Raw genomic sequence first — 55411 nt, forward strand, 5'->3', positions numbered from 1 at the left:
GTACCTCAGGGCAAAGCGCTCCCCGCCGCTGGCGCGAGGAGGGAACCGCCCCGGAAGGGGGAACGCTTGGGGAGAGCGGCACCGCTGCCATGAAGGGGCAACCTGACATGGTAAGTGCGCTTGTGGAACCAAGAACGAGAATCCCCGGCCTACGGCCCGCTGTCGCGAATGCCCTTCAGGGCGGGGAGTATGTCAATCCAGGCTAGCCAGCCGTTTGCGCTTGGAGGGTAAGGAACTCAGGCAGTTTGCACCTGGCGCACCAGCCCCGTTGCCGCCAGGGCAGCCAAGGCGCGATCCCGGTAACGACCATAGCGCTCTTGTTTGCTGCGAACCTTTTGCCCCTCCAGCTCCGGCAAGAGGCCAAAATTGGCTGGCATGGGCTGGAAGTACTTGGGATCGGCGCTGCTGATGAACTGAAACAGGGATCCCATCATCGTCTCCGGCGGCAACGTGATCAAAGGCAGCCCCAGAGCCAGGCGAGCGGCGTTCTGTCCGGCCAGCCACCCCCCCGCCACGGCGCAGGCGTAGCCTTCAGTGCCCACCAACTGGCCGGCAGCCAACAGGGTCGGACGGCGGCGAAATTGCAACGTAGGCAGCAAAAGCTGCGGCGAGTTCAAAAAGGTGTTGCGGTGCATCACGCCAAAGCGGACAAACTCCGCTGCTTCCAGGCCGGGGATGAGGCGAAAGACCCGCTGCTGTTCTCCCCACTTCAGATTGGTCTGAAAGCCCACCAGGTTCCACAGCTTGCCTGCTCGGTCCTCCTGGCGTAGCTGCACCACCGCATAGGGCCGGGATCCCGTGCGGGGATCCACCAGCCCCACCGGCTTCAAGGGCCCAAAGCGGAGGGTGTCTTTGCCGCGGCGGGCCATTTCTTCAATGGGCAGGCAGCCCTCGAAAAACTTGCGCTCCTCTTTTTCAAAATCCTTAAGGGGCACCTGTTCTGCCTCCACCAGCGCCTGCCAGAAGCGCTCGTACTCCGCCTCTGTCATAGGGCAGTTGAGGTAGGCCGCCTCTCCTCTGTCGTAGCGAGAAGCCTGAAACACTACTGCGCGGTTGAGGGAATCCCCGGTAACAATGGGGCTGGAAGCGTCAAAAAAGCTCAGGTATTCCAGGCCGGTGAAGGCTTGCAGCGCCTTGGCTAGGGGCTCGCTGGTCAGGGGGCCGGTGCAGAGGACAGCTATCCCTTCTGGGATCTCGGTCACCTCCTCCCGGCGCAGGGTAATGAGAGGATGGTTGGCAATGGCTTCTGTCAGGGCCTGGCTAAAGCGAGCCCGATCCACAGCTAGGGCCCCCCCTGCCGGCACAGCGTGGCGATCCGCGGTGGCGATCACCAGAGATCCCAGTTGGCGCAGCTCTTCCTTAAGCAGCCCTGCCGCTCGATCGCTGGCTATGGCCCCGAAGGAATTGCTGCACACCAGCTCTCCCAGTAGATCCGTATGGTGGGCCGGGCTTTGCCGCACAGGGCGCATCTCCGAGAGGATAACAGGCACCCCCAGTTGGGCGATTTGCCAGGCGGCTTCTGTCCCTGCCAGCCCCCCGCCCACCACATGGATGGGGGCCACGGTTGGCGATGGATGCGCGGGATGGTGCATCACAGCCTCCAGAGATAGGTATTCCCCGCTAGCAGCTCCCTCAGGCGGCAAAGTGAATGCGCAGGTAGTCCTCTTCCATTTTGGCTCGTGCCGGCTTCATGGCCGCTAGAGCCTGGGGCAACACCAGGTTGCGGCGGTGGTTGCCAATGCGGATGTTGAGCTCGTCGCCAGTTTTGCTCAGCTCCACCTGCTCTTTGGGGATCCCGGGCAAGTAGAGGTCTAGGCGGTACTGGCCGTTGTCGGTAACCACCTGCATTGTCTGCTCAGCGTAGAACACCTCCGCCGGGTTGCGGTCTCCCCAGAGATCCTTTTTCAGGCGGGCCAGGGCGTCCCACCCCACCAGCTCCTCGGGGTAAAGCGGGATCTCCACCACCGGTAGAGGAGCAAAGTCCTCGTGGATCTGCTGGCGATACTTCTGCTGGGCAGCCTTCCAGGCGGCAAAGTAGGGATCCACCACCCCTTCTGGCAAAATGCGGTTGGCGATCACCAAATCGGTGGCGACGCCGTAGAGGCTGAGGTAGGCATGCGCCCGCAGGGACTCCTTGATCACCATCTTTTCGGGGTTGGTGACCAGGCGCACTGAGGTGATGCGGTTGTCGGTAAGGATGCGCTCTAGCCGCTCGATCTTCTGGTAGAACTCGTAGGGGGCATCTAGCACCTGGTCATCTGGCAGGGGGATCCCGGTTAGCCCTTTAACAATCGGCTCGGCAATAGGGCGCAGCACCCGCGCCAACCCCTGTAAAGGTTTGTAGAACTTGCGCATGTACCAGCCGGAAACATCGGGCAAGCTGAGGAGGCGCAAAGCCGTGCCAGTAGGGGCTGAGTCGATGATGAGCACATCGAACTTGCCTTCGTCGTAGTGGCGGTTGACCCGCACCAGGGCAAAGATCTCGTCCATCCCCGGCAGCACCGCCAGCTCCTGCGCCTGCACGCCGTCCAGCCCGCGGGCCTGCAACACCTGCGTGATGTAGGCCTTGACGGATCCCCAGTTCAGTTCCAGCTCCTGCAGGGCATCCAGCTCCGCTCCCCAGAGGTTGGGTTTGACCTCCACCGGCTCGTGGCCCAAGGGTTGGTCGAAACTGTCGGCCAGGGAGTGGGCCGGATCGGTGCTCAGCACCAGGGTTTTTAGGCCAAGCTCGGCACAACGCCAGCCGGTCGCCGCTGCCATCGAGGTCTTGCCGACCCCTCCCTTGCCAGTCATGAGGATGATGCGTTGCATGGGAGCGCCGTTTACATTCTTTTACAGTTCTAGGCTAACCGATTTGCTCTTTTCTCCTCCGAGCAGCTAAGGGCTGGAGGGCAGTCAACAGGTACACTATATGGTTGCTGAGAAAGTAATGGCCAAGAGTCAAGCCGGTGAAGACAGGTGGGAGGTGGAGGATGATGCGTCGCTGGCGCAGTTTGCTGCTACTTGCCATCCTAACGTTGGGCCTGTGGCTGGGATCCCTTCCTGTCCAGGCGGCTGCCGCCTTGCCCCGAGAGCTACAGCAGCTAGAGCAACACGTAGAGCGGCTGCAGAGCCTGGTGGACGCTGAGGATTGGCTGGAGATCCGCTCCTTCATTCACGGGCCGATGGGCCTGACCCGCAAGACCCTAACCAGCCTGGCAAACACCTTGCCCCAGCAGCAAAAGCGGGAGATGCTGCGCTTGGCCAAGGAAATGGGCCGCAGCTTGGAAGAACTGGACTTTGCCGCCAAAGCCTACGACCAACCAGAGGTGGAAGCTGCCCAGGCCAAGGTGAGAAAGACGTTGCAAGAGCTCAAGGCCCTGTTTTCGTAGTTGGGGACAGAGCGGGTCAAGTTAAGGGGAAACGCTCCCGCAGATCTTGAGCCACCGGCGGGGGTACCAGGTGGTCAATGGGGCCGCCCAGCTTGGCCACTTCCTTAACTAAGCTGCTACTGACAAAGCTGTGCTCGCTAGCAGTAGCAAGGAAAAGGGTTTCCAACTCAGGAGCCAGGAGCTTGTTGGTGTGGGCCATCTGCAGCTCGACATCAAAGTCAGATAGCACCCGCAAGCCGCGCACAATGACTTTTGCCCCTCGCTGGCGGGCGTAGGCCACCGTCAGGCCGGAAAAGGTGTCGACCTCAACGTTTTTTAGGTGGGCAACAGAGAGGAGGATCTGGGCTTGCCGCTGCTCAGGAGTAAACAGAGGCGTTTTGTTGGGGTTTTTCAGGACTGCAACGATGACTTTGGAAAACAGACGGCTGGCCCGCTCGATGATGTCGAGGTGGCCAAAGGTGATGGGGTCGAAGCTGCCGGGGTAGAGGGCAATCATGCTAGAGAGGGTACCGCTTTTCTTAGCCTACCTGCTCTCGGGCCCACGCCAGATAGGTAGCGCTTACCTGAGCAGCCGGCAGAGCCAGGATCTCCGGCTCCTGGTAGGGGTGGAGCTCCCGCAGCCGCTGTTCCAGGCGGGGATAAGCCCTGCTGGGCAACTTAAGCAGCAGCAAGTATTCTTTCTCTGTCTGCAGGGATCCCTGCCAGCGGTAGTAGGAGGTAATCGGGGGCAGCACCTGGGCACAGGCCACGTAGCGCTCGGCCACTAGGGTGTGGGCCAGGCGATGGGCGTCGGCTTCGGAGCCCACGGTGGTCATGACCACGGAGAGGGTTTCTAGGGCGGTCTTGTCGTCCATTAAAGCTGGCTGTAGGCATTCCTCTCCCCCATCCTACCCTTCAGGCTCCGCAAGAAAAAGAGCAGGGCTAGGCCAGCCCGTCGGCAGCAAATCTGCAGGGGCACTACCTTCTAGTAGATAGGAACTGCTGCCGTCGGAGCCGCAAGGCGGCAATAAAGTCCTGAGCGCAATCCAAGGCGAGGCTGGCAGGGGGGTGCAGACTTTGGCGGCTTTTGGGTAAACCAGCCTAGAGGTCCGTCAGGGCTACCCCTAGGGAGACGAAGTGTTCTACCCTGGCATGAGGGCGGGTAGTTTACAATAGAACTTTGCCCGGCTCAGGTCGGGCTTGTATCTTGTCGTTTCATCTAAGGAGAAACAAGCCTTGCCGAAATTTGCCCTAAAAGCCTTGTGGCTGCAAAACGATTTGGCCATTGCAGTGGATCAAGTAGTGGCCAAAAACCGCAGTCCTCTCACCCGCTACTTCTTCTGGCCCCGAGATGATGCTTGGGAACAGCTTAAGGCTGAACTGGAAAGCAAAAGCTGGATTAGTGAGGAAGATCGCATCAACTTGCTCAACCAAGCCACTGAGCTCATCAACTACTGGCAAAATGGTGGGCGCGACCGCCCCATTAGCGAAGCCCAAGCCCAGTTTCCTGACATCCTCATCAGCGACAGTTCGTGAGTGTTCCCTGCTTCCGCCTGCTATCTCTGCATCCAGGCCATCTTGCTGAGGCTGCCGCCTTTGGGCTAGATTAGCACTCGAGGTTCCAGAGTGCTAACTCTTGACCTAGCCAAGGGAAGGGGTCGCTGTGGATCTCGCAGGATCCCGCTCTGCCCGGTAGCACTTAGAACAAGTGGCCTAGTTGCTAGTTGAGATAGCGAGGATCAGGGATTCTATGGCAAAGCAGATTTTGTTTAAGGAAGAGGCCCGCAAGGCTCTAGAAGAGGGCATCAATCAAGTAGCAAACGCAGTCAAGGTTACGATTGGCCCTAAGGGGCGCAATGTGGTTCTAGAGAAGAAATTTGGCGCTCCTCAGATTGTTAACGACGGAGTAACAATTGCTAAAGAAATTGAGTTGGCCAATCCCTTGAAAAATGCCGGTGCCCAGTTGATGCGGGAGGTGGCCAGCAAAACCAACGACGCGGCCGGGGATGGCACCAGTACAGCCACCATCCTGGCCCAGAGCATGATCCAGGAGGGGCTAAAGCACGTTGCGGCAGGAGCTAACCCTGTAGCCCTGCGGCGCGGCATTGAAAAGACCACCGCCTACCTGGTGGAGAAGATTGCCGCCCAGGCCAAACGGGTGGAGGATCGCAAGACCATCACCGAGGTGGCCACTATCTCTGCCGGTAACGACAGCGAGGTAGGCGAGATGATCGCCAAGGCCATGGATGCGGTGGGGCGAGAGGGGGTGATCACGGTCGAAGAGTCCAAGTCGATGGAAACTCAGTTGGAAGTAGTGGAGGGAATGCAGTTTGACCGCGGCTACATCTCTCCCTACTTCATCACCGATACCGAGCGGATGGTAGCGGAATACGAAAACGCCTATCTGCTCATCACGAGCAACAAGCTCTCCAACGTGCAGGAGCTGGTGCCTCTGCTGGAGCGGCTGGCCCGGGAGGGGCGGCCCTTACTGGTGATTGCCGAAGATGTGGAGGGAGAAGCCCTGGCTACCCTAGTGGTCAACAAGCTGCGGGGAGTGTTGAATGCGGTGGCGGTGAAGGCTCCCTCCTTTGGGGAGCGGCGCAAGGCCATGCTGGAGGACATCGCCATCCTCACCGGGGGCCGGCTCATCTCGGAGGAAATTGGCGTCAAGATGGAGAATGTCACCCTGGACATGCTGGGGTCGGCCCGCAAGATCACGGTTACCCGCGACAAGACCACCATTGTTACCGATGGCAGTACTAAGGCGGCCGTAGAAAAGCGGGTAGCTCAGCTCCGCAAGCAGCTGGAGACCACCGATTCTGAGTACGACCGCGAGAAGCTGCAGGAGCGAATTGCCAAGCTGGTTGGCGGGGTGGCGGTCATCAAGGTGGGAGCTGCCACCGAGACCGAGCTCAAAGACCGCAAGCTGCGCATTGAAGATGCTCTCAACGCCACGCGAGCAGCCGTGGAGGAAGGGATTGTCCCTGGCGGGGGGGTGACGCTACTCCACCTTTCCAAGGGGATCCCAGACTTTAAGGCCAAGTTGAATGCCGAAGAGCAGGTGGGGGCAGACATTGTCTACCAGGCCGTGCGGGCGCCGCTCTATCAGATTGCCCACAACGCTGGGCTGGAGGGATCAATAGTGGTGGAAAAGGTTCTGGAGCAAGAGATGCCCTACGGCCTCGACGCCCTGACCGCCGAGTATGTGGACATGTTTGCCCGCGGGATTGTAGACCCGGCCAAGGTGGTGCGCTTGGCCCTGCAAAATGCGGCTTCCATTGCCGCCATGTACCTCACCACGGAGGCCGTGGTCGTCGAGAAGCCGGAGCCCAAGCCGGCCAAAGGCCGCCCGAGCAAGCCGGGAATGATGTAATGATGTAAAGCCCTTCTGCAAGCCTAGGCCCCTATTCGGGGGCTTTTTCTTGGGCAGAGCTTTCGGGCCGCAGCAGGGGAAAGGCGATGACATCCCGAATGCTGGGAGCATCGCACAGCAGCATCGCCAGGCGGTCAATGCCTAGGCCAAGACCGCCCGTGGGAGGAAGGCCATATTCCAGAGCCGTGAGGAAGTCTTCGTCAAGAAAGTGGGCTTCTTCCTTGCCAGCTGCCTTTAGGGCTGCCTGGGCCTCCAGCCGCCGCCGCTGATCCACCGGATCGGTGAGCTCCGAGTAGGCGTTGGCGGTCTCCCGCCCAACAATGAACAGCTCAAAGCGCTCGGCCAGCCCTGCCTTGCTGCGGTGAGGCTTGGTGAGCGGACATACCTCCAGGGGATAGTCCAGGACAAAGGTGGGTTGGCGCAGGCGGCTTTCACAGCAGTGCTCAAAGGCCTTGACCAGCAACTGGCCAGGAGAGTCCTGGGGTGAGAGATTGGGGATCCCTTGCGCGGCCAAGGCGGGCAAGAGCTCCTCAGAGCACTCTTTTTCTACATCGATGAAGATGCCAGTGGCCTCTTCCACCAGCTCTTGCATCGTCACCCGTCGCCAGGGGGGGGTGAGGTCGATGGCTTCCCCTTGGTAGGTAAGCTGCAGGGATCCCCGCACAGCCAGGGCGGCGTTGCACACCAAGGTTTCGGTGAGCTCCATCATCGTGTGATAGTCGGCAAAGGCTTGGTAGGCCTCCAGGGAGGTAAATTCCGGGTTGTGGCGGGTGGAGATCCCCTCATTGCGAAAGACCCGCCCAATCTCGTAAACCCGCTCGATCCCGCCCACCACCAGCCGTTTCAGGTGCAGCTCGGTAGCAATACGGAGGTAGAGATCTAGATTCAGGGCGTTGTGGTGGGTTACAAAGGGCCGCGCCTCTGCCCCACCGGGGATGACCTGCAACACCGGCGTTTCAATTTCCACAAACCCTCGCTCTTCCAAGGTCTGCCGCAGGGAGCGGATGATCTTGGCGCGGTCGAGCAGGGTCTGTTTGACCTCGGGGTTGACGATGAGATCGACGTAGCGCTGGCGGTAGCGTTTTTCCACATCCCGCAGGCCGTGCCACTTGTCAGGCAGAGGCAGCAGGGCCTTGGTCAGGATCTGGTATTCGTCCACCCACACCGACAGCTCCCCTTTTTCGGTGCGCTTGAGGCAGCCCCTGGCCCCCAGCCAGTCGCCCACGTCGATGAGCTTGTCTAGGTTCTTGAAAGCCACCTCCCCCATGCGCTCTGTTAGCCGCTGCTTCTCCAGGTAAAGCTGGATGGTGCCAGAGCGATCTTGCAGAGTCAAGAAAGCGAGTTTACCCATCACTCGCCGCGCTCGGATTCGCCCAGCCACGGCCACCTGGACATCCTCCCGCTCCCCGCCAGGCTCCAGGTCAGCAAATTGCGCCTGCAACTCGGCAGCTAGGTGGGTAACGGGAAAAGAATAGGCATAGGGCAGGATCCCTTGCTCCTGCAGGTGGCGGACCTTTTCTAGGCGGGCAGCCCGTTGAGCGGCTTCGCTGCTAGTGGAAGGGGTGGACATAAGTAAAAACTGCTGAAACCAACAAGCGAGGAAGAGGATCCCGGCTTTGCCCCTGCGCTCCCTAGAAGGCGCTTAGGCTCTAGGACAGGCTTAAGGCTTATCCCTGGGCAAGGCCAGCCAAGAGGGCCTGCACCTGCTGGAGGTGAGCCCAGGCGCTGGAGCTCCCTTCTTGGTATCGACTCAGCTCCGCCTCCAACTGCCCCAGATACCCTGTCCACTCTGCCCAGCGCTCTTGCTCAGCAGCAAGCGCAGCTTGCAGTTGGTTGAGGCGCCCCCAGGTTTCGGCCATTGCCTGGGCACGGGCCCGCAGGGCCTCCTCCTCTTGCTCCAGGTGTTGCCACTCCTGCTCCAGGTCCTGCTGTTGGCGGTTCAGTTGCTCCTGTTGAGCTGAGAGGGAAGCTTCCAGTTGGTGGACAAGCGTTTGCAGGCGGTCTTTTTCCTGGAGCAGCTCCTGCTTTTGCTCGGCCATCTGTCCCAGGAGGGGGCCAATATCCACTCGAACCGGAGCGGCAGCCTGATTCTGTAGCTGCTTGAGGCGAGCCTCGTGGCGGGCTAGTTCCTCGTACTCCCGCTGCAGGTTTTTCTCTTGGGGCAGCAGAGCTTCTTCTAGGGCGCTACAGGCAGCCTGGGCGTAGTCGATCTCCATTTCGAGGTCAAACCGTTCCTCGGGAGAGGCGGTGGCCAGCCGCGCTTGTAACCCCTGTAAGGTTTGCCGGTTCTGCTCCAGCTCAGCCCGCTGCTGGCTAACCTGGGCCGCCCGCTGCTCGTAGTCCCGGCGCATTTGGCTAACCAAAGCCGCCAGCTCCTCCACTGAGACCGCCACCTCCTCCCCTCCGTTGCGGCTGCCGTCAACGATGAAGTCGTACTCCTGAACCAAGCGGTAGGCTTTTTGCTGGAGGCTCTCCTGAGAGTGCAACTGCTGGAGGATCCTCTGCAGTTGCTCTTGGTAAAGCTGCAGGGATCGCTGCTGAACCTGCCAGCTGGCCTGGCTTTGCTCGAGGGCATGGCGGGATCCCCACCAGGCAGCGCGGCGCTCCCGCCAGGCTTGGTAGTCCCGCTCCAGCTCCTCCTGGCAAAGTTGGGCTTGCTGTCGCTCCTGCTCCAGTTGGGCCATCTGGTGGTGGAAGTGCTCCTGCTGCTGCTGAACCTGGCCTTTTAAACTTTGCAGAAGATCCAGGGGCGCCGTAGAGAAGCTTAAATGTTCTTGAACTTCTTGCAACAAAGTCTGGAGCTGGGCTGCTTCGGCTTCTCTAAGGCGGCTGGAGCGAGCTTCCAGTTCCTGCCGCTGTCGGTTGAGAGCTTCTCGCTGCTCTCCAATCAGGCGCTGTTGCTCAGCCAGATAGGCTTGCTGGTTGGTCAGCTCCTCTTTGAGACTCTCCAGAAGTTTGCGCTCCTCCTCGACCGCTTTGTATTGCTCGTACAGCCGCTGCACCTCCTCTTCTTGGGCAGCCAGCTCCATCTCGCGGCGGGTGAGCTCTTGGGCCTGAAAGGTGAGGGACTTGCGCCAATTCTCGATCTCTTCCTCTTGGCTGCGGACTTTTTGCTGAAGTTGGCTGAAACTTTGCAGGTAGGTTACCACTTGGCGAGCAGCTTCGCTGATGCGAGTTACCTGACGGTTGCCAGAGACCTCTGCTAGCACCAGCGCCCCATCCTTGAAGCGCCCGGCTTCTTGAGCAATGCGGCCATCCAGGGTGATGGATTCTTCGTTGACGGCCACCCAGGTGTTGTCCTGCTGTTGCTTAGCTAGTAGTTGCAGAGACGACTTGGCAAATCCAAGTGGCTTGGAGAGCTCTGCTAGGTACAGCACGCCTAACCCCCTCAAACGTGGACCGCAATAACCTCAATCCTGCTTTAGGGCCGCCGCTCAACTTGCAGGTTAACCCGCCATCTCAGTTGCTGATCCCAACCTCAACGATAGGGTAAAAAAAACGCCTTTGCCAGAGGCTGCTTGGGGAAACCTGGAGTAGCTATTCAAACTGGCCGCTTAGCCCTAGAGTGATCTAGGGTGAGGTGAAAGGTTCTGGTCAGGGGCGATATGGAGCTGCAGAGTGAACCGCTTGCTATTCGTCGGCGTTCCCCTGCCCCAGCAGTGGTGGTCGCCTCGCAGGTCTACCAGATAGCAGCGCCCGAGGCTGAGCCGCGCCACATTTTGGAAGCCATTGTCTGGCACAAAGAGCAGGAGGTGGAGCGCCAGCGGGAGCAGCTTCCTCTCAAGGAATTGCAACGGCAACTGGAGCAGGCTCCCCCCGTGCGGGATTTCGTGGCCGCTCTCACCCAATCCCCCCACCCCGTCTCTCTCATTGCTGAGGTGAAAAGGGCCTCTCCTAGCCGCGGCATCCTCCGGGATCCCTTTGACCCAGTGGCCATTGCCCGCAGCTATGAAGCAGGGGGGGCCAGTTGCCTATCGGTGCTTACAGATGAGCGGTTTTTTCAGGGCAGCGGCGAGTACCTGCGCCAGATCCGCCAGGCAGTAGGGATCCCCATCCTCTGCAAGGAGTTCATCCTCTACCCCTACCAAATCCTCTGGGCCCGCAGCCTAGGAGCGGATGCGGTGCTGCTGATTGCCGCCATTCTCTCGGATGCCGACTTGGGCTACTTCCTCAAGCTCGTTCAGCGATTGGGCATGGCGGCTTTGCTGGAGGTGCATACCGCTCAGGAGCTGGAGCGAGTCTTAGCCTTGCCGCAACTGCAACAGGCCAAGGGGCGGGTGTTGATTGGCATCAACAATCGCGACTTGAGAACCTTTACAGTCGACTTAAGGACGACACGCAACCTCCTGGCCGCCTACCGGGATCGCCTGGGGGATCTGCCGGTGGTCAGCGAGTCTGGCATCCACACCTTCGCCGATCTGCAGCAGTTGCAAGCCTGGGGGGTGCGCGCCGTGCTGGTGGGGGAAGCCCTGGTCACGCAGCCAGATCCTGGCCAAGGGGTGCGCTCCCTGTTGTCCCCGTAAACTTTTCGCCAGCCACCAAGATGGATCCCTTCTAGATCGATGAAACGGATTCCGGTGCCAGCCCACATCCACTATGAGTTTCTGCTGCGGGTTTTGGAGCGGCAGACGTTTCCGGCAGTCGAGGAACAGGATTTTGGCAACCGCGGCCGCACGCAAGAGCTGATCACCTCTTTGCGCAAGGCCCTCACCCAACAGTTGCAACTGGAAGAAGAGTGGCGCCAGCGGGGCTACCAAGTGGACTACCGCTGGAACCTGGACGATCCGCCTCCCTCCCCTTGACCTTCTAGCCCCCTGCAAGGCTTAGCATCGAGCTATGGAGGTGTAGAGGCTTTTCAGGATGCAGGTTGTTTTGACGGTGCCCAAGCTGGCCTGCTCGGCTTGTGTGGAGACCATTGCCCAGGCGGTGCGGCAACGGGATCCCCAGGCCCAAGTGGAAGCGGATCCCAAGACTAAGCAGGTGCGGATTCTCTCCGCGCAGACAGACACGGACTGGCGGCAGGTTCTTGCCCAAGTGGGCTATCCGCCGGCGTAGCGACGTCGGCAGGACAGAGCTCCCGGCTGGGGTTTTCCTCATTGTTGGGAGGAAGGAGGCTTTGGCGTTGCTTTTACTCGGAGGGCAGCCATGTCTGGTTCTAGTACCCCCAACCCCTCTGCCCCATCTGCTGCCGGCACTTGGCGCTTGGCCATCCAGGGTATGAGCTGTGCCTCCTGCGCTGCCGGCATTGAACGGGCGCTGGGCCAGGTGCCAGGGGTGACGGCGCAAACGGTGAACTTTGCCAGCGAACAGGCGATTGTTCAAGGGGATCCCCGGCTGGTGAGCCCCCAAGCCTTGATCCAGGCGGTGGAGCAGGCGGGGTATCGGGCCCACCTCATCCAAGACGATTGGCAACCGCTGGAGCCGACGGATCCAGAGCGGATTGCCCAACGGGCGGCAATAGGAGTAGGCATCAGCACGGCGCTGCTAGTGGGATCGTTGCCGACGATGCTGGGGAGGGAGATCCCCGGCTTGCCCCTGCAGGATCCGTGGCTGCAGTTGCTGCTGACAATACCGGTGCAGTTTTGGGTGGGCCAGCCGTTTTATCGCGGGGCCTGGGCGGCTTGGCGGCGGCGAACGGCCGATATGAACACCCTGGTGGCCTTGGGAACCAGTGCCGCCTTCTTCCATTCCCTTTTTGCCACCCTCTTTCCCGACTTCTTCCACCGGCAAGGGCTGCACCCCGAGGTGTACTACGAAGTAGCGGCCGTGGTCGTCACGCTGGTGCTGGTGGGCAAGTGGATGGAGCAGCGGGCCAAAGCCCAAACCTCCGAGGCCATCCGCAAGCTGATGGGGCTGCAGCCCAAAACCGCAAGGGTAATTCGCCAGGGGGTGGAACAGGAGATCCCAATTGGGGAGGTGCAAGTAGGAGATTGCATCCGCGTGCGCCCCGGCGAGAAGGTGCCGGTGGACGGTGTAATCCTGGAAGGCTCCTCGGCGATAGATGAGTCGATGGTAACCGGGGAAAGCCTGCCTGTCGTCAAATCGGTGGGGGATGAGGTTATCGCGGCCACTCTCAACCAGACCGGCAGCTTTGTCATGAAGGCCCAGCGGGTAGGCAAAGATACGCTTTTGGCCCAGATCGTGCGCCTGGTGCAGGAAGCTCAGGGATCCAAAGCTCCCATTCAGCAGGTGGCAGATCGAGTGACCTCGTGGTTTGTGCCGGCGGTCATTGGAGTGGCGGCGGTAACGTTTGGGCTCTGGTGGGGACTGGCGGGCAAGCCAACGTTGGCTTTGGTCAATGCCGTTGGGGTGCTGGTCATTGCCTGCCCTTGTGCCTTGGGTTTGGCCACCCCCACCTCGATCCAGGTGGCCACAGGGCGAGGAGCAGAGCTGGGGATCCTGGTGAAGCGGCCTGAGAGCTTGGAGGTTTTGGCCCATCGCCTCGCCACGGTGGTCTTGGACAAAACCGGCACTCTCACCGCTGGCCGTCCCGCTGTTACCGATATCTGGACTCCAGCCTCCTCTCCCCTAGGGCTGTTGCGTCTAGCGGCTGCGGCAGAACAGTACTCAGAACATCCGCTAGCCCGGGCAGTGGTGCAAAAAGCCGAAGCAGAAGGGATCGCGCTCCCGCCAGCCCAGAACTTCCAGGCAAGAGTAGGCGAGGGGATAGAAGCCTGGGTAGAGGGACAGCCGGTGCGTGTTGGTCGGCTGAGCTGGCTGCAGGCGATGGGGATCCCTTGCCATCCCGCCAGCAAGGAGCGGGCTCAAGCTTGGGAGAACGAGGGCAAAACGGTCATTGGCGTGGCTCAAGGGGAGAGTTTTCTGGGACTGCTGGCCATTGCCGATCCGCTAAAGCCCACTTCCGCTGAAGCTGTGCAGCAGCTGCACCAGATGGGGCTGGAGGTGGTTATGCTGACTGGCGACAACCCCACCACTGCCCAAGCCATTGCCCGGCAGGTCGGGATCCGGCGAGTCATTGCCCAAGTCCGTCCTGAGCAGAAGGCAGCCTTGATTCGCCAGCTTAGGCGGCCTCAGGGGCGGGTGGTGATGGTGGGAGACGGCCTTAACGATGCGCCGGCCCTGGCTGAGGCCGATGTGGGGATTGCCATGGGGACGGGCACGGACGTGGCCATGGCCACCGGCGACATTACCCTGGTATCGGGCGATTTGCGGGGTGTGGCTGCCGCCATCCAACTTAGCCGGGCTACCCTTGCCAACATTCGCCAGAACCTCTTCTTTGCCTTTATCTACAACGTCCTGGGGATCCCCATTGCTGCCGGGGCGCTCTATCCCTTCACCGGCTGGCTGCTCAACCCCATGTTGGCGGGGGCAGCCATGGCCTTCAGCTCTGTCTCGGTGGTGGCCAATGCCCTGCGCCTGCGGCACTTTCAGCCCTCACCCCCAGTCCCTCTTGCTCGGAGAGGAGGGAGTTAGGGATCAAGACAAGGATCTGGAATTATCTCCCCGGAGGCGGCAATCCCCCTGGGGGGCCTTGGTGAACAACTAGCGGCAGGCTAGCCTAAAAGGCCCAGGCAGGCTGGGGAAAGTGCGGCGCCAATCCGCTCCCTCAGCGAAAACACCCACCTGCTTTTTCCTGGACCTTTGCAATTCCCAAGGAACGGAGTTTTCGTGTTGAATACCCTCAGTTTTTCTCCTTCCCCTACCGTTGGGCAGTCCCCTTCTGCGTCCTTGCCCTTGTTGCTCATCGGCCACGGATCCCGTGACCCGGAGGGACAGCAAGCCTTCCTGGAGCTGGCCCAGACCTACCAAGCTCTCACCCCCCATCGGCCGGTGATCCCTTGCTTTCTGGAGCTGGCCCAGCCGACCATTGCCCAAGGGGTGGAACACTGCTTGGCCCAGGGGTGGCAGGAGATCGTGGCTCTGCCGCTATTGCTGTTTGGGGCGCGCCACAACAAGTTCGACGTGACCACAGAGCTGGATCGCCTCCAGGCCCTCCACCCGCAGTTGCGCGTCCACTACGGCGCGCCGCTGGGGATCCGCGTTGAGATCTTGCAAATGCTGCGGGAGCGAATGGCCACTTTGCTGGCCGCCCAGCCGCAGCGGATCCCGGAAGCGGAGACGGTGCTGCTCTTTGTCGGCCGCGGCTCCAGTGATCCCGAAGCCAACGCCGAAGCCTGTAAGCTGGCTCGACTGCTCTGGGAAGGGTCTGGGTTTGCGGCCGTGGAGACTTGCTTTATCGGCATTACCCATCCGCGCCTGCCCGTGGGGTTGCAGCGAGCCCTCTCTTGGCAGCCGCGCCGGGTTCTCGTGTTGCCCTATTTTCTCTTTACAGGGGTACTGGTGAAAAGAATCGAGGCGGCAGTGCAGGAGCAGCGGCGCTGCCACCCCGAGATTGACTGGCTGATGCTGCCAGAATTGGGCATAGTGGATACGGTGCTGCACAGCCTGCAGCAACTGGAGCAGGAGGCTCTCCAGGGCCAAACTCCAGGGAACTGCCACCTCTGCAAGTTTCGCCTGGCGGTGAGTGCAGAGCTGGGAGCGGGGCATGCCCATCCTCATCCCCACGACCATCACTCCCATGGGCACGGTCCTCACCACCATCACTCTGAACACCACCATGCCCCTGCAGCAGGAGCGGATCCCTGGGCCTCCTTGGAGAGCTATCACCAACGAGCTTGGCAGGTGCCCTAGCAAGAGCGACGGGATAAACTGGGGGGTGGCAGGCGTTGTGTGGGCCCCTTAGGGCTTTGGTTTCTTGGCCTACCCGATGACGAGGCTTGTCCGCTCCTTTTGGATCTCCGGTGCTGCTGCTGCAGGGAGCGGGCTCCTCGTCTTCGCCGGGGTGGTGGCTCTGCTGGATCAGATCCTGCCGACTCTGCCCAAGGTTTCCCTCTCCTTGGCTGGGATCCCTGGCCTAGTGGCCGGGCTAGGGGCTGCCTACGGGGTTTGGTGGCTGGCCCGGCTGGCGTTGCAGTCGACCTCTTGGGGCAGCTTCCGAGAAGCGCTGCTAGAAGCTCTATCTCCGTTTGATCCTGCCGATCACGGCGGCCAGCCGCGACTACGACCCAAGCCTAGCCCAGAGCAAGCGCTGCGCCAGCTGCAATCCCAAGTTGCTGCCCTGGAGGCAGAATTGGAACGCCAAGGGATCCAACTACAGCAGGCAAAAGCAGAGCAAGCCCAGCTCCAGCAGCGGCAGCAGCAACTCGAGCGCCTTCTACAGTGCACAAAATGGGAAAACCAAAAGCTGCACTCTCAACAAGAGGAATGGGCCCGGCAACTGGAACAGTCCCAAGAGAAGTTGCAGGCGTTGCAAGCGTCCTACCGGGCCCTGGAGACCCTCTGTGAGATCAGCTTCGCTCTCATCGAGAAAACGCGAGGTGAAGACCCCCGGCTTTAGCCGTGGGGTAGTGCGTCTCCAGCTAGCTACTGCCTTCGCCCACCCGCCTGAGCACGAAGAGACTCCCTTGGCTGCCACGGCCAATCCGCAGATCCTCGTCCAAATAGGTGATATCCAGCCAGCCCGTTGGCTTGCGACAACCCAGGTCAATCTTGATAGCCGGGATCCGGTCGGGATCCCGTTCGAGCAGATAGAGAAAACTCTCGATCTCGTAGCTCATCAACGCCTGGAGTCCCACAAGCAGCCGCTCGAACAGCACCTTGACCCGCTGTTCCGACGCCGGATAGAAGCGGGCTGCCACCGCCAAGATCCCCCGCGGCAGCCAGCCGGCTCCCTGGATTTCGGCCACGTTAAAGACTTGGCTCTTTTGGGCTCGAATGCACTGATAGATCTCGCCGGTGGTCAAAAGGGGCAAAGGGGCCAGCCGCAACAAAGCGGCGCTAGTGGTGAACAGGTTCAGCCAAGTCCCCTCCAACCGTTCAGGAGCTGCTAGGGGGTTAGGGGTAGGGTTGAGGACTTCTAGGGCGGCAATGTGAGCCAGAATCTGGTTTTTTTGGCTAGGGGAAACCCTGCGGCCCCGGTCGGTCGTCTCCAAAAGCTGCAACAGCGCCGACTTTTTTTCAGCTAAGGTTTCAGGCATGGGACCATACCGGCAGGACGACCCTATTCTAGGAGCAAGCAGCTAGGCGGAAAACCCAGGGTCTGTGCCTCAATTGCCCGGCTCTTTTGCCCACTGCAGATCCGCCACCTGCTTGTAGCCCAGCCCGGCCCGCACCAGCAGCGGCTCCGGCCCTGTGAGATCGATGACGGTCGAGACCTGGGCCCGATAGGGAGCCTCGTCATCCACTATCAGATCCACTTGCTTCTCCAACTGGCGCATTTCCTCGGCGGTAAAGATTCCCCCTTCCTCCCAATCCGCTGCCGGATCAAAGCCCACCTCCAACGAGCCGATGGGATCCCTGCCCAGCTTGGCCGAGGTGGAGACGATGGGGTTACCCAACTCGGCCAACAGCGCCTGACAGATGGCCGAATCGGGCACGCGGATGCCAGTGGTCTTTCGCTTGGGATCCATCACCAACCGAGGCACCAGCTTGGTGGCTGGCAACAAAAACGTAAACGGGCCAGGGATCAGCCGCCGCATCAGCCGATAGGCGGGATCGCTCACCTGGGCATACTGAGCAATCTGGGAAAGCGAAGGGCACAGAAAGGTAAGAGGCTTGTCGTTAGAAAGCCGCTTGATGTGCCGCACCCGCTCCACTGCCTGCTTGTGAGTGACATCGCAGCCGATGGCATAGACCGTGTCGGTGGGATAAAGCATGACCGCCCCCTCGCGGAGCGCGGCTGCAATGCGCTGGATGGAGCGAGGCTGGGGGTGTTGGGGATGGAGCTTGAAGTATTCGGCCATCAGAAAACGTCAAGACTCAGAACGGCTTTCCGAGACCTCCACCACAGGACGAGGGGTGGGCGGCACCGACAGGGAGCTCTGCGGCCAGTCTTTGAGCTGCTGCATCAGCGCCTGGATGTGCAAACGCGGCAGGTAGGGCCAGTCACCTGCCTCCTCTAGTTCTTGAAGCACTTGATAGAGCTCTTGCCGGGTGTTGGGCAAAGCTTCTTGGAAGGCTCCCTCCAAAATGGTGCGGTGCAGATCTTCCAACAGGCGCAGCAGCATTGCCAGCTCCAGACAGGATCCTGCCCTTGCCTGCGTCGCCTGCTCAACGGCCCGCTTAATCTGGCGCAAGTCGGGTGGCAGATCCTCCTCGGGGACGTACATAGCCACTCATCTCTGGGCTTGGGGGAAGCGGGGGCACTCCTATTCTAGGCTTCTCTTGAGGCGCCGCTAGCTGGATCTTGCCCCCAGGTCGAGGGGGCTCTGGATCCCGGCCCAGACTCTGCCACACTTGCTGCAGGAGAGCATCCAAACCCTGCCTGGCCACTGCCGAGATGGCCAAGACTGGAGCGCCGACGGCGGTTGCAAGCCGCTGGGTTCGCTCGACAACCTCCTGCAGCTCGAGGGCGTCGATTTTGTTTAAAACCACAATCTGCGGCTTGTCGATGAGCCCGTGGCCGTAGGCGCGCAACTCCTGCTGCACAACTTGGTAAGCCCTGACAGGATCGGCCACCGTGCCGTCCACCAAATGAATCAGCAGCCGCGTGCGCTCCACATGGCGCAAAAAGTCATGCCCCAGTCCCACCCCTCGGTGGGCTCCCTCAATGAGACCGGGAATATCGGCAAACACCACCCCATCGCCCGAGGGATGGGGCACCACCCCCAAATTGGGCTGTAGCGTGGTGAAGGGGTAATCGGCAATCTTAGGCCGGGCGGAGGAGATCACGGAAATCAAGGTTGACTTGCCGGCGTTAGGCAGGCCGACGATCCCCACTTCAGCAATGAGCTTCAGCTCCAGGCGCAGCCGCACCCGCTCCCCCGGCTGGCCCCTAGTAAAACGGCGGGGGGCGCGATCGTGGTTGCTCAAGAAGTGGGCGTTGCCCAAGCCCCCTTTGCCGCCCCGGGCCACCAGCAGCTGATCCCCTGGCTGCACCAGATCTCCAAGGAGCTCGCCCGTTTCTGCGTTGAACACCATCGTGCCACAGGGCACCCGCACCAGCCGATCCGCCCCGCTGGCCCCCGTGCGCTGGTTGGGTCCTCCTTTTGAGCCGTTTTCGGCTTTGATGACTGGCTGGAAGCGAAAGTCCAGCAAAGTCTGCAGCCCCGGATCTGCCACTAGGATCACCGAGCCGCCCCGCCCCCCATTGCCGCCCGAGGGTCCGCCGGCAGGCACGTACTTCTCGCGGCGGAAGGCCACAATGCCATCCCCCCCATTTCCCCCCTGCACCTCAATCTCCACCTGGTCAATGAAATGCAACTGCCTTTCTCCCAACGCTCCCTGGGCTACTTTCTTACTAGCTTGGCAGGAGGGCGAGGAAATTTGCTACAAGAGCTTCTTTTTTAAGCTAGGATAGTGTTTCCAAGACCTACCCTTTTGGGTGTGAAGGTGGAGGCATGCCCATGCCTTCTCCTAGTCTAGGTCTGGCTGTGGTTTGAACTTGCGCAACTGCTCTGCTAGTAAGCCCCTATGACTCGAGTTACCGCTGCTGCCGACGTAGGTTTTACCACCGAGGACTTTGCCGCTCTCCTGGACAAGTACGACTATCGCTTCAGCCCCGGCGAAATTGTAACCGGCACAGTATTTTCGGTGGAACCGGGTGGCGCGTTAATCGACATTGGGGCCAAAACCGCTGCCTTCTTGCCGCTGCAGGAGATGTCTATCAGCCGGGTGGAAGATCCCCACGAGGTACTCCAGCCCGGAGAGACGCGCGAGTTCTTCATCCTCACTGAAGAGAACGAGGAGGGGCAGCTGACCCTCTCCATCCGCCGCATTGAGTACATGCGGGCGTGGGAACGGGTGCGCCAGCTCCAAAAAGAGGATGCCACGGTGCGGGCCACCATTTTTGCCACCAACCGCGGGGGCGCCCTGGTGCGCATCGAGGGGCTGCGCGGTTTTATCCCCGGCTCCCACATCAGCACCCGCAAGCCCAAGGAAGAGCTAGTGGGCGAGGAGCTGCCCTTGAAGTTTCTCGAGGTGGACGAAGACCGCAACCGCTTGGTGTTGAGCCATCGCCGGGCTTTAGTGGAGCGGAAGATGAACAAGCTAGAGGTGGGCGAGGTGGTGGTTGGCACGGTGCGCGGCATCAAGCCCTACGGTGCTTTCATTGACATTGGCGGCGTTTCCGGCTTGCTGCACATTTCCGAGATCTCCCACGAGCACGTCGACACACCCCACAGCGTCTTTAACGTCAACGACGAAGTGAAGGTGATGATCATCGACCTAGACGCGGAGCGGGGCCGGATCTCGCTATCAACTAAGCAGCTGGAGCCCAATCCCGGCGATATGCTGCGGGATCCCAAGCTGGTTTACGAGAAAGCCGAGGAAATGGCAGCCAAGTACCGCGAGCAACTGCGGGCTGCCAAGCAAGGACAGGCGGAACAGGTCGAGGAGGCACCCTTGAGGGTGGCAGAAGAAGAGCTGGAATATGCGGCAACAGCAGCGGAATAGGGCAGGCGGCCTGAGGCGCGCTGGCCTGGCCGTCGCGGCCTTCACCTGGGATCGCAGGGGGGCAGCCGAGCAGGAGGGCAGCGGCGGTGGCAGGAGATTTGTCCATGGGCGTCTGCGGCTACCTCTACACGCCGGCCTATGCTCCTTGGCCAGAAGAGGAGCTGGCTTGGCTAAAAGCCCACGGGGCTGATCCTCTCTGGCACGACTGGGGATCCCGTACCTACCTGGAGGAGCTGCTGCAGGGCGTGGCCAGTGGCTCGGTGCATCAGGTGCTGCTGGTGCGCCTGGCGGATTTGGGAGATCAGCTGGATGAGGTGCACGGGCGGCTGCTGCAAATCCAACAGGCTGGGGTCCGCCTTAGCCTGGTCAGGGCAGATGGCCTACAAACCCCTAGCACTGCTGGCGAGTGGATCCCGCTGCTAGCTGAGGTTCCCCATCACCTGCAAAGCCGCCGTCGCCGTCAAAGCCAGGCTCAAAGCCGTCTGGCAGGCAAGCCTCCCCCCGGGCCGCCTCCCTTTGGCTACCGCCGCGAAGGGGGTCGCTATATCCCCGATTGCCGCCAGGCCCCCATTGTTCAGGATTTTTTCCGGCACTTTCTCCTCTACGGATCTCTGCGGCAGGCGGTGCGCTTCATTGCGGAGAAGCACCACAAGCGCATCTCAGTAGCCACCGGGCGCAACTGGCTGCTCAACCCGGTCTACCGGGGGGATCTGGCCTACGCCGACGGTACTGTTCTGCGCGATACTCACCCAGCTCTCCTCAGCCGCACCGAAGCCGCCCAGATCGATCGCTGGCTGAAACGCAACCAAGGGATCCCGCGCCGCAGCGCCAGCGCCTCCCGCGCCTTGGCCGGACTCGTCCACTGCCGGGCCTGTGGCAGCCTGCTACGCATTGTGCAAACAACCCCCAGCAAGGGCAAAAGGAACGGCTCTTCTTACCTCTACCTGCGCTGCCAAACCTGCCGCTATAGCCTCCGCTACGCTGAAGTCCTGCAGGAGGTGATTCGACAGGTCTGTGAGCAGTTGCCCCAACGGCTCCAGACGCTGGATCGGCAGGCTCTAGCCCAAACTCGCCAACAGCTCCAGGCCCAACTCCAGGCCAACGCCGAGCGGCTGCGGCAACTGGAAGAGCTGCGACAAGCCGGCCTGCTGGACGAGCCCTCGCTAGCCCAGCGCTGCTACCAGTTGCGAGCAGAGACAGCCCGCTTGGCCCAAAAGCTAGAGCAGCTCCCCCCTGCCAACCTCACCCAGACCGTCCAAACCCTCTCCATCCTGCCCTTCTGGCAGGATCTCAGCGAAAGCGAGCGCCGCGCCTACCTGCGGGAAGTCCTGCGCAAGGTTGAGGTGGATTCCACGGGGGCTGTGCAGATTACCTTTGCCTTTGATCCGCTCTGAAAGACTTCTACAACCCCGGACAAAAGCGGACTTGTGCTCCAGGTTGAGGCTTTCTTCCTGCTTCCACGACCCATAGCTAGCAGCAGAGTTCACTCCACTACCCCACTAGAGGGATCTCCACAGGCGTCACTTCCCGTCGAGCTGACGGTAGTTGCTCCTTGCTCTTGAGCGAGCACGCAGGCCAAAGGCGGAGCCAACTTTAGCCTAGGCAAAATGCCTACCCGAAGAAACGTACCTGCTCGCCTACGAGCTTAGCTAACCCACGTCAAGGCAGAAGGTGCGTTGGCGAGGTTGCCCATTGTGCTGGGAAGCCCTAGCGGCCTTCTTTAGTCCTCGTTCGCAACAGCGGTGCGGCTTTGCCCACCTAGATCTACCTGAGCCGGCAAGGCCGAGCTTGTATCTAAAAATGAAGGGAATGGCCCGGAAAAGCGTCGCAAACCTTATCAATTCCTTGTCTAGACCCCTTTCCACTCCAAGATGGATCCTGCAGGGATCTGAGGGATCCCCCCTCAGGAAACAGTCTAGGAGTTGGATATGGAAGGACAAATGCAACCCACCGTCGTGATTACTGGTGCTTCCTCAGGCGTTGGCCTGTATGCCTCCTTGGCTTTGGCCAAGCGGGGCTGGCACGTGGTCATGGCCTGCCGGGATCCGGACAAGGGCCGGCGGATGGCCCAGCAGGTGGGGATCCCAGAGGGGAGCTACAGCCTGATGCCAATTGATCTGGCCAGCCTGGCCAGCGTGCGGCAGTTTGTCGAGCAGTTCCGTCAGTCGGGCCGTTCTCTGGATGCCCTGGTGTGCAACGCCGCCATCTACATGCCCCTGCTCAAGCAGCCCCTGCGCAGCCCCGAGGGCTATGAGCTAACCATGGCCACCAACCACCTAGGACATTTCCTCCTCTGCCACTTGATGCTGGAGGATCTCAAGCGCTCCCCCTACCCGGATCGGCGGCTGGTAATCTTAGGAACGGTTACCCACAACCCCAAAGAGCTGGGAGGCAAGATCCCACCCCAGCCTCACCTAGGGGATCTGCGGGGCTTTGCCCAGGGCTTCAAGGAACCCATCAGCATGGCCGACGGCGGCAAGTTCGATCCCGTCAAGGCCTACAAAGACAGCAAAGTTTGCAACATCATCACCATGCGGGAGCTGCACCGCCGCTTCCACGAGAGCACCGGCATCACCTTTCTCTCCCTTTACCCCGGCTGTGTGGCGGAAAGCGGCCTCTTCCGCCATCACTATCCCTTGTTCCAAAAGCTTTTCCCCTGGTTTCAAAAATACATCACCGGTGGCTATGTCTCCCAAGAGCTGGCCGGCGAGCGGGTGGCGCAGGTGGTGGCCGATCCCGAATTTCGCCAGTCGGGATTCTACTGGAGCTGGGGCAACCGGCAACGGAAGAATGCCAGGCCCTTTAACCAGGAGGTTTCTGACGAAGCAAAGGATGAGGCCAAAGCCAAGTTGCTCTGGGAGCTGAGCGAGAAACTGGTGGGCGTGGTCCAGTTGGCGGCCCTCTAGCTTTGCCAGTTTCTAGGAACCACTGCTCGCCAATTGGTTGCGTAGTCTACACCCCCAACTTTTGGGGATCACAACCCTAGCACCCTTGTTGGGCTTGGCACCTATGCCCTTGGATCCTCAAGGTGGATCTGGAGGACCTCGGGATCCCGCAGGGGCAAGGGATCTTGGCCAAAGCCAGCCCGACGCAAGCCAAGGAACCTTCGCACCCTGTCCAACGGGGTTAACCTTAGCTCCGCTCCGAAATGGGGATGTAGCGCTGCTGGCGCTTGCCGGTGTAGACCTGGGTGGGGCGAAAGAGGCGATTATCCGCCAACTGCTCCCGCCAATGGGCCAGCCAACCGGCTACCCGGGCAATGGCAAACACCGGTGTAAACAAATCCTCTGGAATCCCCAGCTTGGCGTAGACCAAGCCTGAGTAGAAGTCCACATTAGGGTAGATGCCCTTAGGTCCCAGCAGCTCTGCACACACCCGCTCTACCTCCAGGGCAATGTCGTAGTACTTATCGTGGCCGTGGCGCTCGAACAGCTCCTCGGCAAGCTTTTGCAGGATGATGGCCCGCGGATCCTTCACTTTGTAGACGCGGTGCCCCATGCCCATAATCCGCTCTTTTCTAGCCAGCTTTTCTTCAATAAACGGGCGGACGTTCTCCACTGAGCCAATCTGCCGCAACAGCTTCATTACCTCTTGGTTGGCCCCGCCGTGCAGCAACCCCGAAAGGGTGCCCACCGCTGTGGCCAGGCTGCTGTAGGGGCTAGCCAGGGTCGAGGCGCTCACCAAAAGGGCAAAGGTTGAAGCGTTAACCGTGTGCTCGGCGTGCAGGATGAGACAGGTATCGAAAACGCGAGCTAGCCAGGGATCTGGCTTTTTGCCCGAGAGCATGTAGAGGAAATTGGCGGCATGATCCAGGCTGTCGTCAGGGGGAATGGGATCGTTGCCCTGGCGCATCTGGTGAAACATGGCCACCATCGTCGGCAGCTTGGCCAGCAGGCGGGTAACCGTGACAAAGACGTAGTCGGGATCTGCCTCCTGCACCGGGTAGAACATGCCCAGGCTGGCGACACAGGTCTGTAGGGCATCCATCGGATGGCCCGAGTCGGGAAACGACTTAATCATGTCGCGGATACGGTACTTGACCCGCCGATGGCTGCGGACAGCCTGATCAAAGTTGTCCAGCTCCGACTGGGTGGGCAGCTTGCCAAAAATCAGCAAGTAAGCTGTCTCCAGAAAGGTACTGTGAGCCGCCAGCTCCTCAATGGGGATGCCGCGGTATTCCAGGATCCCTGCCTGGCCGTCGACAAAGCTAATGTTGGATCGCGTGGCCGGAACGCCCTCTAGCCCAGGCCTGTATTCCGCCATAGCTGGATGCCTATGTGCTCCCCAAAACGAGAGAACAAGGGCGCTACTTTGCTTGCTATCCGCTACATTAAACCACGAGGAGGCCTGGCCCGTAAGCCCCTGGCTGCAGGGGGCCATTGACCCAACTGTAGCTGCCCAGGATAGTGCCAGCAGGGATCTGGGCTTGGGGCCCTAGGCGGGTATAGGCGCCGATGTAGCAAGGGGCGTGCAGTTGGGCAGCAGGGTGGACCTCAGCCGTCTTGTGAACCCAGATCCCGGGCGCCCGTTCTTCCACATCCTCGAGCGGAAAATCCCTCATCCGGCCTAGGAGAATATCCAGTTGACCCTGGTAGTAGCTGGCCGGCGTGCCCAGATCTCGCCAGTAGCCCGTGTGCAGGTAGGCTTGCAGCCGCTGCCCTTGCTGGAGCAGGTCGGGGAAGACGCGCCGCTCAAAGCTAAGGGGATCCCCGCTGGGGTAGTCCTTGAAAATGGCTGGATCGAGGACATAGGTGCCAGCGTTGATGGTGTTGGTGGTCAGGGTGAGGGCTTCGGCAGGGGTGGGCTTTTCCCGAAAGGATTGGATCCGGCCGCCTTCCCCCACTTCCACCAGGCCGTAGGCGGTGATGTCCTCGACGCGGGCAAGGGTAAGGGTGGCAACAGCCCCGCTCTGCAGATGACAGCGCACCAATGCCGCCAGATCCAGATCGGTGAGGATATCGGCGTTGAAGACCACCAAGGGATCCCCGTTGAAATAGGGCTGGGCCAACACCAAAGCCCCTGCCGTATCCAGCGGTGTTTCCTCGACGATGTAGCGGAGCTTTACCCCCCAGGCAGCGCCATCTCCTAGGGCAGCCTCGATTTGCCTGCCCAAGTACCCAACGCTCAACAGGATGTCCGTCAAGCCAGCTCGACGGCAGCGGCCAATGAGCCAGTGCAAAAAAGGTACCTCCAACAGGGGCAGCAACGGCTTTGGCTGCCATAGGGTCAAAGGTCGTAAGCGAGTTCCCTGCCCCCCTGCCAGAATTACCGCCTGCATAGCTGTCCCCAACCCATTTTCCCAGCCTAGATGGTAGGGGAAAAGGATCCAGCCTGCCACAGCCAACTGGCTGAGGCCAGAGGCAGGGAGAGCCCCCCTTTGCCGCTGTTCTGCTGGGCAGCGAAGGCCCGCTAGGCTGGCGGCGACGGCTGGGGATCCCGGCAGGCGGCCAGGATGGCCTGGGCAGCCAACTGGCCAGAGAGGGTGGCTCCTTCCATGCTGTCGATGTAGTCCTGGGCGGTGTAGCTGCCGGCAAGGAAGAAGTTGGGCACGGGAGTTTTCTGCGGCGGCCGATAGGGCTCCATGCCCGGCGCCTCGCGGTAGAGGGAGTGGGCCAGCTTGACCACGCTGTACCAGGTCAGGTTCAGTTGCCGCGAGGAGGGAAAGAGCTCATGCACTTGGTGCAACACGTGCTGGGCAATGGCCTCGTTGGACATGGAGATAAAGGGATCCCCGGGCGTAAGCACGCATTGCAGCAGGGATCCCTGGCCGGGTTTGTAGTAGTCAGCAGGGCTGGTGAGGGCGAGATCGGCAAAGCAGGAGAAATCGGCATCGGCAGTGTAGAGGAGGTTGTCGATGCCAAGCGGCTGGGGGTAGTCGACGGCGCGTTTGGCCCGGCCCTGGGGATTTAGCTCCGTCACCCAGCCGTCGAAGCGCAACTGCACCGTGGCAACCGGCACCGAGTCCAGCTTGTAGAGGTTGTCGAACTGGGGCCATTGCCGCCACACCTGGGGGATCAGGCGTTTTGCCCCTTCTACCGCCGTTGCACATACATACACATCCGCCTCCACGCGCTCGCCGTTGGCCAAAACCAGGCCGGTTACCGCGTAGGGGGGGGAGTCGCTAACTTCAATGCGGCTAACCCCCCGCCGGGTATGAACCTGACCGCCGCGGGCTTGCAGGTAGCGGACGATGGGTTGGGTAAGGTAATTGTCCGGGGATCCCTTGAGGAAATTGAGCTTAGAGGCGTCCGTTTTGCTGGCAAACATCTGAAAGATGGTCAGCATGCAGCGAGCAGAAATCTGCTCCGTGTCGATGAAGCCCAGGGCATAGGCAATGGGGTTCCACATCCGCTTCAGGCTACCCTCAGACCCGCCGTGCTGGCGGAACCACTCGGCAAAGCTTACCCGATCCAAAGCGCGAATCTGTTGCATTGCCCCTTCGTAGTCCAGCAGGCCGCGAATCAAGGGGCTAGTGCCTAGCGCCAAGGCGTTGCGCAGTTTATCGGCCCAGGAGAGCTGGTTGGTGGTAAAAAAAGCTTTGAGGCCATTCAAGGGCGCTCCTAGGGGAAAGCGAAAATCGAGGCTGGCCACCCGCCCGCCGCGGTTGACAAAGGTGTGGACGTGCTGCTTGGGCAGCAGATTCTCGTAGGCCCCCACCTTTTTCATCAGGGCAAACAGGTTGCTGTAGTTGCAGAAAAAAACGTGCAATCCCATCTCAATGTGGTTGCCCTCGGCATCCTGCCAGGATCCCACCTTGCCGCCGGCAAAGGGCCGCGCCTCGTAGATCTGCACTTCATGGCCCGCCTCAGCCAAGTAAACCCCCGTTGCCAAGCCGGCCAACCCTGCTCCAATAATGGCTACCCGCATCGCGATTTCCTAGGCCCCGCCAGGGGCTGACGCAACTGCAAAGAAAGATGAACTGCTCCCATTCTGGAACAAAATGCCGCCCACTTCCCCCCTTGACAGACAGCGGCAAAGTTTGTCACCATACACTGCTAGCTAGTGCGGATGTAGCTCAGTGGTAGAGCTTCTCGTTGCCAACGAGAAGGTCGCGCGTTCGAATCGCGTCATCCGCTTTCTTGGCACTCCCTTGGCTTCTCTTCCAAGGGAAGGGGAGGTTGCCTATCGCTTGTAGAAGGTCTCTAGGCTGTAGCGGTCGCCCACAAAGCGCCAGTGCCAGGGCTCGTAGCTTACCCCTTGGGGGTTGCCGCGGGGGAAGGACAGCTCAAAGCCAAAACGAGCAGCGTTCTTCTCCAGCCAGCGGAAGGCAGGAGTCTTTTCAAAAGCCTCCTGGAGATCCCACTGCGGAAACTGGGCATCCCCAATGTCGATAGCGTAGCCGGTGTGATGCTCGCTATATCCCGGGGGAGCGCTGACTGCAGCCCGTTCTCCTGGCCGCAGAGCCCGCGCTTGGGCTACTTGAAAAAACAAAGCCTCCTGCTCTGCTATCGAGCGAAACCCAGAGATGGGGACAAGGCGGATCCCGTCGGCTAGAGCCGCTGCGCTCATTCGCCGGTAGCTCTCGGCAGCAGCGTGGCGCAGGCGCACCTCACGACCGTGGTAATAGCCCACTACCTGGAGGGTCTCTGGCGGAGCTTCAGCATAGGCATAGTGGCCCAGCAGAGAGGGCCTGCCCTCTCCTTGCTGGGAAACAGAGAGCTCTTGCGCCAGGGGTTCTCTTCTTTCCTTTGATCCTGGCAACCTGCCCACTGCCCACACCGTTGAGAGCAGCAGCGTAAGCAAGGCTAGAGCTAGCCTTAAGCCCAGCCTCCAGGGACCTGAGGAGCCTTGCGCTTTTGCTGGAGGGGGAGGGTAGCGACGCGCAACTGGAATGTCGTCGTTCATACCCAAAGGCTGGGAGGCAAGCCCTCAGGTTCAGCCTCCTCACCGGCCCAAGTCCGCCAAGATATCGCGGGCGTGAGTTTCCGTATTAATGTTTTGGTAGACCTTAGCAATTTTGCCCTCACCATCAATGACGTAGGTTACTCGCTTGGCATAGCCGCCTCCGTCCACATCGTAGGCGCGGGCAATTGCGCCGTCGCTATCCACCAAGAGAGGGAAGGGCAAGTTGTACTTTTCGGCAAACTTCTTGTGGGAAGCTTGGTCGTCCATGCTTACCCCCAGCACCACCAAGTCTTTGCTCTGATAGTCCGCGTAGGCGTCACGGAAGCCGCAGGCCTCTTTGGTGCAGCCAGGGGTGTCATCTTTGGGGTAAAAGTAAAGAATCACCGTTTTCCCAGCAAAATCGGCTAGGGAAACCGGGTTGCCGTGGGCGTCGACGGTGTTAAAGCCAGGAGCAGGGGTACCGACCGCAAGAACCATAGACGGGTGACCTATAGGACTGCCCTCAGCATTTTCTTCAGCCCCCCTCCTCCCTGTCAAGCGCCGGATTCGGCTCGGCTGTCCGTTGCAACTCGGCCACCACTTCCTGGAGCTCCGCAGCTAACCCCGAAGGTAGCCGTCGTCCCAGGATCTCCGCCAGCGAGCGGTAGTACCATAGGGATCCCTCCTTACCGCCGGAGAAGCGCTCCCAAAGCTGATCCCCTAGCTGGCGAAAGTCCCGTAGGATGCAGCGGGCGTTGTGCAGCTTGTCAGCGGCAGCCACCAGCAGAACCGAAGCGTCTGCGGTTTCCAAATGCTTCAGGTAGGCCGTTTTCCGCTCCTTCCAGTTTTCTTTGGGCTCGCCCCGGGAGCTATCGCTTTCAGTATCCGTACACCCTAAGATGATCTGCAGCACTCGTTCTCCAAAGCGCTCCCGCAGTTGCTGTTCAATCTGGGCTCGTGGCTCGCCACTGTAGCGGGGGCCATCTTCCAGGCTGTCGTGGAGCAAAGCAGCAATGGCCTCATCCTCATCGGCACCGTACTCTAGGGCAATGGAGGCTACGGCCAACAGGTGGCTGAGGTAAGGGATCCTGGTTCCCTTGCGGGTTTGAGCAGCGTGCCATCGGTAGGCGTAGCGCATGGCCTCGGCAAACCGCGGCGTCAAGTGGGTGGACATCGGTCTCTCTCCAGTCGGGGTTGGTAAGTTGAGGAGATGGGGCGGGGATCGTTAGCACCTGGTCGGAACCTCAGAGGTTCAGATCCCAGCCCCCTGCCAAGTGTACTGCTAGGCGAAGGAGCTCGGAGTGATTTGGCTGGTAGGCGGCCACCTCTACTTGAGGACTGGCAGGAAATCCCCATTGCCGCTCAGCAGCAGCTCTGTTTTGGAGGCAAGATAGCCTCCCCTCCCAATTGGCCTTGCAGCTGCAAACGGCGCTGGCTGAGGTTGTGTCGGGTAGAGCCTGAAAATGGGACAGCATGCTACCGTCAGAAGGCCATGACGGCTTAGAGACAAGCTCGGGACTCATTGGCAGCTCCAAGGCTCTGCTAGCTGCTGCCTAGAAGCCAGCTGCAGCTGCAGGGAGTATGTCAACCTGGAAAAACCCTTTCTAGTTAGAGGTCACCATGCGGATCCCGACTTGCACCTATCGCATCCAGTTTCACGCCGGTTTTGACTTCGAGGCAGCACGGCAAATCGTCCCCTACCTAAAGTTGCTGGGTGTTAGCGATCTGTACGCCTCTCCCATCTTTCAGGCTCGCAAAGGCAGTACCCACGGCTACGACGTGGTGGATCCCACCCAGATCAACTGCGAACTGGGAGGAATCGAAAAATTTGAAGTTCTATGGGAAACTCTCCACCAGCAGGGAATTGGCTGGATCCAAGACATTGTTCCCAATCACATGGCCTATGACGGCCAAAATCGAATGCTAATGGATGTGCTGGAAAGCGGCCCCAACTCAGACTTTATCGATTACTTTGATGTTGACTGGGATCACTCCTACCTTGGCATCAAGGGCAGAATTTTAGCACCCTTTCTAGGGGATTTCTATAACAAATGCTTAGAGTCCGGACAAATCCAGCTTCGTTACGATGCCGATGGCCTTAGCATTAACTACTTCAACTTGAGGTTTCCTCTCAATATCGACACCTACGCCGATGTTTTTACTTACAACTTAGGCAAGCTGCGGCGAAAACTAGGACGCAGCCACCCTGACTACGTCAAGCTACTGGGAATTCTCTTCAGCCTCAAGTTTATTCCTAGCAAAGAAGACCTCCTAGAGCGCACTGACCAAATCAATTTTGCTAAGCACTCTCTGTGGGAGCTTTATACCTCCAGCCCGCATATTCAAAGCTTTTTTGATGAGAACATTGCCATCTTTAATGGCAAGCCAGGAGATCCCTCAAGCTTTGACTTGCTGGACAGTCTCTTGGCACGGCAAAACTTCCGCCTTTCCTTCTGGAAGGTAGGTGCTGAAGAGATCAACTACCGTCGCTTCTTTACCATCAATGACTTGATCTCGCTGCGGGTAGAAGACCGGGAGGTCTTTCGCAAAACGCACCAGCTCATCTTTAAGCTTGCAGAGCAAGGGCGCTTTACGGGCTTGCGCATTGACCATATTGATGGCCTATTTAACCCGGAGGAATATCTCCATCGCCTCCGTGAGCGCTGTCCAGATCTCTACATCGTTGTAGAAAAAATACTGGGGCCTGACGAGAAGCTGCCTCCTCAGTGGCCGGTACAGGGCACAACAGGTTATGACTTCCTGGCTAAGCTGAACGGCCTCTTTTGCTGCTCTGAGAACGAGGAGGCGTTTGAAAGGCTATATCAGAACTTTACCGATCTAAGGCAGTCTCCCGAACAGGTAATCGAAGACAAAAAACGCCTAATCATTGAGCGCAACCTAGCGGGGGACATGGACAACCTTGCCTTTTTGCTTAAGCGAATTACCAGCCATCACCGCTATGCCAACGACTTTACTCTCTACAGCTTGCGCCGAGCTCTGGCAGAGGTTTTGGTGTGTTTCCCAGTTTACCGAGTCTACATCCATGAAGGGGTTCTCAGCCCAGAAGGTCAGCAGGCTATCCGCCAAGCTGTAGAGAAAGCTAAGGAGAACCTGCCCATCTTAGTCAACGAGCTGAATTTCCTACAGCGCTTTCTCTGTCTTGAGTTCCCCGAAAACATCTCGGAGGAGGAGAAGAACGAGCAAATCTACTTTGCCATGCGGCTGCAACAGTTGGCCGGTCCTCTCATGGCCAAAGGGGTAGAGGACACGGCCTTCTACGTTTACAATAGGCTGCTATCCCTAAACGAGGTAGGCAGCGATCTGTGTCGTTTTGGCATTTCTATCCAGGAGTTCCATCGCTTTAACCAAGAACGAGCAGCCCAGTGGCCTTTGACCCTAAATGCCTCTTCCACCCACGACACCAAGCGCGGCGAGGATGTGCGGGCCCGCCTGAACGTACTCTCCGAAATACCCGCCGAGTGGGAGAGACATATTAACCTTTGGCACGAGCTCAATGTTGGCTATAAAGTTTACCGCAAGCAAGCCAAGCGTTCGGAGCTGCCAGATCGCAACGACGAGTATTTTCTCTATCAGACTTTGATCGGCTCCTATCCTTTTCAACCAGAGGAAGTTCCGACCTTTGTCCAGCGAGTTAAAGACTACGCCATCAAAGCAGTTCGGGAAGCTAAAGTCCATACTGCCTGGCTTCGCCCCGATACCGAATACGAAGAAGCTACCCTTGCTTTCATCGATCAAATCCTGCAGCCCTCAAGCCCCTTCTTGGAGTCTTTCCTGCCCTTTCAGCGCAAAATTGCCCACTTTGGCATCTTTAACTCTCTCTCTCAAACTCTGCTGAAGCTCACTAGCCCTGGGATCCCGGATATCTATCAGGGCACGGAGCTGTGGGATCTCAGCATGGTGGATCCCGACAATCGCCGACCCGTGGACTTTTCCCGTCGCCTAGCTTACCTCGAAGAAATCCAGCGGCGAATCAGGCAGGATCCCCTGCAACTTATCCAAGATCTTCTGCTCCACCGCCACGATGGCCGCATTAAGCTGTTTCTTATCCACCTAGTGCTCAAGGCCCGTCAGGAACAGCCGCAGCTGTTTCTGGAAGGCAGTTATATTCCTCTACAGGTGAGCGGCTCCTATGCCAACCACGTCATAGCCTTTGCCCGTCAGCACGATAAACAAGTCGTGCTGGTGGTGGCGCCCCGTTTTTTAACTTCCTTAATTGATGAAACTCAAGATCCCCTGGGGGAATCGGTTTGGAAAGATACGGAAATTCAACTGCCGCGCTGGAAGCGGCTGGACTGGGTGAATGGCTTAACCCAGGAAGAGATCCCTGGTGGCGACAGCTTGCCCGTGGGGGCCGTCCTCAAGTCTTTCCCCGTGGCTCTGCTATGGGGGCAATCTCGCTGAGGAGCCTAGGGAGCCGCTGCCGCAGGAGTCAGGGCCTGGAAGTTGACAATGCGGGCAAACTCTTGGGGATCGAGGCTAGCACCCCCCACCAGTACGCCATCAATCTGCGGCTGGGCCATCAGCTCGTCGATATTGCTGGCTTTGACCGAGCCACCGTAGAGGATGGGTAGATGGTCAGCGCCCAGATGCTGGCGAATAAGGCCAATGACGCGGTTGGCCTCAGCGGCTGCACAGGTTTTTCCCGTGCCAATGGCCCAGATGGGCTCGTAGGCAATCACAAGGTTTTGCAGATTGATCCCTGTCAAGGCGCGATCCAACTGTCCCACAATCCAAGACTCGGTTAGCCCCTGTTCCCGCTGCTGCAAGCTTTCCCCCACACAGAGGATAGGGGTGAGCCCATGCCGCTGGGCCGCCGCCAAGCGCCGGTTGACGGTTTCATCCGTTTCGCCAAAGTACTGCCGTCGCTCGCTGTGGCCAACGATAACGTAGCGCACCCCCAGCTCTACCAGCATGGGGCCGGAGATCTCTCCCGTAAACGCCCCTTGATCCTCCCAATGCAGGTTTTGCGCTCCCACAGCTATGCCGGATCCCCGCGTTTCTTCTGCCACCACGGCCAGGTCTGTAAAGGGCACGCACAGGATGATCTGCCGCTGCGGCATCACCCCTGAAGACGACGCTTGCAGGGCTGGGCCAAACTCGCGGAGAAACTGGCGGGCCTCCACCTGGGTTTTGTGCATTTTCCAGTTGCCCGCGATGAGGATGGGACGCAAGCTAGATCCTCCCTAAGCGACACAACGATCCCAAAGGGGAATCCCGATTTCGAGTGTATCAGCAAGCGGTTCCAAAAGAGGGCGGAGGAGCTTGCTGGCGGCGCTCTTCCAAGCTGGCTGCTATAGCAGCTAGGCAGTCTTGCAGGGGGGAGCCCCGCTCCAGGTGCTGGACGGCAACGGCATAGGCTTCAGGGTGGGCTTGCAACAATGCCCGGCTCTGGCGCAAGAAGCGGTTCATTTGAACCCTCACTTGAGCAGCAGAGGCCAAAGGCGGGGCAGCCCGGATCCCTGACAGGAGCTTAGCCAACTGTTGCCTATCCTCCTCATCCCCCACCACTTGGCCATAGTGCAGAGACTCTGCGGCAGCCCCTGCCATCCAAAACAGGCCGTAGCGCTCCAGATCTGCCCAGGAGAGGCCCCCCTGGGCTTCCCAGGTGTGCATGGGGGCCGGATCCAGCTCCACTCCGCCGTAGCCCGGGATCCCTCGTCGGAAGGCTTGCCAAGGGCTGAGCACGTAGCCGCGCAAGGGGATCCCCAGCAGGTGGGCCACCAAAATGTGTCCCGCCTCGTGGCGGATGACCCGCTGCCGATAGGCTGGAGAAGCCCAATCCAGAAGCGCGCCCAGCAACCCCAATAGCCGCCCCCCGAAGGCCACCTGTTCGACAATCCCCAAGGCCACCATCCCAGCCAAAGGCAGAGCTAGCCACGGCCCCAGAGCTGCCGAAGCCACCAAGGCCGCCACGATCCAAGCCGCGCGGGTGATTCCAGCTTCCGACATCGCTTAGGCTTTTGCCTCCGGGCCTAGCTCGAGCGCCAACAGCTCATCGGCCAACTGCAGAAACGCCTCCCGATCCAAATAGGAAACATCCCCTACCCATTCCCCTAGCTTGACCACGTAGACTTCGCTCAAAGTCGGCCGGCGCCGCAGATCGCGCGAATAGGCTTTCACCAACGCCAACACCGATTGTTTCTTAACAATTCGCCGGTAGCGGGGATCATCCCTAGCCCGCACGCGGTAAGTAACCCCTGTCTCATCGCCAATTTCCATCTCAAACTGGCGCTCTCGCACCTCCTCGATGTAGAGCTCCCCGTCCTCATCCAGCTTTTTCCGCTCTTCCACCACCACCTCGTAGCGGCGGGTGCTCAACACCTGGCCAAAAAAGAGCCCTCCGTAAGGGATCTCGCGAAAAGCCATCTGCCGGCGGGAGATGGTGTAGAGGGGCCCCCACAGGAAGGGGTAGAGCAACGAGAGAAACCCTGCCAGAAAGGAGACTGCCCCCAGGAAGGATCCCTCGCCAAAAGCGCGAGACAGCACCAGCAGCGCTACGCCCACCAAAATCGCCGTAATGATCCGGCCTACGCTGTTGAGGGCATCGCTCCAGTAAGCGGCGTACTGGAGCCGCGTAGGCACTAGCGGGATCACCGACTCGCACTCTTCTGGGGTAAGCTCCAACAACATGCCCCGGGATCCTCGAAAGAACCAGACCCCATCTTAGAATGAGGCAGAGAGGCTCTGGGGCAAGTTTCCGGGGTCAGACAGCAGGTGGCCCATTTTCTTCACTCCCACAGCCGCCGAATGGGAGAGCGGTGCAAAAGGCGGTGGGTTTCAGCCAACAAGTCCGGGATCGGCAGGTGCTCCGGACAGCGAGGCAGACAGTCGCCGCACTCGGTGCAGCGGTCAGCAGGTACTCCCGGGAACCAGTGCCCCGCCTGGCCAAACATGTTGTAGCGATACTGGGCAAACTCCGTCATCTCGTGGGCAATGGCCAAGTTGCGCAGCCGCAGCACCTCTGGGATGTGGATCCCTTCTGGACAGGGTAGGCAGGCATAGCACTGGGCACAGCGGCTGGACCCCAGGCGCTCCTCTTCTGCTTGGCGCAGCCGCTCCTGCACCGCTAGGCCCTCCGTCCACCAGCGCTCCGGATCCTGCAGGGCCACCAGGGCTGTTTGTAACTCGTCAGGATGGGTGATGCCTAGGCTGAGGGTGTGGATGCGGGGATCCGCCAGCAAAAAGCGGTAGGCAAACTCCAAGGGGCTAAAGGGCGCACAGCTCTCCTGCAGGCGCTGGGGTGGGCGGTAGAGCATTCCCCCCTTGTCGGCGGGGGAGATGATGAACACCCCCATATCCTGCTGGGCCGCCGCCTCTAGGGCCGGTGCATTGCGCTGCTGGAAAAAGTGGTAGTGCAAATTAACAAAGTCAAACTGGCCGGTCTGGATGGCCTCTAGGATTAGCTTCAGGGATCCATGGGTGGAAAAGCCGATGTAGCGCACCAGGCCCTCCTGCTGCGCCTGCCTGAGCAGCGGCAACCCTTCCCGCAGTACCCACTCCAGGTGTTCGGGCAGGTTGATGCCGTGGAAGGCAAACTGATCCAGATACTCCACCTGCAGCCGCCGCAGGGATCCCTCTAGTCGTTCCCGCAGCCTCTCGCCGGGCGTAAGCTTGGTGGTCAGGATCAGGCGCTGCCGCGGCACTGCCAGCTTCTGCAGGATCTCCCCCAAGAGCACCTCCGCATGGCCGTAGGCCTGGGCCGTTTCCAGGTGGTTGATCCCTGCCTCCAGCGCCGCTGCCACCGTGGCCTGGGCCTGCTCCGGCGGCACGTTGACCAGCCGCATGCTGCCCAGGGAAAAAGCCGACATGAGCTGCTGGGTGCGCCCAAAGCGGCGGTAGAGCATCTAGCCCAAGGCCTCCCTGAAAAACGCCACTGCCTCCGCCAGCACCTCGAGGAAGCGATCCACCTCGGCCAGGGTGTTGTAGAGGTAGACGCTGGCCCGCGCTGTCGATTGCACCTGCAAGTGGCGGTGCAGCGGCTGGGTGCAGTGGTGGCCAGCCCGGATGGCGATCCCCTGCTCATCCAGCAGCGTAGACAGGTCGTGGGGGTGGATGCCCTCCGCCGAAAAGCTGACCAGTCCTGCCCGGCGCGCCGGATCCTTGGGGCCATAGATCTTCAGGCCTGGAATGCGCTGGAGCCCCTCCAGGAGGCGAGCGGTTAACTTTTGCTCATGGGCATGCACGCGCTCTAGCCCAATCTGGCTCAAGTAGTCTACGGCTGCCCCCAAACCCACCGCTTGGGCAATGGCCGGCGTGCCCGCCTCAAACTTGTGGGGGATATCGGCGTAGGTGGCGTGATCCCAGTACACCTCAGCAATCATCTCGCCCCCACCCAAAAAGGGCGGCATGGCCCGCAGCAGCTCCCGCTTGCCGTAGAGCACCCCAATCCCAGTGGGGCCGCACATCTTGTGCCCAGAAAAGGCCAGCCAATCGCAATCCAGGGCCTGTACATCCACAGGCATGTGGGGCACACTCTGACAGGCATCCAGCAACACCCTAGCCCCGTAGCGATGGGCTAACTCAATCACCTCCCGAACCGGGTTGATGGATCCCAGCATGTTGGAGACGTGAGCTACCGCCACTAGGCGGGTGCGATTGCCCAGCAGAGAGCGGTAGTGCTCCAGATCCAGCTCGCCTTCGGGCGTGACCTGGATAAACCTAAGGCAGGCCCCTGTCTTCTGAGCCACGAATTGCCACGGGATCAAATTGCTGTGGTGCTCCATCACCGACAGGATGATCTCGTCTCCCCGCTCTAGGGTGCTCATGCCCCAACTGTAGGCCACTAGGTTAATGGCCTCGCTGGCGTTGCGGGTGTAGATGATCTCCTGCGGGGAGGGCGCATTGACCAAGCGGGCAATCTTCTCCCGCGCCCCTTCGTAGGCCTCTGTGGCTTCGTTGCCCAGGGTATGCACCCCCCGGTGCACGTTGGCGTTGCTGTGCCGATAGTAGAGGTCCATTGCCTGCAAAACCGCCAGCGGCTTCTGGGAAGTGGCCGCATTGTCGAAGTAGATGAGCGGCTGGCCGTTGATTTGGCGCTGCAGGATTGGAAAATCCGGCCGCACCTGGGCAGCTAGGTCGGCAGCGGCATCAAAAGCCTGGCCCAGCTTGGGGGAAGAAAGAGGGGATACCGCCATAGTCTGCGCAGAAGCCTATCTCCCTCAGTATGGCATCGCTCTAGGATCCACCCCGAAAACTCTCCCTTGCCGGCAGAAGAGAGTTGTCACAAACTGTAATTTGATGTTAATTTTCTTTGAGAAAGGTTATGAGGTATTAACCATGCAACCCTCTCCCCGGATCCCTTCTCGCCTGGATTCTGCTTCCGTAGCTAAGTACTACGACACCACCAACGACTGGATCCCGGGCTGGACGGAGCAGGCGGAGCGCTGGAATGGCCGCCTGGCTATGGTGGGCTTTGTCATCAGCATCGCCACCGAGGCGCTAGTGGGCCACAGTGTTTTCGCCAGCACCCTTGCCCAGTGGCTGGGACTGCGGTAGCTCTGGCAAGGCAAGCTAGAGAAAGCGGCGGCGGGCCGCTAGGATCCCAGTTCTTCTCCCGCCAGCTTGTTGGCTTAGCACTTCGACACTAGACAGCAATGCTTGACAACCCCTTCCTCCCCTACATTGCTGTGATGGTAACAGGCCTAGTGGCTGCCGTTGCCCTGGGTTCGATAGCGTTCTTTAACTCCAAGCGCCCTGCAGGCTGGGAGGGTGCTGTTCGTCCACCCTATGTGCCGCAGTATGGGCAAGAGGGCGAAGCTCCACCGGCATGGGAAATTGGCTGGACGGAGCAAGCTGAGCGCTGGAACGGGCGGCTGGCCATGCTGGGGTTTGCCATTAGCATCGCAGTGGAAGCACTAGTAGGCCACAGTGTGCTGGCCTTTGTCCTAGGCCTGCGCTAACAGCCGGCCCGGATTTCTTGAGCAGGTCTCTTGGGACGTCCTGAGCAGCCAAGGCTTTCGTTGGCCAAGCGGTGGGTTGGGTAGAGCTTGAACATAAAACGGGATCCGTCTCCCCAAGACCGATTTTCTTCAAGCAGGCTCAAGACTCTACCCCGTTGCTGCGCTTTTGCTCAACTTGAGGATCTGGGCCGCCACGCCTAGGGTTTCTTCGTAAAGATAGTCAGGGCCAGGCCGCTGCAACTCGGCAGCCAGCAGCGTTTCCAAGGAATCCTGCTCCAGGGGTGCCACCTGGCGAACCACGCATCTCTGGGCACCTCCCCTGGCTTCCATGCGCATGCAGCCGGTGGTTTCCGAACAAAGCACGGTGCAGGCGTTGGCTTCCTGGTTGCTCGAGGTGAGGCGCAGCCCAATGAGGTCCCCCGGCTGGCTAGTCTCCGAGACCAGGGGTACGGCGGCCAACTCTGCCTTCACCTCACCTCCAGCTTGAGTTTGGAAGCGGATGAAGTCAATCTCATAGTCCTGTTCCCGGGTCTGCGCTCGCTCGGTGGGCGTCCACCCCAGACGGCTGGCCAGCCAGCTCAGGAAAAGGAGGGCCTGGCAGGGGTTGCCGGCCTTGTAGTCAATGGTTACCTGATCTATCCAGTACAAAGACTCCCGCCGCTCTGGCGGGTCGAAGGCTTGGGCAGTGAGTTCCTGCCAGGGCAGCAGCCGGCGCCAGTTGAGATCCCCGCAGTGGTGTCCCTCGCTGACGAGAAGATTCATCTCCTGCAAGTCTTCCTCGGGATTGACAAAGCCCCGCGAGTCAACGATGACGCGGCTGCTTAGAGCCACCAACTTCTGAAACAGCAAGCTGTTCAAGTCCAGGTTGCCTTGCCACCACAGGAAGGTGGGCAAGTTGGGGATCAACAGCGAGGCGACGGTGCTGCAAGCCCGCACAAGAGCCGATTCCGGTGCCTTCAGGGTGATGTATTCGCAACACACCAGCGAGCTGCGCTGTTCGCGCGTCACCGGACAGTAGGCAGCTACCTGGGCCTCGAGGGTGTCGTCTGTGGCTCCCTCCCGTTTGGCCCGCAGGTCAATGACGCGGCAGGGGTTTTGGCTAGCAATGGCCTCGACGGTGGGGGAAGGCAGCAGCAGGGCATCGTCTAGCGACTCATACACCACCAGGGTAAAGGTGGCAGCCCGGGCGGCAACGCTCTCTTCCTTGGAGGACCAGATTTTGTTTAGCTCCTGCTCGATTTCCTCCAGGGAGACGTCTTTTGGGGCTTGCAAAGGCAGGACGGCAGCAGGTTGGTCCATCGTCTCCTCCTGCAGTGGGCTTTTGCTTGATTCTAGGCAGACAGACCGGCTGCCCAGGAGGGGTTTAAGGTGAGATACAGATCTTTCTTCAGGCTGCCTCTTCTAAACCCTCAGGCCAGACGCGGCTGGATGCTCAGCTCCAAGGGTCGGCCAGGATCCCCCACAAGCACCAGACCGCGGCCATTGGCGTGTAGATGCCGCACAATCCAGTACAGCGTTTCGATGCGCTCCGGGCAGCCCAGTTTTTCTGCCAACTGAGTTAGGGTCAGGGATCCCTTTTGCTCTTGCATCACCTCCAGCACCTGACGCTGGAGCTGCAGGACGGCGCTAGCCGCTTTCTTGCCGGCTTCCACCCCCGGCTGGTGATAGGCGTTGACCTGGATCAAGGAGGCGTAGAGGCCCACTGCCCGTTCGTAGAGGGCAATCAGGGCCCCCACGGAGCGGGCATCCACCCGCGGCAGCGTCACCGTGATGGAGTCGCGCCCGTTTTCGTAGAGAGCCTGGCGGGTGCCCTGCAGTAGGCCATCCAGGTAGTCGCCGCTGGTTACCAGTGGCTCTACGAAGGGGGAAGGGATCCCGGGCTCGCGATCCTGGAGCACCTCGATGAAGGTGACGAAGAAGTTGTTCAAGCCCTCCCGCAACTGCTGCACGTAGGCGTGCTGATCGGTGGTGCCCTTGTGGCCGTAGACGGTGAGGCCCTGCTCCACCAGGTTGCCCTGCAGGTCGTGGGACTTGCCTAGGGACTCCATCACCAACTGCTGCAGGTAGCGGCTAAACAGGGCCAGGCGGTCTTTGTAGGGTAAAACCACCATATCCTTGCGCCCCCGCCCCTCGCCGACGATGTACCAAGCCATGGCCAAGAGGGCAGCGGGGTTGCGCTCTAGGTGGGGCACGCGGGTGGCCTCGTCCATGGTGGCGGCCCCGGCCAGCAAAGCCCGGATGTCGATCCCCTGCAACGCTGCCGGCAACAGGCCTACTGCCGAAGTTTCTGACGTGCGCCCCCCCACCCAGTCGAAGATGGGGAAGACCGCCAGCCACCCTTCCCGCTGCGCCTGCTGCTCCAATTGGCTGCCGGGACCGGTAACGGCTACTGCCTGGCTGGCAAAGGGGATCCCGGCCTTTTGGTAAGCCAGCGCCACCTCCACTAAGCCGTTGCGCGACTCGGGCGTGCTACCGGATTTGGAGGCGACAACCACCAGGGTCTGTCCCAGTTTGCCTGCTAGCCGTCCCAGCACCCGATCAAACCCGTCGGGATCCGTATTGTCGATAAAGTGAATGTTCAAGGGCGGCTGCAGCGGAGCCAAGGCCTCCGCCACAAATTGCGGCCCCAGGGCCGAGCCGCCAATGCCAATCCAGAGCAGCTCGGTGAAACGCCCTCCTCCACTTGCCGGGATCACGCCGCCGTGGATCTTCTTGGCAAAGCTCTCCACCTGTTCAACGCAGTCTTGAATTGCCTGCCGGATTTCGGCAGTGGGAGCCAGCTCCGGCGCCCGCAGCCAATAGTGGCCCACCTGGCGACCTTCGTCCGGGTTGGCGATGGCCCCGGCTTCTAAGGCCTGCATTTCAGCAAAAGCCCGGGCAAAGAGAGGCCGCAGCGCCTCCACTTGGGCAGGGGTAAAACGGATGCGGCTGATATCCACAAAAATTTCCAGCTCGGGATGGTAGTAGAGCCAATCGCAGTAGCGCTGCCAAAGTTGAAGGCTGTCCATAGGATCCCTGCCGCCAAAGCCGTAACCAGCTTACCAAAGCCGTGCCGCAGCCGGCTCCCTGCCAAGAAGCAGCTAGGATCCAAAACACCGCCTGCTAAAGTGCTCCCCGAAAGCGCCTCCCATGAACCTAGACGCCGACCGGCAGTGGATGGAACGCTGCCTCTCCTTGGCCCGCTCGACACCACAGCGCCCCTCCCCTAACCCGCGGGTAGCTTGCGTCATTGTCCGGGGGGATCAGGTGGTGGGGGAAGGTGTTCATCTAGGAGCCGGCCAGCCCCATGCCGAGGTCTTGGCTCTGCAGCAGGCGGGATCCCTGGCCAAGGGCGCCACCCTCTACGTTAACCTCGAGCCCTGCAACCACTATGGGCGCACCCCCCCCTGCACTGAGGCCATTCTGGCGGCTGGGATCCGGCGGGTGGTGGTAGGGATGCAGGATCCCAATCCGCTGGTAGCCGGCAAAGGGATCCGTCGCCTGCAAGAGGCAGGAGTCGAGGTGACAGTGGGGGTGCTGGAGCAGGACTGCCAAGAGCTCAACGAGGGCTTTGCCTTTGCCATTGTGCGAAAGCAGTGTTTTGGCCTGCTCAAATACGCCATGACCCTAGACGGCAAGAGCGCGGCCACCACTGGCCACAGCCAGTGGATTAGCAACCCCTTGGCACGAGAGTGGGTTCACCGCCAGCGGGCCCGGCACGACGCCGTGATCGTTGGCTCCCAAACCGTTTGGCACGACAACCCCCGCCTCACCTGCCGCCTGCCGGATTTTCAGGGATCCCAGCCTCTGCGGGTGGTTCTCAGCCGCTCCCTTAACCTCCCCCCAGTGGCCCACCTGTGGCAAGTGGAGGAGGCGCCAACTTTGGTGATTACCGAAGCCACTGAGGCCCATCCCCTCTGGAGAGCCCTGGCCAAGCAAGGGGTGGAGCTGCTGCACCTGGATCGAGTAACCCCGGCTCGAGCAGCGCAGGTTCTCTTTGAGCGAGGCTGTCTGAGCGCCCTCTGGGAATGCGGCGGCACCCTGGCCTGGGCAGCCCTCAAGGATGGGGCCATTCAGAAGGTGGCCGCCTTCATCGCTCCCAAGATCCTGGGAGGGGCCAACGCACCAACTCCCGTAGAAGGGGAAGGGATCCCTGAGGTCAACCAGAGCTGGCAACTGCTGGAGCCGCAACTGCAGACCTTGGGAGACAACTGGCTAATTAGCGGGAAGCTGGCTCCCTTCCCTCTGGCCGCTGAGGCAGGGTTAGCTTCTTCCTGAGGCTTTGGACCCCTTGGCCTCCTGCCCATGGTAGGTAGGCAGCAGCGATGTTACACTAAGTTACAGCATAGATTACGATATGTCGATCATCCTTGCTATTGTTGTCTTGCTGGGAATTTGGGCGCTGCGCCTGATGGAGCAGGCTTTCCAGCGGCAGGAGTTCTCGCGCATGCTGGCGGGAACCTTAGTGGCTACGGCTGCTGGTGGCCTCTTGACCTGTTACTTCCTGATGAGCGACATCCTACGCCTGTTGTTTTACCTGCAAGCCCACTCTTCTTCCTCCTATGCCCAAGATCTCCTCTCGGATCTCAGCTGGCTCGACTAGGCCAGTTGGGCTGACAACCAGGCTTTGATGCGCTGGATCAGGAGGTAGTTGGGGGCAAGCAAGTTTTGGTAGAGAAGCTGTGCAAGAGCGTCGACAGGGCTAAACTCTTGCCCAACCAGGAAAGGATAGCTAAAGCCCAGAGGAGTTAGGTGATCCCCCTCTAGACGCTGCCATTCGGTGTGCTCCCCGTACTTGCGAGAAAGCTGCTGATAGAGCAGTGGAATATCGTCAATATCATCCTGCTGAAACTCTACAAGCAGGTTGTTTCTCACCGGATACCGCTCCTCAATGAGGCGATTGGTCTCTGCCGGAGAGGGCTCAAACTCCAACCACAGGTTTACCGGCGGTGACGAGGATCCCATCCACATCCGCCACAGATCGCTGAGTTGCTGTTGAGGCCACGCTTGCACCAACACCTGCAACAGCGGCAGCGCCCGCTCCAACCCGGCATTGCTGTAGGCCAAAAAAATATTGCCGCGCCGCTGGGATCCCAAAGAAGGGAGGGCTAGGCAGGAGAGGATCTGCAGCTTACCGCCAAGGCTGTGGCCCAAGCCAAAGAGGGGTAAGCCCATCAAGCCTTTGCTCTGCAGGCTTCTATGGAGAGATCGTGCTGCCTTGAAAGCTATTTGGGCGTGATCGAGGTCGGTGGCGTAGGCAGTGGCTACAACGGCCATGCCCATGCGGGCCAATTCTTCCAACAGACGGCTGTAGAAAAACTGCGGCGCAGATCCCACAAACGCTCCGCCTAGAAAGTGGATTACGGCGCGGGGTTGGGGAGGCAGAAGAAACCAAGTCTCTCCATCCGTTTGCCAAGTCGGTTTCATGGCGCAGCAACCTCACCTGCCATTTGACTGAGATTCCTCCCAACGGGATCCCCCTTCATCCTAATTGCCCCCTCTTTGCAAGGGGAAGGGCAAACTGGACAAGCTTCCCTGAGAAAGCCTTGGCGAGGCCTTGTGAAAGTACCACTAGTAATTTCCCGGGGCAAAGTTAGCGCGAACGGCCCTGGACTTTGGCTAAAATACGTGTGGTTATGCCAAGTATTTCTTGTATTCTGGGCTTGTGAGCTAATCGATGATGAAGCGCTATGCCCACGGGACGTAGCTAGAACAGCAGCGTGCAGAAGCTGGTCAACAGCAGTGTCAATGCCGTCAGAAGCAGGCTAAAGCTCCACAGCCACACCGCAGCAAGCAGTAGGATCCCGATGACCCAGATGAGCAGGGCATTCCAGTAGGGTCGGTTAGGGGCTTTGGAGACGTTAATTCTTTGAAAGAAAGGCAGCAGGATAAATGCCACATCCAGCAATAGACGCGGCAGCCGCAGATCCTGGGGTAGCGGCCGATCCCGCGCTGCCAGGTAGAGCAGCCCCCAGCTCAATAGAAGTGGGATCAGCAGCAGATAGTTGGACTCGGCCAGCAGCGGCCGATCCACCACCAGGGGAAACAGAGGGCTGATCCCCCAGCCCAGATAGAGGTAAAAGTTGAAGTTCAGCAGTGGCCGCAGCAGGGGGGGTAGGTTGAGGCTCTGAATACTCCCCCGGGCTCCAACTCTCTTGCCCCCAGATCCGCCTTCTCGAGGGATCGGCTTTGCCCCAGCTCGCCAACCGCAGTAGTCACAGTAGGGAGACTTGTACCGGTAGGCTGGGATGGGCTTACCACAGGCCGGGCAGCGTTGGAGGGGACGAGGTTGGGAATTGGAGGCCATGGTTATCCCTGATGCGGCTGCTCCAGGATGCCTCAAGCTTTAGCTAATGCCCAAAGCAAACGAGAGGGTAATACAGGCCGCCCCTAGGGCTGCCCCGGCGAGCACCTGGATGGGCGTATGGCCCAGCAGCTCTCGCAGGTAGGGCTCCTGGAAGCGATCGGCGCCTTTCTCTTCCAACCATTCTTCTAGGAGGCGGTTCAACACCTGCGCCTGCTTGCCAGCAGCCTGGCGGATCCCGGCAGCATCATACATCACCACCAGGGCAAAGACCACCGTTGCTGCAAACAGGAGGCTATCCCAACCTTCCTCTAACCCCACGCCCACGGCCAAAGCAGTCACCAGGGCCGCATGGGAGCTGGGCATCCCCCCCATCTCCAGCAAGACCCGCAGGTTGAGCTTGCCCGAGCGCACATAGGCCAGGATGAGCTTGATGGCCTGGGCTAACCCACTGGCCAGCAGGGCAACCCAGAGAACGTGGTTAGCCATCAACTGTTGCAGCATAGGGCTCTCCGGCAGAGGAAGGGGGGAGCAAGGCCTCCAAGGGGGGCAGGTTAATGCTGGCGGCGGGCGATGAAATCTGCCAGGGCCAACAGGGGCTCAGCCTGGGATCCATAGGGGCGCAGCGCCTGCTTAGCCGATTGGATCAGCTCTTCGGCCTTCTGCCGAGAGGCCTCTAGACCCAGCAGGCTGGGGTATGTGGCTTTGGCAACCACTTGATCTTTGCCTGCTGTTTTGCCCAACTGTTCGCTAGTGGCAGTGACATCCAAAATATCGTCGACAATCTGGAAGGCTAGGCCAATATCCTGGGCATAGTGGCTCAACCGCCCCAGCAGCTCCTCATCGGCTCCGGCCAGGATCGCTCCTGAGACCACTGAGGCCTCTAGCAGGGCGCCGGTTTTGTGGCGGTGGATGTACTCCAGGGTTTCCAGGGAAATGGCCTTGCCCTCCGACTCCAGATCCACCACCTGGCCTCCCACCAAGCCAGTTGCCGCAGCCGCATGGCCAATGCGGGCAATCACCTCCAGGATCCGCTGCGGCGGCACCCCCCGCGTTTGGCTGGCGATATGCTCAAAAGCGTAGGCCAGCAGGGCATCGCCTGCCAAAATGGCGATATCCTCACCAAACACCTTATGATTGGTGGGCTTGCCGCGGCGAAAATCATCGTTGTCCATGGCCGGCAGATCGTCGTGGATCAACGACATGGTGTGGATCATCTCCAGCGCACAGGCCGTAGGCATGGCCTGCTCCACCGAGCCGCCGGCCAACTCACAGGCTGCTAGACAGAGGATGGGCCTGAGGCGCTTCCCCCCTGCCAGGAGGCTATAGCGCATTGCCTCATAGAGGCGTTCTGGATAAGCAGGCCTAACCGCGGCAGAGAGGGCTTCCTCCACCTGTTGCTGCCGCTGGCTTAGGTAGGTTTCTAGGTCGAAAGTTTGGGCAACCAAGCTGGTTTTCCTCTCAACTCAGCCCCAGAGGATCCCTGGCGGGCAGCTCTACAACAAGGCCCACAGGCTGACATTATCGCATGTTCGCCCGAGCTCCGGATCCCTCCTGCCAAGGCTTGCTTTGGCTTATGGCGAGGATTGCAAGTACTGGGATCTTTGGAGTGCAAGCTTGCGCCGTTTGTCATCTCGATGTCAGGATGCACTAAGGGTCTTCACTGGCTGAGTTTTTCATGTCCCACTCACCTGCCTACCTCAGCGCTTCTCCTCCTCCCGATGGCGATGGCAACCGCCTGCTACGGGCAGCCCGCGGGGAAGTGGTGGATCGCCCCCCAGTTTGGATGATGCGCCAGGCGGGCCGCTACATGGCGGCCTACCGCGAGTTGCAGAGCAAGTACACCTTCAAGCAGCGCTGCGAGATCCCGGAGCTAGCCATCGAGATCTCCTTGCAACCCTTTCGCGCCTTTGCCCCCGACGCCGTGATCCTGTTCAGCGACATCCTCACTCCTCTCGAGGGCATGGGCATTACCTTTGAGCTGGTGGAGAACCAGGGGCCGATTATCGACCCGCCAATTCGCTCCCAAGCCCAGATTGAGCAAATCCGACTGTTAGAGCCAGAAGAAAGCTTGCCCTTCATCAAAACCATTCTTACGACCTTGCGCCGTGAGGTGGAAGGGAAGGCGACCCTGCTGGGCTTTGTTGGCTCACCTTGGACTTTGGCCTGTTACGCTGTCGAGGGGCGCAGCTCCAAAGACTATGCCTACATCAAGAGTTTGGCTTTCACCCAGCCGCAGCTCTTGCACCAGCTGCTGGGCAAGCTGGCCGATAGCATTGCCCGCTACGTGATCTACCAAATTGAGAGCGGTGCCCAAGCGGTGCAGTTGTTTGATACGTGGGCTGGCCAGCTCAGCCCCAGCGATTACGAGACCTGGGCTTTGCCCTACCAAAAGCAGATTGTGGATCAGGTCAAGGCTCGGTATCCCCAAGTGCCGCTGATCCTCTACATCAACGGCAGCGCCGGCTTGCTAGAGCGGGTGGGTAAAGCTGGTATCGACGTGTTCAGCCTTGACTGGATGAGTGACATGGCAGAAGCCAGGGCCCGTCTGGGATCCCTGCCTGTCCAGGGCAACCTCGATCCGATGGTCTTGCTGGGATCGCGGGAGTTGATCCGCCAGCGCACCCTGGAGGTGATTCGGAAGGCGGGCTCGCGGGGGCACATCATGAACCTGGGGCATGGGGTTCACCCTGCCACCCCTGAGGCCAATGTCCACTACTTCTTCGAGACGGTGCGCCAGTCGCCGGAGCTCCTGAGGGCCGCTTCCCCAGCTTCCTGACTGAAGCCCAGCAGGCTCCGGTGCCCTTTTCTCTCCAGCCTGCCGAAACGCTGCGCGAGGGTCCTCACTCTCAATCAGGCTCGAAAGAGCCGTCCTCTTCTTCTAGGCTCCAGCTTGCTGCCAAGGCGTCCGCCATTGCCGCTCGCAGCGCGCGAGTATCTGCCCACAGTTGCGCGGGATCCGACAGCGGATCCGACAGGGGAACCAAACGCAAGATGCGGTGCTCCTGCACCAGATCGATCACCACGCTAGGCCGTTCCGTGCCCACCTCTGCCACCTCAGCGGGGGAGGGATCCCGCAAGCAGGCGTAGTCGAAGCTGTTTAGGTTTAGGTAGAGGCTGCGATTGGCCACCAAGGTGGCCGCCGTTGCATCCTGAAATACCTCCATCACATAGCCCTCCCCCTGCCTTTGCACCTGACCTTCGACGATATCGAAGTAGCGAACCCGCCCCAAATCCGCCAAAAGACGGTAAATATCCCGCTTGTTAACCAAAATTCCGCTGTCGACAATGCAGGGGGCACAAGGACGACTCTCGGTCATAGGGCAGCTAGTCTTGAGGCACAAAGTAGGTGGGTCGGGAAGTTGTGTTGAATCCTCAATTAGGGCAAAGAAAATCCAAAGACTTTGCGAAACTCAAGCTACCACAGGATGACCTCTCCCTTTCTTTGCCAAGGGCTGCAGGCTCCTTAAAGATCCCGCTCTAGCCTCCCTTGAATGTATCACAGCTTTTCCAAAAGGGACATGGGTCTTCGCTTTCAAGATGTCTCCACGATAAAGGTCAAGCAAACTGGTTGAGCATCTGCCGTCTTTGATCTACATATTGTGGAAAAGTAAGCAGCCAAGGAGTTTGAGACACTAGATGTTGTAGGCAACAGCAAGAACAGCCCATCTCTGCCCCAGTCTCTGTCGTCGATGAGGAAGATAGACCGCGCAACCTTTTGCCTGCCCAAGCCAGAGGCGCAAGGGAGAGTGGCGGCTAGAAGAGTTCGGCTTAAAACCTCCGAAAAGCCTCATCCGGTTTAAAGTGAGGATTGACCTGACAAGAGTGAGGCTTGGCCGATGACAACTGCCCCAATTCCCGCCTTCTGCCAAGGGATCCGCTACTTTGGCGATCTCTGGCCGGAATTCGACCGCCTGGGCCAGGAACCTGCAGTGGATGCTGCCACAGGCAAGCTGCGGGATCCCGGCAGCCGTATGGCCGCCTACCAGACCTTGCTCTATGCCGATGCGCTGCGCTACCTCACCCTGCAGATGACCGCCAGCAAAGCCTCGGGCCACCCGGGCGGATTTGCCAGCCAAGCGGAAGCCTATGCCGCTTTGGTGTACCTGGGCCAAAAGAACATCCCTACCGAGGTGGGCCACCACGCGCCCGGCTTCTATGCCGCCATGTTCTTGGATGGATCGCTGGCGGAGATGGGCATCCACACTGTCTCCGACTTGCAGGCTCGCTTTCGGGAACGGGAAGGGCTGCTGGGTCACCTCTCTGGCTACATCCCCGGCCTGCTAGCGCCAGCAGGGCCCCTCGGGCAGGGGCAGCATTTTGCCATGGCCGCCGCCTTGCTCTACCCGGATCGGCTCTTCCCCGTCACCATCGGCGATGGGGGCTTGGGGGAGCCCTACGTGATGAGCTCCATGATCCACTTTCACACCGCCTTCCCGCAGCGCACCAACTTCCTGCCGGTGCTGGTCTGGAACGGCTATAGCCAAGAGCACCACAGCATGATCTCGACCTTCACCAACGCTCAGATGGTCGAGTACTGGCGGGGCAATGGCTTTGAGGAAGTGGTGCTAGTCGACGCCAAGGACTTCGACGATGCCCAGCAGCCCGGCCCCTATGTGGATAGCACCCAATTTTCTCTGGAAGCCCGTCTGGCCTTTGCCCAGAGGGTACTGACCGAGATGGAGCGGGCCATCCAGTCAGCGCTGAGCGGACATCTGACGGTTTTCATCCTCAAACAACTCAAAGGAGCGGGCGTACACGCCAAGGGATCCAAATCCCACAACCTCTATGCCCACCACACCTTGGATCACCCCGACATCGTGGCCGCTCTGCAGGCACGGGCCCTCCACCCAGCCGCTTGGGCTTTGGTGCGCCAAAACTGCGAGCGGGCAGCCGGTGGACCAGCCGCCAAGGTAGTTGTCACGGAGTCCGTCCGGCCCTTGCCGCCTTTGGGATCCCTGAACTTAACCGAGTTCCCCCTCGGCGATAAGCAAGTCTCCACCACTGCCATCGGCGCCTTGGTGGTGCAGGTGGGGCAGAAAGACCCTGACTTTCTGGTGGCCAATGCCGATGGCAACGAGGCCTCTGGTCTTGCCAATGTCAACCAGGGCCTGAAAGTCATCCACCCCACGGTGGATCCTCTCTACAACCAACAGCCCCAAGGGCAGGTCTACGAACCCCTGAGCGAAGATGCCTGCGCTGGCTTGACAGGGGGCCTGGCGCTCTTTGGCGGGCGCTCCCTCTGGTGCTCCTACGAAGCCTTTGCCGTCAACGGCTTGCCCATCTGGCAGACGGTAACCCAGGCAATGGCGGAGCTGCGCCGCCCCACTCCTTCCGCTATTGCTCTCTTCACGGCTGGAGCGTTGGAGCAGGGACGCAACGGCTGGACCCACCAGCGGCCGGAAATTGAGGCCTACCTAGCGGCCATGATGCGCAACGGCAACATTTTCCCCCTCTTTCCCCCCGACGCCAACTGCGCCCAAGCTGCCTACGAGTGGGCCTTATCGACCTTCAACAAAGGGATCCCGATCTTTGCCAGCAAAACCCCCCTGCCCATCCGCACCACCCTAGAACAAGCCCGCCAAGCAGTGGAGCAGGGTTGCACTGTGCTGCAGGAACTGCCTGGCTCCCGCACCGTGGTCTTTGCTGTGGTGGGAGATATGATCCTCCTACCCGTCTTTGCCGCCGCTGAACAGCTCAAGGCCCAGGGGATCGGCAGCAAAATTGTCTCTGTGGTCAACCCCCGCCGCCTCTATCGCCCCGTCGACGTGGCCTGGTCCACCTGTGCCCAGGCTGATGGGGAGTTCATGTCTGACCAGGAGTTTGCCGCCTGGTTTGCTGGCGAGGCCCTCATTGGCGTAACCGGCGGATCCAGCCTGATGTTGGAGCCCCTGTTGCTGCGCTACACTGGCCCGCGCGACATCTTTGCCTGGAAACGCGGCGAAACCACCGCCACCCCTACGGAACTCATGGACTACAACGGCCTGACAGCTCAGGCACTAGCAGAACGAGCCAAGCAACTGCTATGCTGAGGGCGAGCTTTTAGCTTGGTCAGCATTGTCCACCTTATTTTTTCCTATGACTGCTGCTAGCTCCCTCCGAGAGAAGCTTGAGAGGATATCTCCCACCGAGAGTGTAGAGCGAGTTGTTGTCCAACACTTTGCTGTTCCCCTCCTGCATGCGCTTGGCTTTCACGACTTGGAAATTAGATATGAATTCGAGACAGGTTGTGGCCAGGTCGACCTCGCCGCAAGAAAGAACGAAGATCCTGAAGATACTTTCTTTAACTCCCAAAGGAACCCCTACTTGCTTTTGGAGGCAAAATCCAGAGTAGTCAACCTCAAAGAAGGATCTTGCTATAGGGATGCAGTTTGTCAAATAGAAAGCTACCTGCTCGGCGAGAACTGCAAATCTGCAAAATGGGGAATTATCACCAATGCAAACAACATCCAGCTCTGGAGGAGGCACGGAAAAGTTGTTCACCCTGCTACAGCAAACCTTGATATTAGCTCAAATAACATTGAGGGCATAGTTCGCAACTTGCGAGACAAGATAGAAAACTACGAGCGGGCTTTGACTATCTGCGTGTATAACAATAAAGGAGGCGTAGGCAAAACAACAACAGTTATTAACCTTGCAGCAGCACTAGCAACAAAGAGAAAGAAAGTCTTAGTTGTTGACTTTGATTCCCAAGGAGATCTGACAAGAAACTTGGGAGTTACTCCTGGAAAAATTACACTGACGCAGTGCTTAAAGGATCCCAAAATAGATGTTCATTCCGTTGTCCAAACATACAGACTCAAGACAGTTAGACAAGGCAAACAGAGTATAGTTTCCATCTTTGACATCATCCCAAGAGACCCTGAACTGGAAACGCTAACTGATAGCCAGGCGGTAGCATATATCCAGAAGGGAACTCGGCGCCTTCGCGATCTGATTGCCCCTCTTCGCAATGAGTATGACTACATCCTAATTGACTGCCCAACTCAATGGCTTTACTTTAGCCAGAGTGGTGTTTTTGCTGCCGACGTTATTTTGATCCCCACTCGTCCCAGCGATCTTTCTTCCCTGAGTAATGCTGTCAGAGTAATTACTAGCTTTATTCCAGAAACTGTTAAGTCACGACAGGATGGCGGCCCTAGGGCTTTGCCTATCTTTTTCAATGGTGCTTCCTCAGGGAGTGAAAACACTATTAAGCTAGCAAATCAAGAAATAGATAAGCTCACCAAGCAAGAGAGGAGCCTACTTCCATATTTCTGGCCTCGCTTTAGGAAAGATAATGAAGACAAGTCCATCTTTAGGATACCTGACTATGCAGTGATATCACAGGCAAACTTTGCTCGAATTCCTGCTGTCTTTAGGGACAGGAGAGTCTTAGAATACTACCAAAGTCTCGCCAGCGAGTACTTTATCGATGAGTGAGTTTTCCGAACTTGGCAAGCTGGTTAACCTACCCCTCGAGAGCATTACGCCCGCTGAGGGGTTTTCTGCTCCCTCGTTCTTGGTTACTGCAGCAGCAGCTCAGCTAAGGGCAACAGGAGGTCACAACTGGGTGCCGTTGCTAGTGGTCGAGGCTGGCGACTACCAGTACAAGGCCATTGGCAACCATTTTGTTTACGCAGTTGCTCAAGAAGCCGGGTTGGAGAGGCTTTGGTGTATCATTGTCGACCCAGCTCCGGAACAGGTAGAGCAAGCCCAAATTCTCGCCAGAGAAGTGGTTCCGAAGGTAAATCTGACGGAGGCCTCTAGAGAAACCATCTTGGCTGCGCTGAGATACCTGGCTGAGCAACCTGGCACTCCGCTCAAGGGAGTTGATGTAACCATTGCAGCCGCGCGAATTGCGGAGGCAGATAGGAGCTGGTGGCAGGACTTAACCCCCATAACCAAGCTGGGGTGCAAAATTACACGAGGCAAGAAATTGGAGGCGCTGAAAGAAGTATTTTTTCTAGCTCCTACAGCGCCACCTCCTAGCCAGAAGAAGTCGTCTAAAAAATCCACAGCATCTGCCAGGGCCAAGAAAACAAGCGCAACTCGCTCTCGGAAAAAGAAAGAGGGCTAGAAGGGCGGCAGAGCAAGACCAGCTTCACTCTTCTCTTAGTACCGCTGTTCTCCTACCCAAAGGCCCACCAGCGCTGCTTGGCCCCAGGGATCCACCTTCACCTCTGCTCGCAGTGTTTCTGGGTTGCGGCGGATCTCTAGTTCCAGAACATCTCCCAGCGCTTCCGAAATGAAAAACTCTTCGATCCCAAACCTAAGCTGCCCACCATCAAACCACCCTTGTAGGACAACCTCTTTAGGTTGCAGCTCCCTGGGTCGGTCGCGGCTGATGCCGATGGCCTGCCAGGGTTGAGCGGGATCCCCATTGGGAGGGGCCAAGCGCAGGTAGAGGATCCCTGGCCTACTCAGCTCAGGTGACCAGCCAGGTAGCTTCTCCAAAGTGGAAAACTGGGCAACGGTGTAGCTCAAAGCTACGTAGCGGCCCCGCAAGAGGTCATAGGGATCCACAGGAGCAATCTGCAAGTAGATGGGGGTGCCGGTGGCGAGGGTAAGCGCTTTCCGGGCTGGTACCAGTGCAACCAGGCCCACCTGTAGCAGCAGGGCTAGCCAAAATCGCCGTAGGGATCCCTGGGGAGAAGGAGTTGACACAGATAGCCGGGGAGAGCAATTTTTAGGGAGCAATTTCAATGCAGAGATGCTATTCTAGGCTAAGAACCTCCCTGGCTCAGTAGCTCAGCGGTAGAGCAGGGGACTCATAAGCCCTGGGTCGCGTGTTCAAATCACGCCTGAGCCATCCCAAGAAGAGGTTGGCGTAGTGCTGGTGAATCCCAGATACACTAGTCAAGCCTGCTCCAAGGATCTGCCTATCCAGCAGCGCAGGAAGAGGTTAGGGTGTGGGCATTGTGGCTGGGAAGAAATGAGACTGCGCTTTTGGGGGCTGCTGTAAACCAGCCCGCTAGAGGCTCGCGGGTGGCTTGCCAACTGCAGGGCTATGTTCGCGCCAGCGGGACGGAGTCCTTACAGCCCCCAGCTTTTACCCCTGCTCTGAGAAAAAGCAATGCCTTAGCTAGAAAAACTCTCTCAAACGATCGATAATAGGCCAGCGCACTGCTTTCTCTTCTTAAAACTGTGGCCTTGACTTGCTCACCGCCATCGCGCTTTGCTCAAGCCATTCAGCGGGGAGAGTTTCTGCTCACCGCCGAGATCACCCCACCCAAGGGATCCGACACCACTGCCATGCTGGCTTTGGCCCAGCAGCTCAAACAGCGGGTGCACGCCATCAACATAACTGACTCCAACCGGGCTGTTGCCCGCATGAGCCCCTTGGCCGCCTCGCTGCTGCTGCATCAAGCGGGCATTGAGCCCATCCTGCAACTGGCCTGCCGGGATCGCAACCGCGTGGCTCTCCAGGGGGATCTGCTAGGAGCTTCGGCTCTTGGACTGCGCAATGTTCTTGCCCTGACGGGGGATCCCATCCACGTCGGGGATTGCCCCGATGCTCGAGCCGTCTTTGACCTGGAGTCGGTGCGCCTGCTGCAGCTTATCCAGCGCCTCAACAGCGGCCTTGACTGCAACGGCAAACCCCTTCCTGACGGCGGCACCTGCCTGTTTCCGGGGGCAGCGGTGGAGCCACAATCCCCTAGCTTTTCGGGCCTGGAGCGGCGCTTCTACCGCAAGCTGGAGCACGGGGCCCAGTTTTTCCAGAGCCAGATGGTGACCGACTTCGACCAACTGGAGCGCTTCATGGACAAGCTGGGGCGCCCTGCCGGCAAGCCCATCCTGGCCGGTATCTTTCTGCTCAAGTCTGCCAAAAACGCCCTGTTCATCAACCGCAACTTGCCGGGGGTGCAGATTCCGGAGGCCATCATCCAGCGGCTGGCCAAGGCTCCCGACCCCCTGGAAGAAGGGATTCGCATTGCCGCCGAACAAGTGCGCCAGGCCCGCCAGATCTGCAACGGCGTGCACCTGATGGCCGTCAAGACCGAACATCTCATCCCCCGCATCCTTGACGAGGCCGGGATCCCACCTCTTAGCAACTAGCTCAACACCTGCTCCAGCCCGTAGACCAATCCCTTGAGCTGCAACACCTTACGGATGCCCAGGATCACCCCCGGCATAAAGGCCACGCGGTCGGTGATGTCGTGTCTTAGGGTGAGCGTCTGCCCCATGCCGCCGAAGATTACTTCCTGGTGGGCGACCAACCCCGGCAGGCGAACGCTGTGGATGGGGATGTTGGGGCCAGGGATCCCACCCCGCGAGCCGGGGATCAGCTCCCTTTCTTCCACCTCGGGGGGGTTGAACGCCTTGCCCAGTTGTCCCAGCCGCTGGGCCGTCTGCAGAGCTGTGCCACTGGGGGCATCGGCCTTGCGGTTGTGGTGCAGCTCGACGATCTCCACGTGATCGAAATATTGAGCCGCCTGCAGCGCCATCTGCTGCAGCAGGATCATGCCGATGGCAAAGTTAGGCGCAATGAGGCACCCCACGCCAGCCTTGTCCGCTAGATCCCGCAGCCGCTCCAGTTGCTCCGGCGTTAGGCCGGTTGTCCCCACCACTGGCCGCACCCCAAAGGCAATTGCCGAGCGGACGTTTTCGTACACAGAGCTAGGATGGGTGAAGTCCACCATGACGCCTCGGGTACTCTGCTGCGACAGCCGCAGCAGCTGCCCTGCCAGGTCGTCGCTAATGGCCACTCCCAACGCTCCTAGCCCTAACACCTCGCCAATATCTGCGCCTAGGTGCGAACGAGCCACTGCTCCCACCAACCTCATGTCGGGGGTTTGGGCCACTGCTCGCACCACCTCCCTCCCCATCCTGCCCAGGGCTCCTACCACTAAGACGGGGATGGGCTCAGAATTTTGTCCTTCTTGCTCGACTGCCGTCGCCACCGCCTGCCCCCTTACCTTGGAGCGCTAGAGATCCCCGCCCAGGCCATCACAACTTCACCTCAATGTCTACCCCTGCCGGCAGATCTAGCTTCATCAAAGCATCGATAGTCTTGGAGGAGGGGGAATAGATATCGATAATGCGCCGGTGGGTGCGGATTTCAAAATGTTCCCGCGAGTCCTTGTCTATATGAGGGGAACGCAGCACACAGTAAAGGCGCCGCCGCGTCGGCAGCGGAATTGGCCCCACTGGCACTGCCTCTGTTCGGCGGGCTGTATCCACAATTTTGGCGCAGGAAGTATCCAGCAGCCGATGGTCGTAGGCCTGCAAGCGGATGCGAATTTTTTGTTGGGTTAAAGTAGCCATA

53 protein-coding genes and 2 tRNA genes are annotated in these 55411 nt (G+C 59.6%); 24 read left to right on the forward strand and 31 right to left on the reverse strand.

The annotated features are described in order from the left end of the window. Positions 1-236: 236 nt before the first annotated feature. Both trmFO and NW804_RS06555 read right to left on the reverse strand, forming a co-directional pair. Positions 237-1592 (reverse strand): FADH(2)-oxidizing methylenetetrahydrofolate--tRNA-(uracil(54)-C(5))-methyltransferase TrmFO, encoded by a 1356-nt coding sequence (gene trmFO, locus NW804_RS06550; RefSeq protein ID WP_414423149.1) that lies wholly within the window; start codon positions 1590-1592, stop codon positions 237-239. 40 nt (positions 1593-1632) lie between these two features. Continuing rightward, positions 1633-2811, reverse strand: a complete 1179-nt coding sequence (locus NW804_RS06555; protein ID WP_414396102.1) for a TRC40/GET3/ArsA family transport-energizing ATPase — start codon at positions 2809-2811, stop codon at positions 1633-1635. A gap of 161 nt (positions 2812-2972) precedes the next feature. Here NW804_RS06555 and psbQ point away from each other — a divergent pair, with 161 nt between their 5' ends. Further along, complete coding sequence (gene psbQ / locus NW804_RS06560; RefSeq protein ID WP_414410174.1) at positions 2973-3371, forward strand: photosystem II protein PsbQ; 399 nt, start codon at positions 2973-2975, stop codon at positions 3369-3371. 16 nt (positions 3372-3387) lie between these two features. On the opposite strand, the gene coaD is transcribed toward psbQ, so the two are convergent. After that, positions 3388-3867, reverse strand: a complete 480-nt coding sequence (gene coaD, locus NW804_RS06565; protein ID WP_414390724.1) for a pantetheine-phosphate adenylyltransferase — start codon at positions 3865-3867, stop codon at positions 3388-3390. Positions 3868-3889: 22 nt separating this feature from the next. After that, a complete protein-coding gene (gene cutA, locus NW804_RS06570; RefSeq protein WP_414405215.1) occupies positions 3890-4225 on the reverse strand; it encodes a divalent-cation tolerance protein CutA in 336 nt (111 codons plus the stop codon). A 325-nt stretch (positions 4226-4550) separates the two neighbouring features. Between cutA and NW804_RS06575 the strand changes: the two genes are divergently transcribed. Both NW804_RS06575 and groL read left to right on the forward strand, forming a co-directional pair. Continuing rightward, on the forward strand, positions 4551-4886 hold the full coding sequence (locus tag NW804_RS06575) for a 30S ribosomal protein PSRP-3 (RefSeq protein ID WP_414410176.1): 336 nt from the start codon (positions 4551-4553) through the stop codon (positions 4884-4886). A 214-nt stretch (positions 4887-5100) separates the two neighbouring features. Continuing rightward, positions 5101-6723: a chaperonin GroEL gene (groL, locus tag NW804_RS06580; protein ID WP_414405214.1), complete on the forward strand. Its 1623-nt coding sequence runs from the start codon at positions 5101-5103 to the stop codon at positions 6721-6723. Between the two features lie 31 nt (positions 6724-6754). On the opposite strand, the gene lysS is transcribed toward groL, so the two are convergent. Further along, positions 6755-8293, reverse strand: coding sequence for a lysine--tRNA ligase (gene lysS, locus NW804_RS06585; RefSeq protein ID WP_414396097.1), 1539 nt, complete (start codon positions 8291-8293; stop codon positions 6755-6757). 97 nt (positions 8294-8390) lie between these two features. Beyond that, the gene (gene hmpF / locus NW804_RS06590; RefSeq protein ID WP_414423150.1) at positions 8391-10100 is read right to left on the reverse strand and encodes a pilus motility taxis protein HmpF; all 1710 of its coding nucleotides are present in this window, start codon (positions 10098-10100) and stop codon (positions 8391-8393) included. Positions 10101-10328: 228 nt separating this feature from the next. Between hmpF and trpC the strand changes: the two genes are divergently transcribed. The 6 genes from trpC to NW804_RS06620 all read left to right on the forward strand — a co-directional run bounded on the left by trpC (position 10329) and on the right by NW804_RS06620 (position 16081). After that, the gene (trpC, locus tag NW804_RS06595) at positions 10329-11246 is read left to right on the forward strand and encodes an indole-3-glycerol phosphate synthase TrpC (protein ID WP_414396094.1); all 918 of its coding nucleotides are present in this window, start codon (positions 10329-10331) and stop codon (positions 11244-11246) included. A gap of 39 nt (positions 11247-11285) precedes the next feature. After that, positions 11286-11525 (forward strand): DUF5340 domain-containing protein, encoded by a 240-nt coding sequence (locus NW804_RS06600; RefSeq protein ID WP_414396092.1) that lies wholly within the window; start codon positions 11286-11288, stop codon positions 11523-11525. A 58-nt stretch (positions 11526-11583) separates the two neighbouring features. After that, positions 11584-11778 (forward strand): copper chaperone, encoded by a 195-nt coding sequence (locus NW804_RS06605; RefSeq protein ID WP_414396091.1) that lies wholly within the window; start codon positions 11584-11586, stop codon positions 11776-11778. Between the two features lie 90 nt (positions 11779-11868). Beyond that, positions 11869-14157, forward strand: a complete 2289-nt coding sequence (locus tag NW804_RS06610) for a heavy metal translocating P-type ATPase (protein ID WP_414423151.1) — start codon at positions 11869-11871, stop codon at positions 14155-14157. A gap of 195 nt (positions 14158-14352) precedes the next feature. Beyond that, entirely contained in the window at positions 14353-15375 is a 1023-nt protein-coding gene (locus tag NW804_RS06615) for a sirohydrochlorin chelatase (RefSeq protein WP_414423152.1), read from the forward strand. A gap of 76 nt (positions 15376-15451) precedes the next feature. Next, entirely contained in the window at positions 15452-16081 is a 630-nt protein-coding gene (locus tag NW804_RS06620; protein WP_414423153.1) for a hypothetical protein, read from the forward strand. 22 nt (positions 16082-16103) lie between these two features. Here NW804_RS06620 and NW804_RS06625 read toward each other — a convergent pair whose 3' ends face one another. The 4 genes from NW804_RS06625 to obgE form a co-directional block, all read right to left on the reverse strand. After that, on the reverse strand, positions 16104-16721 hold the full coding sequence (locus NW804_RS06625; RefSeq protein WP_414423154.1) for a PAP/fibrillin family protein: 618 nt from the start codon (positions 16719-16721) through the stop codon (positions 16104-16106). A 69-nt stretch (positions 16722-16790) separates the two neighbouring features. Continuing rightward, positions 16791-17486 carry an L-threonylcarbamoyladenylate synthase gene (locus NW804_RS06630; protein ID WP_414396083.1) on the reverse strand — a complete coding sequence of 232 codons (696 nt, stop codon included), beginning with the start codon at positions 17484-17486 and terminating at the stop codon, positions 16791-16793. A gap of 9 nt (positions 17487-17495) precedes the next feature. Then, entirely contained in the window at positions 17496-17852 is a 357-nt protein-coding gene (locus tag NW804_RS06635; protein ID WP_414410184.1) for a hypothetical protein, read from the reverse strand. Continuing rightward, positions 17806-18945, reverse strand: coding sequence for a GTPase ObgE (obgE, locus tag NW804_RS06640; protein ID WP_414410251.1), 1140 nt, complete (start codon positions 18943-18945; stop codon positions 17806-17808). Before obgE ends, NW804_RS06635 begins: the two co-directional genes overlap by 47 nt. Positions 18946-19155: 210 nt before the next feature. Between obgE and NW804_RS06645 the strand changes: the two genes are divergently transcribed. From NW804_RS06645 to NW804_RS06655, 3 genes are all read left to right on the forward strand, one after another. Continuing rightward, positions 19156-20136 (forward strand): 30S ribosomal protein S1, encoded by a 981-nt coding sequence (locus NW804_RS06645; protein ID WP_414396080.1) that lies wholly within the window; start codon positions 19156-19158, stop codon positions 20134-20136. A gap of 104 nt (positions 20137-20240) precedes the next feature. Further along, the gene (locus tag NW804_RS06650; protein WP_414423155.1) at positions 20241-21530 is read left to right on the forward strand and encodes a recombinase family protein; all 1290 of its coding nucleotides are present in this window, start codon (positions 20241-20243) and stop codon (positions 21528-21530) included. 534 nt (positions 21531-22064) lie between these two features. Beyond that, positions 22065-23042: a protochlorophyllide reductase gene (locus tag NW804_RS06655; RefSeq protein WP_414423156.1), complete on the forward strand. Its 978-nt coding sequence runs from the start codon at positions 22065-22067 to the stop codon at positions 23040-23042. 226 nt (positions 23043-23268) lie between these two features. On the opposite strand, the gene NW804_RS06660 is transcribed toward NW804_RS06655, so the two are convergent. The 3 genes from NW804_RS06660 to zds all read right to left on the reverse strand — a co-directional run bounded on the left by NW804_RS06660 (position 23269) and on the right by zds (position 27003). Next, on the reverse strand, positions 23269-24399 hold the full coding sequence (locus tag NW804_RS06660) for a citrate synthase (protein ID WP_414396075.1): 1131 nt from the start codon (positions 24397-24399) through the stop codon (positions 23269-23271). Between the two features lie 67 nt (positions 24400-24466). Further along, complete coding sequence (locus NW804_RS06665; RefSeq protein ID WP_414423157.1) at positions 24467-25414, reverse strand: sugar phosphate nucleotidyltransferase; 948 nt, start codon at positions 25412-25414, stop codon at positions 24467-24469. A gap of 131 nt (positions 25415-25545) precedes the next feature. Beyond that, positions 25546-27003 (reverse strand): 9,9'-di-cis-zeta-carotene desaturase, encoded by a 1458-nt coding sequence (zds, locus tag NW804_RS06670; RefSeq protein ID WP_414423158.1) that lies wholly within the window; start codon positions 27001-27003, stop codon positions 25546-25548. A 137-nt stretch (positions 27004-27140) separates the two neighbouring features. Here zds and NW804_RS06675 point away from each other — a divergent pair. Beyond that, positions 27141-27212 (forward strand) — tRNA-Gly (locus NW804_RS06675). 46 nt (positions 27213-27258) lie between these two features. Here the strand turns inward: NW804_RS06675 and NW804_RS06680 are convergent. The 3 genes from NW804_RS06680 to NW804_RS06690 form a co-directional block, all read right to left on the reverse strand. Continuing rightward, the gene (locus NW804_RS06680) at positions 27259-27846 is read right to left on the reverse strand and encodes a D-alanyl-D-alanine carboxypeptidase family protein (protein WP_414423187.1); all 588 of its coding nucleotides are present in this window, start codon (positions 27844-27846) and stop codon (positions 27259-27261) included. A gap of 174 nt (positions 27847-28020) precedes the next feature. Further along, positions 28021-28458: a peroxiredoxin gene (locus tag NW804_RS06685; protein WP_414405202.1), complete on the reverse strand. Its 438-nt coding sequence runs from the start codon at positions 28456-28458 to the stop codon at positions 28021-28023. Between the two features lie 37 nt (positions 28459-28495). Further along, positions 28496-29134, reverse strand: a complete 639-nt coding sequence (locus tag NW804_RS06690) for an HD domain-containing protein (RefSeq protein ID WP_414421112.1) — start codon at positions 29132-29134, stop codon at positions 28496-28498. A 446-nt stretch (positions 29135-29580) separates the two neighbouring features. On the opposite strand from NW804_RS06690, the gene treY reads away from it, so the two are divergent. Continuing rightward, on the forward strand, positions 29581-32382 hold the full coding sequence (gene treY, locus NW804_RS06695; RefSeq protein ID WP_414423159.1) for a malto-oligosyltrehalose synthase: 2802 nt from the start codon (positions 29581-29583) through the stop codon (positions 32380-32382). A 5-nt stretch (positions 32383-32387) separates the two neighbouring features. Here treY and tpiA read toward each other — a convergent pair whose 3' ends face one another. The 5 genes from tpiA to NW804_RS06720 all read right to left on the reverse strand — a co-directional run bounded on the left by tpiA (position 32388) and on the right by NW804_RS06720 (position 37115). Then, positions 32388-33152 (reverse strand): triose-phosphate isomerase, encoded by a 765-nt coding sequence (tpiA, locus tag NW804_RS06700; protein WP_414405199.1) that lies wholly within the window; start codon positions 33150-33152, stop codon positions 32388-32390. A 58-nt stretch (positions 33153-33210) separates the two neighbouring features. After that, on the reverse strand, positions 33211-33930 hold the full coding sequence (locus NW804_RS06705; RefSeq protein WP_414423160.1) for a hypothetical protein: 720 nt from the start codon (positions 33928-33930) through the stop codon (positions 33211-33213). A 3-nt stretch (positions 33931-33933) separates the two neighbouring features. Further along, complete coding sequence (locus tag NW804_RS06710; protein WP_414396060.1) at positions 33934-34611, reverse strand: hypothetical protein; 678 nt, start codon at positions 34609-34611, stop codon at positions 33934-33936. Positions 34612-34709: 98 nt separating this feature from the next. After that, the gene (locus tag NW804_RS06715) at positions 34710-35825 is read right to left on the reverse strand and encodes an aldo/keto reductase (protein ID WP_414410192.1); all 1116 of its coding nucleotides are present in this window, start codon (positions 35823-35825) and stop codon (positions 34710-34712) included. Then, the gene (locus NW804_RS06720) at positions 35826-37115 is read right to left on the reverse strand and encodes a cysteine desulfurase (RefSeq protein WP_414423161.1); all 1290 of its coding nucleotides are present in this window, start codon (positions 37113-37115) and stop codon (positions 35826-35828) included. Positions 37116-37257: 142 nt separating this feature from the next. Between NW804_RS06720 and NW804_RS06725 the strand changes: the two genes are divergently transcribed. Both NW804_RS06725 and psb35 read left to right on the forward strand, forming a co-directional pair. Next, on the forward strand, positions 37258-37476 hold the full coding sequence (locus NW804_RS06725; RefSeq protein WP_414396054.1) for a chlorophyll a/b-binding protein: 219 nt from the start codon (positions 37258-37260) through the stop codon (positions 37474-37476). A 98-nt stretch (positions 37477-37574) separates the two neighbouring features. Beyond that, the gene (gene psb35 / locus NW804_RS06730; RefSeq protein ID WP_414396052.1) at positions 37575-37880 is read left to right on the forward strand and encodes a photosystem II assembly protein Psb35; all 306 of its coding nucleotides are present in this window, start codon (positions 37575-37577) and stop codon (positions 37878-37880) included. Between the two features lie 147 nt (positions 37881-38027). Here the strand turns inward: psb35 and NW804_RS06735 are convergent, their stop codons facing one another. After that, positions 38028-39179: a glucose-6-phosphate dehydrogenase assembly protein OpcA gene (locus NW804_RS06735; RefSeq protein WP_414405194.1), complete on the reverse strand. Its 1152-nt coding sequence runs from the start codon at positions 39177-39179 to the stop codon at positions 38028-38030. Between the two features lie 110 nt (positions 39180-39289). After that, positions 39290-40888, reverse strand: coding sequence for a glucose-6-phosphate isomerase (locus NW804_RS06740; RefSeq protein ID WP_414423162.1), 1599 nt, complete (start codon positions 40886-40888; stop codon positions 39290-39292). Positions 40889-41009: 121 nt separating this feature from the next. Here NW804_RS06740 and ribD point away from each other — a divergent pair, with 121 nt between their 5' ends. Both ribD and NW804_RS06750 read left to right on the forward strand, forming a co-directional pair. Then, on the forward strand, positions 41010-42137 hold the full coding sequence (gene ribD / locus NW804_RS06745; protein ID WP_414423163.1) for a bifunctional diaminohydroxyphosphoribosylaminopyrimidine deaminase/5-amino-6-(5-phosphoribosylamino)uracil reductase RibD: 1128 nt from the start codon (positions 41010-41012) through the stop codon (positions 42135-42137). Between the two features lie 79 nt (positions 42138-42216). Further along, complete coding sequence (locus NW804_RS06750; protein WP_414423164.1) at positions 42217-42462, forward strand: hypothetical protein; 246 nt, start codon at positions 42217-42219, stop codon at positions 42460-42462. Here NW804_RS06750 and NW804_RS06755 read toward each other — a convergent pair. From NW804_RS06755 to crtE, 4 genes are all read right to left on the reverse strand, one after another. Then, positions 42459-43286: a DUF1350 family protein gene (locus NW804_RS06755; RefSeq protein ID WP_414423165.1), complete on the reverse strand. Its 828-nt coding sequence runs from the start codon at positions 43284-43286 to the stop codon at positions 42459-42461. The two genes, NW804_RS06750 and NW804_RS06755, sit on opposite strands and share 4 nt — an antisense overlap. A 280-nt stretch (positions 43287-43566) precedes the next feature. Beyond that, entirely contained in the window at positions 43567-44166 is a 600-nt protein-coding gene (locus NW804_RS06760) for a hypothetical protein (protein ID WP_414423166.1), read from the reverse strand. Between the two features lie 39 nt (positions 44167-44205). Next, complete coding sequence (locus NW804_RS06765; protein WP_414423167.1) at positions 44206-44652, reverse strand: divergent PAP2 family protein; 447 nt, start codon at positions 44650-44652, stop codon at positions 44206-44208. 65 nt (positions 44653-44717) lie between these two features. Further along, the gene (crtE, locus tag NW804_RS06770; protein ID WP_414405190.1) at positions 44718-45611 is read right to left on the reverse strand and encodes a geranylgeranyl diphosphate synthase CrtE; all 894 of its coding nucleotides are present in this window, start codon (positions 45609-45611) and stop codon (positions 44718-44720) included. Positions 45612-45841: 230 nt separating this feature from the next. Here crtE and hemE point away from each other — a divergent pair, with 230 nt between their 5' ends. Further along, a complete protein-coding gene (gene hemE, locus NW804_RS06775) occupies positions 45842-46942 on the forward strand; it encodes a uroporphyrinogen decarboxylase (protein ID WP_414423168.1) in 1101 nt (366 codons plus the stop codon). 70 nt (positions 46943-47012) lie between these two features. Here the strand turns inward: hemE and NW804_RS06780 are convergent, their stop codons facing one another. Next, positions 47013-47483: a hypothetical protein gene (locus NW804_RS06780; protein WP_414396037.1), complete on the reverse strand. Its 471-nt coding sequence runs from the start codon at positions 47481-47483 to the stop codon at positions 47013-47015. A 519-nt stretch (positions 47484-48002) separates the two neighbouring features. On the opposite strand from NW804_RS06780, the gene NW804_RS06785 reads away from it, so the two are divergent. Genes NW804_RS06785 through NW804_RS06795 form a run of 3 tightly spaced genes read left to right on the forward strand, consistent with a single transcriptional unit; the run spans position 48003 to position 52222 of the window. Then, positions 48003-50195, forward strand: coding sequence for a phosphoketolase (locus NW804_RS06785; protein WP_414423169.1), 2193 nt, complete (start codon positions 48003-48005; stop codon positions 50193-50195). 46 nt (positions 50196-50241) lie between these two features. After that, positions 50242-51585: an AAA family ATPase gene (locus tag NW804_RS06790; protein WP_414423170.1), complete on the forward strand. Its 1344-nt coding sequence runs from the start codon at positions 50242-50244 to the stop codon at positions 51583-51585. Further along, positions 51578-52222 (forward strand): Rho termination factor, encoded by a 645-nt coding sequence (locus NW804_RS06795; RefSeq protein ID WP_414423171.1) that lies wholly within the window; start codon positions 51578-51580, stop codon positions 52220-52222. Before NW804_RS06790 ends, NW804_RS06795 begins: the two co-directional genes overlap by 8 nt. Positions 52223-52257: 35 nt before the next feature. Here the strand turns inward: NW804_RS06795 and NW804_RS06800 are convergent, their stop codons facing one another. Beyond that, a complete protein-coding gene (locus tag NW804_RS06800) occupies positions 52258-52809 on the reverse strand; it encodes a GDYXXLXY domain-containing protein (RefSeq protein ID WP_414423172.1) in 552 nt (183 codons plus the stop codon). A gap of 73 nt (positions 52810-52882) precedes the next feature. Here NW804_RS06800 and NW804_RS06805 point away from each other — a divergent pair. Continuing rightward, a tRNA-Met gene (locus NW804_RS06805) sits at positions 52883-52954 on the forward strand. 335 nt (positions 52955-53289) lie between these two features. Then, complete coding sequence (locus tag NW804_RS06810; protein WP_414405183.1) at positions 53290-54201, forward strand: methylenetetrahydrofolate reductase; 912 nt, start codon at positions 53290-53292, stop codon at positions 54199-54201. Here NW804_RS06810 and dapB read toward each other — a convergent pair. Continuing rightward, positions 54198-54971, reverse strand: a complete 774-nt coding sequence (gene dapB, locus NW804_RS06815; protein WP_414405223.1) for a 4-hydroxy-tetrahydrodipicolinate reductase — start codon at positions 54969-54971, stop codon at positions 54198-54200. The two genes, NW804_RS06810 and dapB, sit on opposite strands and share 4 nt — an antisense overlap. Positions 54972-55092: 121 nt before the next feature. After that, positions 55093-55410 (reverse strand): 30S ribosomal protein S10, encoded by a 318-nt coding sequence (rpsJ, locus tag NW804_RS06820; RefSeq protein ID WP_414396025.1) that lies wholly within the window; start codon positions 55408-55410, stop codon positions 55093-55095. Position 55411: the final 1 nt, after the last annotated feature.

Source organism: Synechococcus sp. WC10meta (genome assembly GCF_047461475.1).

What these genes read in the sequence shown, in the direction of transcription:
- trmFO (WP_414423149.1), bottom strand. Translation starts at nt 1,592, where the DNA reads ATGCACCATCCCGCGCATCCATCGCCAACCGTGGCCCCCATCCATGTG.
- NW804_RS06555 (WP_414396102.1), bottom strand. Translation starts at nt 2,811, where the DNA reads ATGCAACGCATCATCCTCATGACTGGCAAGGGAGGGGTCGGCAAGACC.
- psbQ (WP_414410174.1), top strand. Translation starts at nt 2,973, where the DNA reads ATGATGCGTCGCTGGCGCAGTTTGCTGCTACTTGCCATCCTAACGTTG.
- coaD (WP_414390724.1), bottom strand. Translation starts at nt 3,867, where the DNA reads ATGATTGCCCTCTACCCCGGCAGCTTCGACCCCATCACCTTTGGCCAC.
- cutA (WP_414405215.1), bottom strand. Translation starts at nt 4,225, where the DNA reads ATGGACGACAAGACCGCCCTAGAAACCCTCTCCGTGGTCATGACCACC.
- groL (WP_414405214.1), top strand. Translation starts at nt 5,101, where the DNA reads ATGGCAAAGCAGATTTTGTTTAAGGAAGAGGCCCGCAAGGCTCTAGAA.
- lysS (WP_414396097.1), bottom strand. Translation starts at nt 8,293, where the DNA reads ATGTCCACCCCTTCCACTAGCAGCGAAGCCGCTCAACGGGCTGCCCGC.
- trpC (WP_414396094.1), top strand. Translation starts at nt 10,329, where the DNA reads ATGGAGCTGCAGAGTGAACCGCTTGCTATTCGTCGGCGTTCCCCTGCC.
- NW804_RS06600 (WP_414396092.1), top strand. Translation starts at nt 11,286, where the DNA reads ATGAAACGGATTCCGGTGCCAGCCCACATCCACTATGAGTTTCTGCTG.
- NW804_RS06605 (WP_414396091.1), top strand. Translation starts at nt 11,584, where the DNA reads ATGCAGGTTGTTTTGACGGTGCCCAAGCTGGCCTGCTCGGCTTGTGTG.
- NW804_RS06610 (WP_414423151.1), top strand. Translation starts at nt 11,869, where the DNA reads ATGTCTGGTTCTAGTACCCCCAACCCCTCTGCCCCATCTGCTGCCGGC.
- NW804_RS06620 (WP_414423153.1), top strand. Translation starts at nt 15,452, where the DNA reads ATGACGAGGCTTGTCCGCTCCTTTTGGATCTCCGGTGCTGCTGCTGCA.
- NW804_RS06625 (WP_414423154.1), bottom strand. Translation starts at nt 16,721, where the DNA reads ATGCCTGAAACCTTAGCTGAAAAAAAGTCGGCGCTGTTGCAGCTTTTG.
- NW804_RS06630 (WP_414396083.1), bottom strand. Translation starts at nt 17,486, where the DNA reads ATGGCCGAATACTTCAAGCTCCATCCCCAACACCCCCAGCCTCGCTCC.
- NW804_RS06635 (WP_414410184.1), bottom strand. Translation starts at nt 17,852, where the DNA reads ATGTACGTCCCCGAGGAGGATCTGCCACCCGACTTGCGCCAGATTAAG.
- NW804_RS06645 (WP_414396080.1), top strand. Translation starts at nt 19,156, where the DNA reads ATGACTCGAGTTACCGCTGCTGCCGACGTAGGTTTTACCACCGAGGAC.
- NW804_RS06650 (WP_414423155.1), top strand. Translation starts at nt 20,241, where the DNA reads ATGGGCGTCTGCGGCTACCTCTACACGCCGGCCTATGCTCCTTGGCCA.
- NW804_RS06655 (WP_414423156.1), top strand. Translation starts at nt 22,065, where the DNA reads ATGGAAGGACAAATGCAACCCACCGTCGTGATTACTGGTGCTTCCTCA.
- NW804_RS06660 (WP_414396075.1), bottom strand. Translation starts at nt 24,399, where the DNA reads ATGGCGGAATACAGGCCTGGGCTAGAGGGCGTTCCGGCCACGCGATCC.
- NW804_RS06665 (WP_414423157.1), bottom strand. Translation starts at nt 25,414, where the DNA reads ATGCAGGCGGTAATTCTGGCAGGGGGGCAGGGAACTCGCTTACGACCT.
- zds (WP_414423158.1), bottom strand. Translation starts at nt 27,003, where the DNA reads ATGCGGGTAGCCATTATTGGAGCAGGGTTGGCCGGCTTGGCAACGGGG.
- NW804_RS06685 (WP_414405202.1), bottom strand. Translation starts at nt 28,458, where the DNA reads ATGGTTCTTGCGGTCGGTACCCCTGCTCCTGGCTTTAACACCGTCGAC.
- NW804_RS06690 (WP_414421112.1), bottom strand. Translation starts at nt 29,134, where the DNA reads ATGTCCACCCACTTGACGCCGCGGTTTGCCGAGGCCATGCGCTACGCC.
- treY (WP_414423159.1), top strand. Translation starts at nt 29,581, where the DNA reads ATGCGGATCCCGACTTGCACCTATCGCATCCAGTTTCACGCCGGTTTT.
- NW804_RS06705 (WP_414423160.1), bottom strand. Translation starts at nt 33,930, where the DNA reads ATGTCGGAAGCTGGAATCACCCGCGCGGCTTGGATCGTGGCGGCCTTG.
- NW804_RS06710 (WP_414396060.1), bottom strand. Translation starts at nt 34,611, where the DNA reads ATGTTGTTGGAGCTTACCCCAGAAGAGTGCGAGTCGGTGATCCCGCTA.
- NW804_RS06715 (WP_414410192.1), bottom strand. Translation starts at nt 35,825, where the DNA reads ATGCTCTACCGCCGCTTTGGGCGCACCCAGCAGCTCATGTCGGCTTTT.
- NW804_RS06720 (WP_414423161.1), bottom strand. Translation starts at nt 37,115, where the DNA reads ATGGCGGTATCCCCTCTTTCTTCCCCCAAGCTGGGCCAGGCTTTTGAT.
- NW804_RS06725 (WP_414396054.1), top strand. Translation starts at nt 37,258, where the DNA reads ATGCAACCCTCTCCCCGGATCCCTTCTCGCCTGGATTCTGCTTCCGTA.
- psb35 (WP_414396052.1), top strand. Translation starts at nt 37,575, where the DNA reads ATGCTTGACAACCCCTTCCTCCCCTACATTGCTGTGATGGTAACAGGC.
- NW804_RS06735 (WP_414405194.1), bottom strand. Translation starts at nt 39,179, where the DNA reads ATGGACCAACCTGCTGCCGTCCTGCCTTTGCAAGCCCCAAAAGACGTC.
- NW804_RS06740 (WP_414423162.1), bottom strand. Translation starts at nt 40,888, where the DNA reads ATGGACAGCCTTCAACTTTGGCAGCGCTACTGCGATTGGCTCTACTAC.
- ribD (WP_414423163.1), top strand. Translation starts at nt 41,010, where the DNA reads ATGAACCTAGACGCCGACCGGCAGTGGATGGAACGCTGCCTCTCCTTG.
- NW804_RS06750 (WP_414423164.1), top strand. Translation starts at nt 42,217, where the DNA reads ATGTCGATCATCCTTGCTATTGTTGTCTTGCTGGGAATTTGGGCGCTG.
- NW804_RS06755 (WP_414423165.1), bottom strand. Translation starts at nt 43,286, where the DNA reads ATGAAACCGACTTGGCAAACGGATGGAGAGACTTGGTTTCTTCTGCCT.
- NW804_RS06760 (WP_414423166.1), bottom strand. Translation starts at nt 44,166, where the DNA reads ATGGCCTCCAATTCCCAACCTCGTCCCCTCCAACGCTGCCCGGCCTGT.
- NW804_RS06765 (WP_414423167.1), bottom strand. Translation starts at nt 44,652, where the DNA reads ATGGCTAACCACGTTCTCTGGGTTGCCCTGCTGGCCAGTGGGTTAGCC.
- hemE (WP_414423168.1), top strand. Translation starts at nt 45,842, where the DNA reads ATGTCCCACTCACCTGCCTACCTCAGCGCTTCTCCTCCTCCCGATGGC.
- NW804_RS06780 (WP_414396037.1), bottom strand. Translation starts at nt 47,483, where the DNA reads ATGACCGAGAGTCGTCCTTGTGCCCCCTGCATTGTCGACAGCGGAATT.
- NW804_RS06785 (WP_414423169.1), top strand. Translation starts at nt 48,003, where the DNA reads ATGACAACTGCCCCAATTCCCGCCTTCTGCCAAGGGATCCGCTACTTT.
- NW804_RS06790 (WP_414423170.1), top strand. Translation starts at nt 50,242, where the DNA reads ATGACTGCTGCTAGCTCCCTCCGAGAGAAGCTTGAGAGGATATCTCCC.
- NW804_RS06795 (WP_414423171.1), top strand. Translation starts at nt 51,578, where the DNA reads ATGAGTGAGTTTTCCGAACTTGGCAAGCTGGTTAACCTACCCCTCGAG.
- dapB (WP_414405223.1), bottom strand. Translation starts at nt 54,971, where the DNA reads ATGGGGAGGGAGGTGGTGCGAGCAGTGGCCCAAACCCCCGACATGAGG.
- rpsJ (WP_414396025.1), bottom strand. Translation starts at nt 55,410, where the DNA reads ATGGCTACTTTAACCCAACAAAAAATTCGCATCCGCTTGCAGGCCTAC.